We start from the raw sequence: 56820 nt of genomic DNA, 5'->3' as shown, positions 1-56820 counted from the left end.
ATCGGCAACCTGCAGATAGTCGAGGATATCGAGGACGGGGTGGCGCCGGAGAAGATAGTGCAGCAGCACGCACTGGACGACCTGGTCGCAGCCCTGGTCAAGAGCGGTGTGCAGATACTGATCCTCGGCTGCACCCACTTCGATTATTTCTACCGCGAGCTGCTCGAACACTGCGACGGTATCCGCCTGTTTTTGCCCTCGGAACGCATGCTGCAACTGCTGCAGGCGCGGCTACAGCGAGCCGCCTGAGGGCCGCCCAGCCCCTCCCCCGACCTCTCCCCTGCAGCCGCTCGGGCGGCCTTCCGGCGCCGGCGGTCAAATTACACTTGTATACACTGCCGGATTGCAGTATCTAAGCATGACAGGGAAGACCCCGGCGGGGCACTTCCCCCAACAGATCCCCGCGGGCTGCTGGATTTAGCCCGCGCCAACACAAGTGGTACAAGGATGAATAAAACCATTGCTCACGGGGGCCTGTGCCCCGGCGCTCGCCCGCGCGCACCCCTCTTGCACTCTCTGACCGGCGCCGCCGCGCTGCTGCCCGCCGCCGCCGCCGCGGCACCGCTGTCCACCGGCACCCAGGTATCGCTGCTGTGGCCCGCGTTTCTGGGCGCCGCACTGCTGATCCTGTCGACCCTCTACCTGAAGACCTGGCTGCGCCTGCGCCGCACAGCCGCCGAAGGCGCACAGCGCGCGGCGGCGCTGAAGGACGAGAACAGCCGCGCCTACCAGCAGCTGAAGTCCTACAGCGACGAGCTGGCCTCCCGCGAACGGCAGCTGGCGGAGGCGCGGGAGCGGATTGACCAGTTGGAACACCAACACCAGGAAAGCGCCGATCTGCTGGCGCTCGTCGGCCACCATCTGCGCCAACCGCTGGACGCACTACAAAGCACCCTGAGCCTGCTCGCGCGCGGCAGCGCCGGGCGGGAATCCGCGCAGCTGGTGGCGATGGCGCAGCGTCAGCTGCAGTCCTCACTGCAGTCGCTGGCGGAGATCGGCCGCTCCGGCGGGGTGGAAACCATCGAGTTGACACTGCCCGGCGAGAAGGGCGCCGCGCCCGGCGGCCAGTCGATACTGCTGGTGGAGAACGACAATCTGGAATCCCTGCGCGGCGCCCTCGAATCCCGCGGCCACAAAGTGCAGCGGGAGAACAACGGCGTCGACGGCGCCGACGCGGCACTGCAGAAGCGCTTTGACCTGGTTCTGCTCGACAGCCAGTTGCCGCTGATGGACGGCATAGAGACGACGCAAAAGATCCGCCGCGGCGCCGGCCCCGACCTGCCGGTCTTCGCGCTGCTGGCCGAGCCCCGCGCCGGCGACAAGGAGCGCTACCGGGCCCGCGGCCTGAGCGGCGTGCTGCCGCGCCCGGTGACGGACTACCAGGTGCAGCAGCTGCTCGACTGGATAGAGCGCCGCGCCAGCGGCGCCGGCGCCGGGAAGAAGCCGGCGCGCCCGACGCGCCTGCTCAACACCGGCACCCTGTGCCGGCAGCGGGACACCCTCGGCCACCTGTCGTTCGCGGAACTGCTCAGCGAGCGCTGCGCGACCCTGCCGAAACGGATCACCGCGCTGACCAGCGCCCTGACCGGCCGCCACTGGCTGGACGCCGAGAAGCTGGCCCAGACGATCGCCACCAGCACCGAGGAAATCGGCCTGGAGGCGGTGACCGCGCGCCTGCGCGCGGTGGCGGCGCGCCTCTCGATCGACAACGAGCGGGAGTACTGCCGCCACCAGCGCACCGAGCTGCTCAACCTGATGCGCGCCTCGATTCAGCAGCTCAAGGCCTGGCGCGAGAAGAATGTGCACACTGAGTGGGCGCTGAAGTGAGTGCGGGTGGCGTTGAAATATTCCACCGCGCCCGCACTATAGTGCGGTGAAATCCCTGCGAGAAGAAAACATGTCCGAGCAGTTCCCCGCCAAGAGCCAGGAGGCCCGCGAACAGGGCGGCCGCGATCTGGCCACCCTGGTCTACCTGATCCAGGCCATCGCCCTGTTCACCGCAGTGCCCTTTTTCGTCGGCGTGATCGTCAACTACGTCAAGCGCGGCGATGTGCGCGGCACCCTGGCGGAATCCCATTTCCGCTGGCAGATACGCACCTTCTGGTTCTGGCTGCTGTGGACAGTGATCGGCTCCCTGACCTGGTGGCTGCTGGGGCTGGGCTTCCTGATTATGGGCATCGCCTGGGTGTGGGCCGTCTACCGGGTGGTGCGCGGCTGGCTGACACTGGCGGACAAGCGCCCCGCCTACACCTACTGATTCCGCGGGGCGGCCCGCCGCCTCCGCAGAGAACTAGGGAACCTCTGAAAGCCCCGAAGGGCGGGGCCTGAAGGCCGCAGCTGCTGCGTTGCAGCTCTTGCAAAGGGCTGGGCCATTCGCGGCGAGCTGCGCCTAACATCTGCAGCCTTCAGGCCCCGCAGAGACATTACGGACTTATTCAGAGGTTCCCTAGAATTTTCCGGTCAACGCCAGCAGGAACAGGTCCGGCGGCAGCAGCTGCCCGTTGACCTGCAGCTGGCCCCTGTCCACCTGCAGGTGCATCTGCAACTCTCCGTCGTCTTCGAGCAGCAACCCGTATTGGCGCAACAGCATCGCCTGGCCCACCAGTGGCGACTGCATCAGCGCCTGCTCCGCCGCGCTGAAGGTCGCGCTGCCGCTGAGCGGCGCCAGCCACTGGTCCGCCGCCATCTTGACCTGCCGCGGCTGCGCGCGCAGCCCGCGCCAATCGATATCCGCATCCACCAGTATCGGCCCGTTGCGGGACTGCACCGCCAGCTGCTGCTGCAACTGCAGCGGCCGCCGCATGGTGCGCGGCCAGTCGCGCCCGCCCGCCGGGGCCAGCGCGCCCAGATAGTGCAGCAGATCCGCCGCGCCTATGTGCGGCAGCGTCAGCCGCTGCTGCAGCGAGGTGACCGGTGTGGCCGACTGCACCTGCGGCAGCTGCAGGTCGGAAACCAGTTTCAGCGCGCCCGCGGCCAGCATTTCCAGCTTCAGGTGCAGGCTGATATCGCGCAGCTCCAGCGGACCGGATTCGGACTCGGCGCGCAGCAGCGGCAGTGTCAGCGCCGCCTCGCCACCCCGGCCGGGAACGAAGCGGAAATCCCCACTGAGCGGTTCGGTGAACAGTACTTCCCGGCTGCCGCGGCTGCGCCGCAGCGAGCCCAGCTCCAGGACCCCGGTCAGCAGCGCACCGCTGTAATCCGTCTCCACCAGCAGCTCGCCGCCGGCGAAGGTGACCTCACCGCTGCTGTCGGCGCGGGCGAAAGGCTCCAGGCGCAGGGTGTTGATCACGCGGTTGTCCGCGCCGACCAGGGATTCCAGCACCAGCGGGCTCTGCTCCAGCGGGCCGTAAATCTGCTCCAGCTGCGCGCGCAGTTGCGGCGCCAACCGCTCCGGCGACAGGCGGGTTTCACTGTAGACGAGGCCGAGGCGCGGACCGCGCGCGGTGAACAGCAGCGGGCCGTGCTGAATATCCGAGTGCAACTCGGTGCTGCCGTCGGCGGCCGCGAGTTCGGTGCGGGTCTCGGCGCCGAACCAGCCGCGCTCATAGCCGCGAAGCTCGCCGCCCTGCAGCCTGCCGAGCTGCCGCTTCCAGATTTCCTCCACCTTGGGGCCGATAAACCCGGGCGCGGCCAGCGCGGTCGCGACGGCCAGGCCGAGCAGGGAGAAGAGGGAAATTCGCAGTAGTTTCATCGCCAGCAGTGGGTCGGGGAAATTTGCCCGATATTATTAACCTGGCAATCAAATATTTCATCCCGAAATATTTGATTATCGCCCTTGAAATACTGGCGAAGATGCGCGGATCTTCTTGAACTTCAACGGCTCGCGCCGGCCTGCAACCGGCGGCGGCACATCCCTGTGCCGGGTTAATGGCAGATTCTGTATGACGGGGCCGCGAAGGGCCCTGCGGAGAGAGAAAAAATCAGCCGGCCAGTGCGCGGGCCACGCGGGAGTTGCTCTCGCGGCCCAGCTCGGCGGAAATGAAATTGCCGGCCTCGGCGAGGAGCTTCAGGTCCACGCCCGTCTCTATGCCGAGGCCGTTCAGCATATAGAGCACATCCTCGCTGGCCACATTGCCGGACGCGCCCTTCGCATAGGGGCAGCCGCCGAGGCCGGCCACGGCCGAATCCACCACCGCGACGCCCATCTGCAGCGCCGCGTAGATATTGGCCAGCGCCTGGCCGTAGGTATCGTGGAAATGCACCGCCAGCTTTTCCACCGGCACCTTCGCCGCCACCTGTTCGATCATGCGCTTGGCCGCCTCCGGCGTGCCGACGCCGATGGTGTCGCCGAGGGAGATTTCGTAGCAGCCCATATCCAGCAGTGCGCCGCTGACTTGCGCCACTTTGCGCGGGTCTATGTCGCCCTCGTAGGGGCAGCCGAGCACGCAGGACACATAGCCGCGCACCGGGATGCCGTCGCGCCGCGCCTGCTCGACCAGCGGGCGAAAGCGCTCCAGGCTCTCGGCGATGGAGCAATTGATGTTTTTCTGCGTAAAGGCCTCGGAGGCGGCGCCGAACACGGCCACCTCGTCCGCCTTCGCCGCCAGCGCGCGCTCGTAGCCCTTCATGTTCGGCGTCAGCGCGCTGTAGACAGTGCCGGGCCTGCGCTGGATTCCGGCCAGCACCTCCTCGCTCGCCGCCATCTGCGGCACCCATTTCGGGCTGACGAAACTGCCGGCCTCGATCGCCGCCAGGCCGGCGGCGGAGAGTCTGTCGATCAGCGCTATACGCGTGTCGACGGAGATCGGCTGCTTCTCGTTCTGCAGGCCGTCGCGCGGGCCCACTTCGACCATTTTTACCTTCTGGGGCAGGTTCATCATTGGTTATCCATAAACGGGAGTCCACCTGTAGGAGCCTGCTTGCAGGCGAAGGGCTACGGAGTGCCAGTTTTGTTCGCCTGCAAGCAGGCTCCTACAGGGCAATTTCAAACGCGGTGCTCGCGGCGAGCCTATTCACCCGTGGCGAAGTCGACCAGCAGGCTGCCACCGTCCACCAGTTCGCCCTCGGCGCAGAAGAACTGCTGCACCGTGCCGGCGGCCGGCGCGCGCAGTGTGTGCTCCATCTTCATCGCCTCCATCACCAACAGCGGCTGATCCTTCTCGACCTCGGTGCCCGGTTCCACCAGCAGCGCGATGATGGTGCCGTTCATCGGCGCGTCCAGGCCGTGCGCCTGATCACCGCTCTCGCCCAGGTCCGGTGGCAGCAGTTTGAACTCCACCTGAATACCGTCGATAAAGATGGCGCCGCCCTGTTCGGTGTCCACGCAGGAGAAGCTGACCCGGCGGCCGTCCACCAGCGCCAGCTCATGCCCCTCCAGCACGCGGATCTCGCCGCTGTTGCACTCGCCCTCGAGGGCGTCGCAACGCCAGAGCACCGTATCGCCGCACAGCGTGAAGCTGATTTCCGCGTGCCGGCCGCGGTAGTCGATGGTGTGTGTGCGCCGCGCGGCCAGGGCGCAGCGCCAGTTGTCGCCGCTGTGCCAGGGGGAATGCGGGTCCGCCGCCGGTGCGCTGGCGCGCAGGTCGCGCACCTCGCGGCGATGCAGGTAACCGGCGATGGCGGCGCACTTCAGCGGTGTCAGCTGCTGTTCCTGCTGCAGGATTTCCGCCTCGTAGTCCTCGATAAAGTGCGTGGATACGCGGCCGCTGGCGAAGGCGCGGTGGTTGATGACCCGGCGCAGGAACTCGATATTGTGACGCACACCGGCGATCTGGTATTGCTGCAGCGCGCGGTCCAGCTTCGCCAGAGCCTCCTTGCGGGTGCGGCCGTGGCAGATCAGTTTGGCGATCATCGGGTCGTAGTGCACGCTGATCTCGTCGCCGCTCTGCACGCCGGTATCCACGCGCACGCCGTCGCTCTCCTGCGGCGGGCGGTGGCGCACCAGGGTGCCGGTGGCCGGCAGGAAGTCGTTGTCCGGATCCTCGGCGTAGATGCGCACTTCCAGCGCGTGGCCGAGGATATGCAGGTCCTCCTGGCCCAGCGGCAGCGCTTCGCCGGAAGCTACCGCCAGCTGCCAGGCCACCAGGTCCTGGCCGGTGATCATCTCGGTGACCGGGTGTTCCACCTGCAGGCGGGTGTTCATCTCCATGAAATAGAAGGCGCCGCTGGCGTCGAGCAGAAATTCCACCGTGCCGGCGCCGACATAGCCGATCGCGTGGGCCGCGCGCAGCGCCGCCTCGCCCATGCGCGCGCGCAGCTCTTCGCTCATCCCCGGCGCCGGCGCCTCCTCGACCACCTTCTGGTGGCGGCGCTGCACCGAGCAGTCGCGCTCGAACAGGTAGACGCCGTTGCCCTGCTTGTCGCAGAACACCTGGATCTCCACGTGGCGCGGGCTGACCACATAGCGCTCGAGCAGCATCTGGTCGTCGCCGAAGGCGTTCATCGCCTCGCGCTTGGCCGCATCCAGCGCGCTCTTGAAGTCCGCCGCGCTATCCACCCGGCGCATGCCCTTGCCACCGCCGCCTGCGGCGGCCTTCAGCAGCACCGGATAGCCGATGCGGTTGGCGTGGCCCTCGAGGATATCCGGATTCTGGTTGGTGCCGTGATAGCCGGGCACCAGCGGCACATTGGCCTCCTCCATGATGCGCTTGGCGGCCGACTTGGAGCCCATCGCGTCGATGGCGCCGGCGGGCGGGCCGACGAAGATGATACCGGCGCTGTCACAGGCGCGGCAGAATTCCGCATTTTCCGACAGGAACCCGTAACCCGGGTGTATCGCGTCGGCGCCGGTGCGCTTGGCCGCCTCCAGCACCTTGTCGATCACCAGATAGGAATCCTTGGCCGGCGCCGGCCCGAGGTGCACCGCCTCGTCGGCGAGCTGTACGTGCAGCGCATCGGCGTCCGCATCGGAGTAGACGGCCACGGTGGCCACACCCAAGCGGCGCGCGGTCTTGATGATGCGGCAGGCGATTTCACCGCGATTGGCAATTAACAGTTTGCGAATCATAAAAAACCTGAAAGTTATTCGTCGCTGCTCACCCGAGTCCGTCCCGAAGTCGCGGACTCAGCTGTCCATCCACTTGGGCGCGCGCTTCTCCAGAAATGCGCCCAGCCCCTCCTGCCCCTCCGGGGACACGCGCACCGCGGCGATCAGAGCACTGGTCTGCCCCTGCAGCTCTTCGTTGACCACGCGGTTGGCCATGGACATCGCCAGCTGTTTGGACATGGACACGGCGCGCGGGCCGTTGTCGGTAATTGCGTTGACCAGTTTCTGCACCGTCAGGTCCAGCTCGCCCTCGGCGCAGACCTCCGATACCAGGCCGATTTCCCGCGCGCGCTCGGCGGAAAAGCGCTCGGCGGTAACAAAGTAGCGCCGCGCCTGGCGCGCGCCTATCGCATTGACCACATAGGGGCTGATCGTGGCGGGCACCAGGCCGATCTTGACTTCCGACAGGCAGAAGCTGGCGCGCTCGCTGGCCACCGCCATATCGCAACAGCTGACCAGGCCGACGCCGCCGCCGAAGGCCGCACCCTGGACGCGCGCAATGGTCGGCGCGGGGAAGGTGTCCAGTTTGTGCAGCATCGCGGCCAGCGCGGCGGCGTCGCGGCGGTTCTCCTCTTCGGAGTAGCTCACCATGCGCTTCATCCACTTCAGGTCACCGCCGGCGGAGAAGCTCTTGCCGTTGGCGGCCAGTACCAGCACGCGGATCGCCGTGTCGCGCGACAGGCGCTCGAAGGTTTCACCCAGCTGCATGATCAGCTGGTCGTCGAAGGCGTTGTGCAGCTCCGGCCGGTTCAGGGTGACCGTGGCGACGCCTTCGCTGTCGATTTCGCACAGGAGTTTTTCACTCATTTTGCATTCCTTGTTGTATCGGTGGATAGGCTCCGGTGGACGCGCGCTATCCACGCCGAGCCGGGCCCGGCGCTACATACGGAAGACGCCGAACTTGGTGTCCTGCGGCGCTTTGTGGCTGGCCGCGGCCAGGCACAGACCGAGCACGCGGCGCGTGTCGGCGGGATCGATAACGCCGTCATCCCACAGGCGCGCGGACGCGTAGTAGGGGTGCCCCTGGTGTTCGTAGTTATCGACGATCGGCTGCCTGAACGCCTGTTCGTCCTCCTCGCTCCAGGATTCGCCGCGCGCCGCCATCTGATCGCGCTTGACCTGCGCCAGCACGCCGGCGGCCTGCTCGCCGCCCATCACCGAGATGCGCGCATTGGGCCACATAAACAGGAAATTCGGATCGTAGGCGCGGCCGCACATGCCGTAGTTGCCGGCACCGAAGGAACCGCCGATCAGAATCGTGATCTTCGGCACCTTTGCCGTCGCCACCGCGGTCACCATCTTCGCACCGTGCTTGGCGATGCCGCCGGCCTCGTACTGCTTGCCCACCATAAAGCCGGTGATGTTCTGCAAAAATACCAGCGGGATATGGCGCTGTGCGCACAGTTCGATAAAGTGCGCGCCCTTCTGCGCGCTCTCGGCAAACAGAATACCGTTGTTCGCGACTATACCCACCGGGTAGCCGTGAATACGCGCGAAGCCGGTGACCAGGGTGGTGCCGTACAGGGCCTTGAACTCGTCAAACTCGGAGCCGTCGACCACGCGCGCAATAATCTCGCGCACGTCGTAGGGCTGGCGCGCATCCTTCGGCACCACGCCGTAGATCTCCTCGGGCGGGTAGATAGGCTCTACCGGCTTCCGGATATCCAGGCCCGGATCCACGACCCGGTTCAGGCGCGCCACCGAGCGCCGCGCCAGCTGCAGCGCGTGCACGTCGTTGTTCGCGTAGTGATCGGCAACGCCCGAGGTGCGGCAGTGCACCTCGGCGCCGCCCAGCTCCTCCGCGGACACCTCCTCGCCGGTGGCCGCCTTCACCAGCGGCGGGCCGGCGAGGAAGATCGTCGCCTGCTCCTTGACCATGATGGACTCGTCGGCCATCGCCGGCACATAGGCGCCGCCGGCGGTACAGCTGCCCATCACCACGGCGATCTGCGGGATGTTTTTCGCCGACAGGTTGGCCTGGTTGAAGAAGATGCGTCCGAAGTGCTCGCGATCCGGGAAGACCTCGTCCTGGCGCGGCAGGTTCGCGCCGCCGGAGTCCACCAGATAGATACACGGCAGGTTGTTCTGCTCGGCGATGGTCTGGGCGCGCAGGTGTTTCTTCACCGTCAGCGGGTAGTAGGTGCCGCCCTTTACCGTCGCGTCGTTGGCGACGATCACACACGGCTGGCCGGACACAGTGCCGATACCGGTGATGATGCCGGCCGCCGGCACCTCCTCGCCGTACACCTCGTAGGCGGCCAGCTGGGAGAATTCCAGGAAGGGGCTGCCGGGATCCAGCAGCGCGTCTATGCGATCCCGCGGCAACAGCTTGCCGCGCGCCAGGTGTTTCTCCCGCGCGCGCTCGCCGCCGCCCCGGGCGATTTTCTCCACCTTCTCGCGCAGGTCCGCGACCAGTTTCTGCATCTGTTCGCGGTTTTCTGCGAAGGCGGCGTCGCGCGTGTTAATTTTGCTCTGTATTTGATTCATAGTTTTACGAAGTCGATTCGTAGTCAGTCACTCAGTGCCAGTGCGAAGGCGGCGCCGCCACGAAGCTTGCCAATAGCACTCTCCGGCGGGCCTGCGGCCCGCGTGCGTAGCTGGAGCCTTCAGCGCTCTAACGTAACAGCTCCGCGGTCCCGGGGGTTAGCGGGTTTCGTTGAACAGCTCGCGGCCGATCAGCATACGGCGGATCTCCGAGGTGCCGGCGCCGATTTCGTACAGCTTGGCGTCGCGCAGCAGGCGGCCGGTCGGGTACTCGTTGATATAGCCGTTGCCGCCCAGGGTCTGGATCGCCTGCAGGGCCATCTGCGTCGCGCGCTCGGCGGTGAACAGGATCACCGCCGCGGAATCCTTGCGCGAGTCCTCGCCGCGGTCACAGGCCTTGGCCACCGCGTAGAGGTAGGCGCGGCTCGCGTTCAGGTCCGCGTACATGTCTGCGATCTTGCCCTGCATCAGCTGGAATTCGCCGATAGCCCTGCCGAACTGCTTGCGCTCGTGCACATAGGGCACCACCACATCCATACAGGCCTGCATGATACCCACCGGACCGCCGGCAAGAATGGTGCGCTCGTAGTCGAGGCCGCTCATCAGCACGCGCACACCGCCGTTCAGTTCGCCGAGGATATTCTCCTCCGGCACCTCGCAGTCCTCGAACACCAGCTCGCAGGTGTTGGAGCCGCGCATCCCCAGCTTGTCGAGTTTCTGCGCGCGGGAAAAGCCGGGAAAATCCCGCTCGACGATAAACGCGGTGATGCCGCCGGAGCTGACACCCGGCTCGGTGCGTGCATAGATCACATAGGTGTCGGCGTCGGGGCCGTTGGTGATCCACATCTTGTTGCCGTTCAGAATAAAGCGGTCGCCTTTCTTCTCCGCGCGCAGCTGCAGGCTGACCACATCGGAACCGGAATTGGGCTCGCTCATCGCCAGCGCACCCACATGCTCGCCGGAGCACAGCTTCGGCAGGTATTTGAGCTTCTGCTCGTGGGTGCCGTTTTTGCGGATCTGGTTTACGCACAGGTTGGAGTGGGCACCGTAGGACAGGCCCACGGACGCGGACGCGCGGGAGATCTCCTCCATCACCACCGCGTGGGCCAGGTAGCCCATATTGGAACCGCCGTACTCCTCCTCCACGGTGATGCCCAGCAGGCCCAGCTCGCCAAACTTCTTCCACATATCGGCGGGGAAGAGATTGTCCTCGTCGATCTGCGCCGCGCGCGGGGCCAGTTCCGCCTGGCAGAACTTGTAGACCATATCGCGCAGCATATCGATCTCTTCACCGAGATCGAAATTCAGGGTCGGATAGGAGGTATTCATGGCAACTCCGTTAAATAGGTTCTCGTCGGTTTTCGATGTTCTTTTGCACTGCGACACACGGACGGGCCGCCGGCGCGCGGGGGAAAATTCACGGCGAATTTTTCCGCTGCATCGGCGCCAGCGCCGCGCGGGTGCGCGCTTCCGCCTCGTCCAGCTCGCCCATCAGCGTCTGGATATCGCGCAGCTGCCGCTGGAGCTGCGCGCGCTTCTGCTCTATCGCCTGCAACAACCGCTGCAGCTGCTCCACATTGCCGTGGGCCGGGTCGTACATGTCGATGATTTCCCGGCTCTCGTCGAGGGAGAAACCCAGCCGCTTGCCGCGCAGAATCAACTTCAGGCGCACCCGGTCCTCCGGGCTGTAGATACGCGCCTGGCCGCGCCGCGCGGGTCTGAGCAGACCCTTGTCCTCGTAGAAGCGGATGGCGCGGGTGGTGATATCAAACTCCCGCGCCAACTCGGAGATACTGTAGCTGGCGGGCTCCGCGGCGCTCTTTTCGGCGGCGCCCCCGCTGGCGGCTTTGGCTTTCATCGCAACTTCCTCTGAACGCGCTCACTGCGCGCTGCTGAAAGAAAAGGCGGGAATGCCCCTCTTCAACAAGCCGCTAGAGACTAGCAGGAGTTTACGTTAACGTAAACGTAACCTTAACGGCAAAATCGGACCCGCACCCGGCGCCTGGTCACCGGATTCTCGGACCATTTCGGAGAAGTCTAGGGAACCTCTGAATAATTCCGCAATGCCTCTGCGGAACCTGAAGGCTGCAGCTGTTAGGCGCAGCTCGCCGCGAATGGCCCAGCCCTTTGCAAGAGCTGCAACGCCGCAGATGCGGCCTTCAGGCCCCGCCCTGCGGGGCTTGCAGAGCGATTCACACTCTGCGTTGCGGCTTCTTGAAAGGTCTAGACATTCCTGCGAAGCCGCGCCTTGATTGTGAACCGCTCTGCAAGCCAGAGGTATCGCGGAATTATTCAGAGGTTCCCTAGGCGCTCAGCAGCTGGCGCAGCTGATTGTCCAGCAGCTTCTGGTAGTTGGGCGCCAGGCCGGTCACTTCGGCGCCCCAGCTGTCGCCGTGATGCTCTATGCGCCCGGCCAGGGCGGGATCCTCGAGCAGATCCGCGTGCAGCGACAGGCCGCGGGCACGGGCCAGCAGCTGTTCGCCGGAGAAGTCGCAGGCGTCGGGGCGCGCCGGCACCACCGCCAGCGCCAGCTGCAGGCCGGCGGCGCGGCCCGCGCTCAGCAGCTCGCGCAGCAGCAGGCCGCAGCAGACGGCGCGGAAGGCCGCGTCCTCGCCGCAGAAACCCAGCCCCTGCTGGGGACCGGCGTGCCGCAGTGGGCGCGCGTCGTAGATGCGCCGCAGCAGCTGCAGCCGCTCCTCCAGTTCCAGCTGCAGTTTTTCCAGCGCGCTGCGGCTCAGTTGGTTGCCCAACTGGGCCCAGTTCAGCGGGCGGATATAGAGACCCACCGAAATTTCCGGCTCGGGTCGCGGCTGCGGCGACGGCCCTACCTCCACCACCGGCAGCACGCCGCGCGCGGCGCCACCGCGCGCAGAGAGCGCGCCCGCCGCCAGCGCGGCGGCGGCGCTGAACGGCAGCGCGAACACCAGGCACAGCAACAGGCTGGCCCAGGGGAAGCCGACGCCGCTGCCGGGCTGAAAGGTCACTGTGACGCTGCCGGCGATACTGTCGTGCAGTACCACCGGTGCGCTGATGCGCTCGCCCTGCTCCGGCTCCCCGACCTGGGCCAGGATATTGGATTCCACATCCTGCACGGTGATGCCGCTGACCGCCGGCAGCGCCAGCAGCTGCTGGGCCAGCAGCCCCATGCTGATGCGGTCTCCGGCGACGATGCGCTCCAGGCTCTGCCCCGCGAGAAAGGCGACGGCGGCTTCGGCCGAGGCGCGGTCGCGGGCGATGGCCGCGGATTTCTGCTGGCCGTAGTAGTGCCCCAGAGCAGCGGCACAGAAGAGCGCCAGCACCAGCCAGATGGCGCCGGCCAGCAGCTGCTGCCGATTGCGCTGGGGCAGGCGGGCGATCAATCCGGGCAGACTCCGGCCCTTGGCGAGAATAGCGGCAAACATAGGCGGCGGTGTGATTTTTATGGCTGTTTGAGTGCGTCGATTTTAGCGAAGAATCCCCGGGGCGCTATAATGCGCCTCCACTTTCTGCAACCCCAGGGAAGAGCGCCATGGGCCGCGAGCCGATATCACAAGAATTCCACCTGCCCCTGGCGCAAATCCCCCTGAGCCCGAGCGACTGCACCCTGCGTTACCTCGACTATGACCGCGCGCGCGGCGGCGACGCACGCCTGGGGCTCGAGTACGTCGGCGGCGCGCCCTTCGATGGCGCCAGCCGCGGCGAACTGTCGCCGCTGCCGGAGGCGCCGGCCGCGGTCACCGCCCCCTGGTGCGTCACCCTGCTCTCCCCCGCCGCCAGCCTGTCGCAACTGCAGCGGCTGCTGCGCTTTTTCACCGGGCGCGGCTGGCCGGTGGCCGCCGTGGACACGCTGGCGCAGCGCCGCGAGCGCACCGTGCTGCGCTTCCAACTGGACGCGGAGCTGGAGTTCTCCCCCGCCAAACACGCCTGCCTGCAGCTGGCGCGGGAGCTGGGCGCCGACCTGGTGCTGCAGCCGGGCAGCAGCCAGCGGGTGCCCGCCCTGGCCGGCTTCGACATGGATTCGACCCTGATCGATGCGGAGGTCATCGACGAGTTGGCCAAGATCACCGGCATAGGGCCGCAGGTGGCCGAAATTACCGAGGCGGCGATGCGCGGCGAGCTGGACTTCCGCCAGAGCTTCAGAAAGCGCATGGCGCTGCTGAAGGGCTTCTCCGAACGGCGCCTGGCGGAGATAGCGGCGCGGCTGCCGCTGAAGGAGGGCGCGGCGGAACTGCTCGGCGCGCTGCGGGCACTGGGCTGCAAGACCGCGATACTGTCCGGCGGCTTTACCTACTTCGCCGAATATCTGCAGCGCGAGCGGCTGCCGGTGGATTTCGTCCACGCAAACCAGCTGGAGTTCAACGACGGCGCCCTGACCGGCGGCGTGATAGAGCCGATCGTCGACGGCATGCGCAAGCGCGAACTGCTGCAGCGGATGGCGGGTGAACTGGGGCTGGGGCTGGAGCGGGTCGTCGCCGTCGGCGACGGCGCCAACGATATCCCGATGCTGAACCTGGGCGCCCTGGGCATCGCCATCCACCCCAAGCCCAAGGTGCGGCTGGAGGCCCCTCAGTCCATCGACAGTTTCGGGCTGGATGCGGCGCTGTATCTATTCGGCCTGAACGACCGCCAGATCGAAAAACTCCGCTAGCGGCGCCGCCGCCCGGTCAGGTCAGCGCGTGGGGGAACGGCAGCGGGCGGGGGCGATTGTCGTCGGTGCAGACGCCGATGCCGCCGCTGCAGCTGACCGTCAGCAGAGCCAGAAGCAGCAGCAAACATATCCGTTTCGTCATATCAAACTCCCTTCGCGAGCGCCGGTTTTTATCGGATTTCAGATTACGCCCCGGGTTCCGGGGTGAACAGTGCAAAGGAAGATTCTACGCCAATTTTTTACCGGCGCGCGACCGCGGTTAAAAAACTATGCTCACAACAGGAGCCAACCGCCGAAAGCCGCCGAACCTATGTCCGCCGCCAGCAACAACGACGCCGCCCTGATCGAAGAACTGCGCGCACTGCAGCACCCATTGCGCGGCCGCGCCGACCTGGAGCCGCTGGTCCGGCAGTTGGCCGAGGCGCGCATCGTCATGCTCGGCGAGGCCTCCCACGGCACCTCCGAATTCTACGTCTGGCGCGCGGCGATCAGCCGCCGGCTGATCGAGGAGCACGGCTTCGACTTTGTCGCGGTGGAGGGGGACTGGCCCGACTGCTACCGCGTCAACCGCTATATCAAGTCCTACGCGCAGTCCGGCGAGGGGGTGAAAACCGCCCTGCGCGGCTTCGACCGCTGGCCGACCTGGATGTGGGCCAATTGGGAGATGGTGGCCTTCGCCAACTGGCTGCGCCGGCACAACACCGGCGGGCGGGCGGTGGGCTTCTACGGCCTGGACGTGTACAGCCTGTGGGAGTCCCTGGACGCGATCATGCGCCACCTGCGCGACACGGACCCGCAATCGATGCCGGTCGCCGAGCGGGTCTTCGACTGCTTCCAGCCCTACGGGCGCGACGAGCAGCGCTATGCCCGCCACACCGCAGTATCCCCCCACAACTGCGCGGATGAAGCCGTCGGCCTGCTGCTGCGCCTGGCGCGCAACCACTCGCGCTACGACCAGGACCCGGAGGGCGATTTCGACGCGGAGCAGAACGCCCGCGTGATGGTCAGCGCGGAGCGCTACTACCGCACCATGATGATGGGCGGCCCCGGCTCCTGGAATCTGCGCGACACCCATATGATGGACACGCTGGACCGCCTGATGCGCTACCACGGCGCCGATGCGCGGGCCATTGTCTGGGCCCACAACACCCATATCGGCGACGCCCGCGCGACCGATATGCAGCGCCGCGGAATGCACAATATCGGCCAGCTTGCGCGCGAGGAGTGGGGCCCGGAGCGGGTGCGCCTGGTGGGCTTCGGCTGCCACCGCGGCAAAGTGCTGGCCGGCGAGCGCTGGGGCGGCGCGCGGCAGAAGATGACGCTGCCCGCCGCCGCGGAAGACTCCTGGGAGGGCGCGCTGCAGCGCGCGCTGGGCGGGGACGGCTACCTGCTGTTGCGCGGAAGCGAGGATTCAGAGCTGCTGACACAGCCGCGCGGACACCGCGCGGTGGGCGTCGTGTACAACCCGCAGCGCGAGTGGGGCAACTATGTGCCGACCGAACTGGCGCGCCGCTACGACGCCTTCGTATACCTGGAACAGACACGGGCGCTGCACCCGCTGAATATCGAGGCCTCCAGCGAGGTGTCGCCGCCGGATACCTATCCCTGGGGCTTTTAGCAGGCTGCCGAAAAATACTTTTTCAGCAGCCTGCTAGCCGGGATCTCCGCGGTGGGGTCGCGATGGGCGCGCCGCTGCACGCCCTTGCCCACCCTGCGCCCGAATCAAAAGAAAATTCGAAGGCCAAGTATTAACCCGGCGATAAATATTGCCGGGTTAATCGCGGCACAAGGGGCTGCCGCCGCCAGCCGCTGGCTGGCGCGAGCCCGCTAAATACCAGCAGATTCACACACCTGCGCCAGTATTTCGCGGGCGACGGCTAATAGGATGGGCAAAGCAAAGCGTGCCCATCACAACTGCAGGCGATCCAGTCAGCGCTCGCTGTCGCCGTAAATCACGCGGCTGTTCACCTTGACCGTCAGCGGGTGATAGCCGGGCTTGGCCTTTTCGAAGATGCGCGCGGCCTCATCCTTCTTGCCGCTCTCGACCATATTGCGGTACAGCGGGCGCAGGAACTTGTTGCGGCCGATACTGGTCAGGAAATCCTCCAGCCGCGCGAAGGCCGGCTGGTAGTCGTTGCGCACCGCGATCATCAGCCAGCTGAACGCGACCTCGTTGTTCTTCGACTCGGTCAGGCCGAAGGCGCTGTCCAGTTCCTGCAGCTGCTCGTCGCTGAGTTTTTCCGGCATGCCGTCGAGGAAGTACTTCCACTGGTGGAAGGTCCAGTCGCCGGTATCGATATCCCTGGCCTCGATCTCGCCATCGAGCCACCGTTGGCGCACCGGATCCAGCTTGCTGAAGGCGTCGGATTGCGGCTGCGGCGCGCCCTCCGGAATACCCGGCTCGAAGATCCACTGGCGGATGCGCTCGGCGTCCAGTTTGTCCGGGTACTGCTTCAACAGGGTCTCGTTCAGGTACTGGACGAAATCCTCGGTGGTGATGCTCTGGAAGGCGAAGTGGTTGAAGTAGTCCAGCAGGAACTGGTCGAAGTTTTCACGGCCGACCTTCTGCTCCAGCTCGTACAGGAACAGCGAGCCCTTCTCATACGGAATATTGGAGAACACCTCGTCCGGGTCGCGGCCGCGCAGGTCGATGGCCATGATCTCGTCGCTGTCCGGCTTGTCCTTCAGGTCCGCCTGCAGGTCGTCGTAGCCGAGCGCCATCTCCATCTTGTAGCGCTCGTCGCCGTAGATGTTCTGCATGATGCGGTTGGTCAGGTAGGTGGTGAAACCCTCGTTCAGCCACAGGTCGCGCCAGCTGGCGTTGGTGACCAGGTTGCCGGACCAGGAGTGCGCCAGCTCGTGGGCGATCAGCGCCACCAGACTCTTGTCGCCGGCGATCACGGTCGGGGTGATAAACGACAGGCGCGGGTTTTCCATGCCGCCGAACGGGAAGCTCGGCGGCAGTATCAGCAGGTCGTAGCGGTCCCAGCGGTAGGGGCCGTAGACCTCCTCGGTGGCCTCGAGCATCGACTCGGTATCCTCGAACTCCGCCGCGGCCGCATCGAGCAGCTCCCTCTCGGCGTAGACGCCGGTGCGCTCGCCCATCGGTTTGAATTCCAGGTCGCCGACCGCCAGCGCGATCAGGTAGGAGGGAATCGGCTGCGGCATTTCGAACTCGTAGACGCCGTCCTTCTCCGCCAGCGGATCGTTGTTCGCGCTCATCACCGCGCGCAGTTCTTTCGGCGTGCGGATGGTGGCCTTGTAGGTGACGCGCACCTTGGGCGAGTCCTGCAGCGGCACGAAGCTGCGCGCGTGTATGGCCTGGGCCTGGGTGAACAGGAAGGGGTGCTTCTTGCCGGCGGTCTGCTGCGGCTCCAGCCACTGCACGCCGGAGGCGTCCGGCGAGGTGCGGTAGCGGATCGCGACACTGGTGGCGTCCTTCGGCAGTTTGATCTCGAGCGGTGTGCCCAGGTGATCATCCTTCTTGCCCATACTGAACTCGACCGGCGCCATCTGCCCGCCGTGGCCGGCGCTGACGGATTCTATCTCGAGCCCGCGGGTGTCGAGGATCAGCGGCGGGTTTTTGTCGTTCAGACGCTTGACCTGCAGTTTCGCCTCGCCCTCGAGCACTTTGCGCGAGAAGTCGACGTTCAGGTCCAGGTCGATGTGCTCTACCCGGTAGTCGTCGGTATTGGCGAAAGAGTGGTAGTCGACACCGGACTCGGGCACCTGTTGCGCTTTCTGCGCGGTTTTGGGCGCGGCACTTTCCGTATTCGCCGCGTCCGCGGTGTCGGCCGCCGGCCGGCTCGGCGGTTCAGATTTTGAGCAACCTCCCGCAAGGGCGAGGGCGCCGACAAACAGACTGGTACAGAGTAAGCGGGGCAACATGGGCTGGCTCCAAAATGTATTCTGCTTCTAATCGCGGCACAGGATACAGGAGCCGGTCGGAATGATGAATGAGGAAAAGCGGGCTCGTCGGGGGCGAACTCTGTGTTCGCCCGATCCCGGCGGGTTATTCCAGGCTGAAATCGAAATTCATCTCTTCCGCCGGTGCCTGCACATAGTAGCCCTGGATATAGTCGGTGCCCGTCTGCCATAGGGTCGGCAGCATACTGGCCTGTTCGATATGCGGCACTATCACCCGGGTGTCGGCCTCGCGCAGCTGCTGCACCAGCTTGGCCAGCGTCTCGCTGCTCTCGCCCTCGTCCTGGACCTCGCGCACGAAGGACGGATCCACCTTGGCGATATCCACCTTCACATGCTCCAGCGCCTTGAACGGGTTCAGGCCGGTGCCGAAATGGCAGACGGCCACGCGGCAGCCCAGTTCCTGTACCTGTCTGGTGAAATCGCGCGCGGCGTGCAGATTGCTGGTGATATCTTCCTGGCGCAGCTGGAAGACCACCGACTTCGGCGGCACCTTGGCGGCCTTGAAGGCCACCCCCAGCCAGGCGGGCAGGCCGCTGTCTGTCAGCGAGGCCGCGGTCAGATGCAGCAGCAGCGAGACATCCTTGCCGGCGGCGCGCTGGGCGGCGGCGGACTTGATCGCGGTCAGTATCACCCAGCGGTCCATCTTGGTGGACAGGCCGGCGTCGCCGAGGGCCTCGAGGAAGGCCACCGGGGCCAGCTCCTCCTTGCCATCCATCATCCGCACCAGCACCTCGTAAATCTGCTCGCCGGTGCCCTGCAGGCTCAGGATCGGCTGGTAGAGCAGCTTCAGCTTGCCGGCTTCCAGCGCCTGCACCACGCGCGCGCGCCGGTAGGTATCGGCGTCTTCCTGCTGACTGGTGTCCGGCTCGTACAGGGCCACGGCGCCGCCCTTGTCGCTCTTCTGCAGCGCCTGGTCGTGGGCCGCGAGGGCCTGGTCCAGCACCTTCTGCGCACTGCCGGAGGCTTCGCTCAACAGCGAAATACCCACCGAGGCGGTGACCTGCAGTGTCTTGCCCGCGGCCTCGAAGATGGTGTCGGAAATCTTCTGCACTATTTCTCCGGCGCGCTGCTCGGCGCTGTCCGGCGTCGTGTCCGGCATCAGCAGGCAGAAGCTCTCATCGCCGTAGCGAGCCACTATATCGCCGCGGCGCAGGCTGGACTGGAGCAGCTCCGCCATTTTCTTCTGCAGCGCATCGGCGCCCGCCACGCCGACGATTTTTTGCACCGATTCCTCGAAGCGGTCCACCTCGATAAACATCAGGCCACCGGTGCGCTGGGTGCCGGCGGCGGACTTGATCGCCGACGCGAGCAGGTGCAGGAAGTGCTGACGGTTGTAGAGGCCGGTGAGCGGATCGCGGTTCTTGATGTCGCTGAGCTGGGCTTCGAGCTGCTCGGTGTCGCCGCCGCGGGCGGCGATGCGCACCTGCAGGCAGCGCTCGTCGTCGTAAACCGTGGCGAGCACCTCGGCGCGGGTTGGAATCTGGCTGCCTGAGGCGCTCTTGGCGGTGAACTTCCACTCCCGCGCCTCCACCTCGTTGTTGTCGATCGCACACTGTTTCAGGAACTCGCGCGCCTCTTCCCGCTCGCCCTCGGTGAGCATATCGATCAGCGGCTGGTATTCGACATCCTCGTTGCTGGCGTAGCCGAAGCGCTCGGCGAAGGAATCGTTCGCATAGACGATCAGACCGTCGGAAACATAGGCGATGGCGTCCTTGGAGCTGTCCAGCAGCTCCTTGGCGCGCTGCAGCGTGGCGTGGTAGCGGCGGTCGTGCAGGCGCGCGCGGCGGCGGTCCGCGAGTGCGATCATCTCGCGCTGGATCACCAGCAGCAGGTGCTGGTCCTCGTCCACGGTGACCACGTCCCTGGCCCCGAGCTTCAGCCCCTCCACCACCGGCTGGGCGCCGCTGCGCTCGCTCAACAGGATCGCCGGAACGTCTTTTTGCAGTTTACTGATGGTGCGCAGAGCCTGCGCCGGGGGCAGCTGCGTGCTGTTCTCGGCGGCGATCAGCAGATCCCAGGTCTTGTCCTGCAGCAACTTGGTCAGCGCCGCCTCGCTGGCGACGTGCTGCGCGCGGTTCGGGCGGCCGGCATTGTGCAGCATGCTCACCAGCCGCTGCGCTTCAGAGGGCGTGTCGTGAATCAGGAGGAGTCGAATGGTGTCGTTGCTGCTCATTATTTACTCTTATACCTACCTGCGGCAGTACCGCTACCGCGAACCCGCTAGTGTATGGGCCGGCAGTGGGTGCGTACAAGAGTACTCAATAGGCGCCGGCGCGACTCAAGTCACACAAATTCAAAGCGGGCGAAACTGGCGGTGGCGAGCGTCTGCCGCTGCAGCGTGAGCGGCTGCGACTCGGATTGCGCCAGCATTTCCACGCTGTCGCCACTCTTGAACAGTGGGACCGGCAGCAGCAGTTCGGGCCTGTCTCCGGGGGCCGCCCTGACCAGAAGGCCGGCGATCGGCGCGGACAGGTGGCCGGCCACCGTGTGGCGCTGCACCTGTACCGGCAGCGCCTCGGCCGCCAGAATCTCGACGCCGGCGCGGCTGTGGTCCGGCAGCGAGTACTGCCAGCGGACCACGGCCACCTGCCACTGGTCCCCCAGGCGGATACCCACCAGTTCGCCGACCCGCAATCGCTCGCCCTGGGACCGCGGCAGGCTGAGGCCGGCGCCGTGGCCGCTGCGGTTTCGCACGTTGGCTTCCTGCGGGCGGTAGCGCTCATGGGATTTGCCCAGCCCCTGCGCGCGGGCGCGCGCTTCCCTGCCGAGGCTCGGCGCCTGCGGCAGAACCACATCGTATTCACCAACAGTCTCACCGGAGTGAAAATCCACCGAGTCCACATCCAGGCACAGGTGGGGCCTGTCAGGCTCCCGCCACTGGAAAAAGCGCTCCGCAGCCGCCTGCCCTTCCGGGGCGGCGGCACCCAGGTGGTGGCAGATAGCCCCCATGCCGACGACCAGTTCACAGGTCTGCTGCTCCTCCGCCCGGCGGCGCTCGCTGCGCCCGGATTGCGCCGCCCAGGCCCGATGCAACTTTTCCAACAGCGGATCCCGGCGCCGCTGCAGCTGCTTTTCCAGCAGCGCCAGCACACCGGACAGATCGACCTTCCAGCCCATCGGCTCGGTGAAGTGGCGCAGGTCCACCTTGCAGCTGCCCAGGCGGTTCGCCGGCACCGGCGGCTGGTCCAGCGCCAGGCATGCGAGCAGCCCGTTGTGCCGCTCGGAGTAGTTGTGCGCAATCTTCGCGGTGCGGCTCCAGTCCCGGGCCAGGTTCCACAGCTGCTCCTGCTCACCCGCCTCCAGTTGCGCCGGGTTGGCGCTGGCAAACAGCGCCACTTGCAGATAGGCGGCCGAAACGCTGCACTTGCCGCGCGCGTGCAGCGCATCGCCGACGTTCTTTTCCGCCAGCCTCTGCAGCTGCGCCAGGCGCAGCAGTATCTGCATATTGCGCCAGCAGTGCTCCGGCGTGCCTAGGCCGAATAGGGAGGTGACACGGACAGTCCGCGCGTGGCTGTCCAGCGCGCGCTGCAGACTGCGCGCAGTCCGCTCGCGCAGCAGCAGCGCCAGGCCGCCCTCGCCACAAAGCTGGGCGGCGACACCGGCGAAGGCGGCACCCTGCCGCTGCAGCAGGCGCACCGCGGCGAGCACGGTATTGCGCAGCTCCGCGGTCTGCGCCTTGACCATAACCGCGCGCTGAATCGCCATCGCGTCGACGCAGGCCAGGGCGTATTCGCGCAGCAGCTCGAGCATCGCCAGGCGCCGGTTCGCAGGCGCCCGCCACTGGGCGACTTCTTCAGTCAGGCCACAGAGGAGTCCGGCCAGGCGCAGCTGGTCGGCGGGCTGATAGGGTTGGAGGTCGTACTGTTCGAGCCAGCGGAACAGTTGCCGTTCGCTGGCGCAACCGCAGCTGAGTGACGGCAGAGACAGCGCCGGCAACTGTAGCCTGCTGAAAAGTTTTTGTGGTTCGGCTGCAGGCGCGGCAGCCATTTCTTGTACAGCTTCCCGCATCGCAATTGACCATCCGCTGGTGTTTCACTTCATTATGAAGCGAGCCATTCGGCGGACAAGGCGCGCGAGTCGATATTGGCGCCTATATTGCGAACTACATCGCTGGCCGCTGACGCGGGAATAGCCCTTTTTAGCCAGTGAGCGGCGACTTAGATGACTTTCCTGGAATTTCGCGCACCAGCTTCGGCACCAGGTAGCCGGGCAGCCGCCCCCGCAGCGCCTCGACGAGATGCAGCGCGCGATCGTCGGCGACCTCGAAATGGGCCGCGCCCTGCACCCGGTCCAGTTGGTGCAGGTAATAGGGCAGCACACCGGCGGCGAACAGCGCCTCGCTCAGGTTTTCCAGCGCCTCGACACTGTCGTTGACGCCCTTCAGCAGTACCGACTGATTCAGCAGCGTCACACCGGCGGCGCGCAGCCTGGCCGTGGCCGCTCGCACCTCTGCGTCGATTTCGTTGGCGTGGTTGCAGTGCAGCACCAATACCGGTTTCAGGCGCGAACCGGTCAGCCAGGCGAGCAGCTCGTCGGTGACGCGGCTGGGCGCGACGATCGGCAGGCGGCTGTGCACGCGCAGCTTGTCCAGCTGCGCAATCTGCGCCAGCTCCGCGGCCAGCCAGCCCAGCTGGCGGTCGCCCAGCACCAGCGGATCGCCCCCGCTCAGTATCACTTCGCGCAACTCGCCCCGCGCGCGGATATAGTCCAGCGCGGCCCGCCACTGGCGGCGGCTCAGGTGGTTGTCCGCATAGGGGAACTGGCGGCGGAAGCAGTAGCGGCAGTTGACCGCGCACTGGCCGGCGGCGATCAGCAGCAGGCGGCCGCGGTATTTGTGCACCACGCCCGGCACCGGGTTCGCCGCCGCCTCGTCGAGGGGATCGGCGCTGAAGCCGGGGGCCGGCTGCAGTTCCGGCGCGCCGGGCAGCACCTGCAGCAGCAGCGGGTCGCGCGGGTCGCCGACCCGCATCCGCTTCAGGAAGGGCCGCGGCACGCGCAGGGCAAACTCGCCGCTGGCGGCGAGCGCGGCCGGCAGCTGCCGCGCATCCAGTTGCAGCAGTTGGATCAGCTCGCGCGGATCTGTCACCAGATCCGCCATTTCATCCTGCCAGCGGCGCCGCTCACTGGCAGGAATATCACCGGTTGCGGCTGCGTTTTGTGTCATGGAATCCCCGGGTGGAAAAAGCGCGCATTGTAACAGGGCAAAGCTTCGGACGACTATTTATTGACCAGCCTCCAGCCCCCGCCACCGCTATCAAATGCGCTATGCGCCGGCACCTAACATTTCTGCTAGGTGACGCTCCTGTCCCCCGCCAATAGTCTGGCTGCCGAAAGAACCGGCCGCTGGCTGTGGGCAGGGAAGCCATTCGCAGATGCAGTTCCGTCACTTCCTTTCCCCCAGTGCTCACTGACACACAGCCCGCGCCGGTCACTGCTCAACCCATCCACCAGTCAGTCAGGAAACCGCCATGGAACAAGTTCAGAGCAAACGCCCGGCCGCGGAGAAAAATGCCCGCAAGAACACTGCCCCCAAGGCTGCGCCGCAGAAGCGCGAGCCCACCACGCCGCTGGAGCCCGCGGCGCCGGCCAACACGGCCCTCTTCCCGGTCACCACGGAGGTGCCGGAGGACCGCGAACACCTGCTCTGGTACGACTCCCGCGTGCTCGCCACCCTCGACGAGGATTCCCGCAAGGCGATCATCCAGCGCCTGGGCCAGGGCCGCTACAACGGCATACTGCTCTACGCCGACAACTTCGAGGAACTGGACCAGGCCGTCTCACCGCGCCTGCAGCGGGTGCTGCACCTGGAGACCATCGACGAGTGGGCCCAGTTCGCCAAGCGCTTCGAGGAGGGCGCGGGCAAGAAACCCGCGGCGGTGATTTCCAGCTGCAAGCCGCAGGTGCTGGCCGCGGCCCGCGATGCCGGGCTGCGCACCAGCCTGCGCACCCACGTCGACAACGCCGCCAGCCTGCACGCCTCCTTCCACCTGGGCATGCACTACGACCACCTGATGGTGTCTTTCAAGGACCCGACCAATATCCCGCTGGAACTGGTGATCGCCGAGCTGCACAAGACCAACACGGTACTGCTGAAGGAAGTGCACCAGGACGTGGACGACGCGGTCATCGCCCTCGGCGTGCTGGAGCTGGGCAGCGACGGCGTATTGACTTCCTTCACGACCATGGAGCAGTTCGACCGCTTCGCCAGCAAGATGGACGCGCAGGCGTCGCCGAAGATCGACATCCAGGTGGGCGTGATCGACCGCATCACCCACCTGGGCCTGGGCTACCGGGCCTGTATCGACACCACCCATATGTTCAACCCGGACGAGGGCATACTGGTGGGCTCCACCTCCACCGGCGGCATCCTCTGCTGCCCCGAGGTCTTCCACCTCCCCTACATGGAGCTGCGCCCCTTCCGCATCAACGCCGCCTCGGTGCACAGCTACGTATTCCAGAGCAACGACCGCACCAGCTATATCAGCGAACTGCGCGCCGGCAGCCAGTTGACCACCGTGAACGCCCGCGGCGAGACCCGCCAGGTGTACGTGGGCCGCACCAAGACGGAAATACGCCCGCTGCTGCTGATCGAGGCCACTTTCCCGGACAACCGCAAGGTCAACATCATCATGCAGGACGACTGGCACGTGCGGGTCTTCTCCGACGAGGCCAAGCCCCTCAACGTCACCGAACTCAAGCCCGGCGACCGCGTACTCGGCTTCGGCACCGAGCCCGGCCGCCACGTGGGCGTCAAGGTGGACGAGCACATCATAGAACTTTGATTCCTCCACCCGGCGGGCGGTGCCGAATCCCGGCGCCGCCCACCGCTTCGCCATCAACCGGACAATGAAAAGGAGAGTGGAAGTGCATCAGGTACTGATTACCGGCGTCACCGGCTTTGTCGGCAGCGCTCTGGCGGCGAGTTTCCTGGCGCGGGGCGCCAGTGTCACTGCGGTGTCGCGCAACGACCCCGACGGCGTGCGCACCATCGACGCGGTACTGACCGCCGCCCACGGCTGCGGGCTGGACGTGAGCGGCGCGGTGGAGCGCCACCTGCGGGTGCTCAATATCGACTTCGCCAACCTGGAAACCGACCTGGCCGAGGCCGGGCTGGAGGAAATCACCGAGATCTGGCACGTGGCCGCGGAGATGAGTTACTCCGCCCACAAGCTGGAGACCTCCTTCGACACCAACGTCGGCAACAGCGCGCGCCTGTACGAAACCGCCGTACGCTGCGCGCCCAACTGCCGCCGTTTCTACTATGTCTCCACCGCCTATGTGGCCGGCATGGCCGGCGGCCCGGTGCGCGAGGAACTGCACGCGAAGAGCCGCATGGTCAACACCTATCAGGTCACCAAGTGGAGCACCGAGCAGTCCCTGCACCTGCTCTACCTGCGCTGCGGCCTGCCGGTCACCATCTTCCGCCCGACGGTGGTGGTCGGCCACCGCCACACCGGCTGGGCGCACCGCAACGGCTTCGGCTTCTACATGTTCCAGGACGCGATGATCGCCATCGCCGGCGCCGGCCACCGGGAAATCACCGTGGACCTGCTGCCCGACGCGCGCCCGGACCTGGTGCCGATCGACCAGCTCTGCGCCGACGCCTGTTCCCTGACCCTGCGCCGGCAAAGCGGCAACGACTTCGAGGTGTTCCACTCCAGCGGCGGCATCGATGTGCGCATGGAGGAGATAGTGCGCATCTGGGGCAGCGTGGCCGGCATCGACGCCCGCCTCGGCGCGCCCACCACCTCGCTGGAACAGAAGTTCGACCGCGCCGTGGGTCCCAACCGCCCCTTCGCCCGTACCGAGTGGCAGTTCGAGCGCTCGCGTCTCGACGCCGCCATCGGCCTCGAGCAGCCGGTGCAGCCGCTCTCCCGCGACGAACTCCAGGCCCTGTGCCGCTGGTATGTGAACGATTCCGAAGGCGCGCGCAAGAGCACCGCCACGGAAGTCGCCGAGGCCAGCTGAGGAAGCCACAGTGACCAGTCTGACCACCTCAGCGCCCACCGACAGTGCCCGAGCCGGCGAGCGCGCCCTGGACGCCCTGGCCGAGGTATTTGTGCACCTCGGGGATCTGGCCAACGTCAACACCAATCAGATACTGATTGTCAGCGGCCGCCTGGACCCGCAGGCGCTGGAACAGAGCGTGCGGCGCGCGGTGGCACAGATACCGCTGTTGCGCAGCCGGCCGGACGGCGGCCGGCTGCGGCCGTTCGATACCTCCGCCACCCGCTGGGTCGAGCACCTGGAGTACGCCGCGCCCTGCGATTTCAACGACGCCGCCTTCCGCCAGTTGCTGATGAACTTCAGTTCGGCGCGGCGGCTGCGCTGGCGCGACCGCCCGCCGCTGCAGCTGCTGCTGGTTACCGGCAACGGCGGGCACAACTCCTGCGTCTACCTGAGCAGCCACCACGGGGTCGCCGACGCCCGCAGCGACTGCCTGTTGCTGCGCGCGATCATCGAGCACTACGCCCATATCACCGGTGTGCCCGGCGCCGCCGCACCCGGCGGCGAACTGCCCTTCGCCCCACTGGCGGAGATACGCCCGGACTGGTTTCGCCCGCTCGCGCGCGGGCGCCGCTGGCTGCGCGCCCTGGGCAGCGTCGCCGCCGACCTGCTGCGCCGGGATGCCGGTTTCAGGGTGCCGCTGCGGGGCCAGCGCTGGGAGGGCCTCGCCGCAGACCCGCATATAGGGCAGCTGGATTTTTTCCAGAGCCTGCTGCCGCGGGAGCTGGAGGAGCGACTGGCGCTGACGGCAAAGAGCGCCGGCGTCACGATAAACACCCTGCTGTGCGCGGCGCTCGCCCGGCTGATGGAGGCCGCCGGCGACTGTCGCGGTGGCAGCCACCTGCGCATCACCTGTGCCGTCAGCCTGCGGCGCCTGATCGACCGGCGCCACGACCGCAGCTTCCGCAACTACCTGTTGCCGAGCAGTATCCGCCTGCGCACCGGGCAGGACACACGGGCACTGGTGCGCAGTGTGCACGGCGCCATCGGCCGCGCGCGCAGCGACCGGCAGCTGGGCACCGAAGTGGGCCGGCTGGAAACCCTGCTGCCACTGCTGCGGCTGCGCCCCCTGCGCGGCCCGGCGCGCCACCTGCTGAACCTGTGCCAGGGCACCAATGCCTGCTACTCCAACCCCGGGCGCATCGAGGAGGATTTCTCCTCCTTCGGCTCTGCCGAGCACAGCACCCAGAGCTATGTGGGCTTCGGCTGCCTGGTGCCCCCCTACGACTTCATCCTGTACACCCCCACCGTCAACGGCCGCATGCAGCTGGATCTGGTCTACCGCCGCGCGGCCTTCAGCGACATCCACAGGGAATTCGCCGCACCCTTCCTGCAGGCCCTGCGGCAGCTGCTGGACGAGCTGCAAACCCCGCCCCGGAGATGATGCCAAGATGATGAGCTACGCAATCGCCACTGTCGCCACTCTGCTGTTCGCCTACCTGCTGTTTGTCGCCGGTCGCCTCGGTTATTTCGGCCGCCTGTCGCTGCTGGCCCGCTGGGACGACCGCGTGGACCGGGCGCTGGAATTCGCCGCGCGCCGCCACGGCGACCGCGAACTGGTGGAGCTGGCCCAGCCCCTGGCCTGGACCCGCGAACAGCACTGGAACGCACCGCTGATCCTGAACACGGTGAAGAAACTGTCCGCCTGCTGGCACCACCTGGGCGTCGAAGAGGGGGACCGGGTGGCCATCTACAAGGCCAATCAGTTCGACTACTTCCTCTTCTCGGTGGCGGCCCTGCGCATCGGCGCCATCGCCGTGCCTATCAACGCCAACGTGGCTGCGGACACGGCCGCCGGCTATATGGCGCGCCTGGGTGTGCGGCTGCTGGTCACCGACGGCGACGCCTGGCAGAAACTGGCGGCGCTGGGCGAGGTGCAGCTGCCCCGGAGCCTCCAGCAGGTGGTGCTGACGGACGCGCCGCGGCAGGGCGGCGGCAATCGCATCCGCAGCCTCGCCTCCCTGCTGGATGAACCCCTGCCGCCGGCACCCGAGCGCCGCCGCGGCGGCGAAGATCCCCTCTACATAGTGCACACCTCCGGCACCACCGGCGTACCCAAGGGGGTGATACTGAAGCAGGAGGGCATAGCCCAGTCGCTGCGCTCCATAGTGCTGTTCAACCCGGTCTCCACCCGCGACCTGGCCTGCTTCGCGCTGCCGCTGAACCACCAGGTCTCGCACCTGTACCTGCACGGCGTGCTGCTGATGGGCGTGCGCTGCATCATCGACGGAGAAATGTCGGCACCGGGACTGATGCGCCAGCTGCGCGAGCGCAAGCCCACGGTGTTCTTCGGTTTCCCGATCACCTACACCCGCCTGCTGGCCGCCGGCGTCACCGAGCAGCCGCTGGACAGCCTGCGTATCTGGGGCACCACTGCGGACGCCAGCCACGAGGTACAGCAGCGGGCGCTGATTCCACACGGTTCCTTCTTTACCCGCCTCGGCATCCCGGTGAAGGGCTCGCTGTTCGTCGACGGACTCGGCTCCAGCGAGGTGGGCATCGCGGCCCTGCTGCGCATCGCCACCCCCTGGACCAAGCGTTTCGCGCGCCGCGTGGGCCGCAGGACGCCGCTGGGCCCTGAGATCAAGGTCGCCGACGCCGACGGCCTGCCGGTGCCCAAGGGAGAGGTCGGCCGGCTGATGATCAAGGGCAAGAGCATGTTCGGCGGCTACTGGAATGCCCACGACGTCTTCTACTCGGCCACCCGCGACGGCTGGTGGTTTACCGGCGACATGGTGCGCGAGGGCGAGGACGGCGAACTGGTGCACCTGGACCGCGAGGTGGACGTGATGCACACGGCCCGCGGCCCCGTGTACACACTGCCGCTGGAAGAGATAGTGCTGAAGCAGGAGGGGGTACTGGACACCTGCGTGTTCGGCGTGCGCCCGCGCGCGGACGGGTCCGAGGTACCGGCGGCCGTGGTGGCAGCGCGGGCCAAGGCGCGCATACCGGACGCCGAGACCCTGCGCCGGCAACTGAACGCCCAGCTGCCCGCGGAGCAACAGCTGGCGTACCTGTGGCTGATCGACTGGGCGGAATTCCCCATCGGCGCCACTGGCAAGACCCTGAAGCGGCGCCTGCGCGAGCGCTACAACGCGCTGCTGCAGGCGCGACAGGACCCCATCGCGGAGAAGGCCCCATGCGAAGCCAGCGCACTGCAGTCCAGCTGATCCCGGCGCTGCTCGCCGCCCTCTGCGCCACACCCGCGGCCGGTGACGACGGCTGGGCCTTCGACAGCGCCGGCGAGCGGGAGACCTGGAGCGCCGACTACGAGCTGACGCTGCAACTGATCCGCGAGCGCGAACGGCTCTTCGACCCCCTTTCCGCGTCCTGGGACGGCGGCGACCTCGCCGGACGCAGCGCCGCCGAGCTGCGCCTGGACCTGCAGCTGCGCTGCAGCGAAGCGCCCTGCGACGGCACCCGCCTGGTGCTCAAGCCGCGCCTGGCCCTGGACGACGACGAGCGCCCGCGGGCCATGCCGGACCCGCAGCCGGACTGGCTCGCCGAGGGCTACCTGCTGCGCGAGCTGGACGGCGGCGCCCGCATCGGCGCCGGCAAGCGCCTGCTCGGCTGGGGGCCGTCGCTGCTCTACAGCCCGACCAACCGCCTGTTTCCCGACAACGGCGCCGTGACCCCGCGCCGCGATATTCCCGGCAAGCCGATGGCCTTCGCCAGCGCCGACCTGTCGACCCGCGGTCGCGCCAGCCTGCTGCTGGCGGACCCGCGCCTGGACCGGGTGCAGGGCATAGACAGCGGCGGCGCCTTCGGCCTGGCCCGCACCGAGTGGAACTGGGTCGAGGGGCGCATAGCGACCCTGGGGGCCGTGGCCGGCGGCGGCGGCGGCTTCCGCCCCTATATCGGCGGCTACTTCCAGCACGGCCTCGGCGATGCCTGGACCCTCGGCTTCGAGGCGGCCGCGTCGCGCGGCTACGCGGAAACCGGGGGCGGCGCCCAGCCGCTGGCGCAGAACCGCGCGCGCTGGCGCTGGGACGGCGTCTTCAATCTGCGCTACGGCGCCGCCTCCGGCGCCGAGACGGGGCTGGAACTGATCTACAACGGCTACGCCCAGAGCGACGCCGAACTGCGGAACCCCGAGCTCGCCGCCCTGCCCTCGGCCGGGCGCGGCCCGTCGTACAACCGCCCCCTGCACCCCTTCGTGCAGCGCCGCTACGCGCTGCTGCAGACCACCTGGCCAAAGCTGTTCGGCGACCGCCGCTGGGGCCTGACCGCGCGGCTGCTGCAGGGGCTGGACCAGCCCAGCAGCAGCGGCTTCGCGGAGCTGTCCTACAGCCCCGGCGATGCGGCCACCGTCTACCTGGGCCTGTCGCGCAGCCGCGCCGGCAGGACTGTGGAGATGAGCCAGCCGGTCACCCGCAGCGCCTACCTGGCCCTGGATGCCTTTTTCTGACTGGGAACAAAGACTGCGAGTAAGGAGAGAAGAGATGAACCTGATCGAATTCGAATCGGTCACCAAGCGCTACCGGCTCGGCGAGGTGGAGGTCACGGCCCTGGACAGTGTCGACTTCACCGTACAGCGCGGCGACTTCGTCGCCATCACCGGCCCCAGCGGCAGCGGCAAGACCACCATGCTGAACCTGATCGGCTGCCTGGACAGCCCGACGTCCGGCGAGATCCGCGTGTCCGGCCAGCCGGTCAGCAGCCTCGACGACCGCGCGCTGGACCAGCTGCGCAGCCGCACCTACGGCATCATCTTCCAGAACTTCAACCTGGTGCCGGTACTGACCGCACTGGAAAACGTGGTGCTGCCCCTCTACCTGCACAAGCTGTCGAAAGACGAGCGGCGGCGGCGCGCCGGCGCGGCCCTGGACGCGGTCGGCCTGACCCGCTTCGCCGACTTCCGCCCGGACCAGATGTCCGGCGGCCAGCGCCAGCGGGTGGCGGTGGCCCGCGCCCTGGTCACCGAGCCCAAGCTGATCCTGGCCGACGAGCCCACCGCCAGCCTCGACACCGCCAGCGCCCTGTCGCTGGTGGAGCTGATGAAAGCGCTGAACACCGAGCGCCGGGTGACTTTCGTCTTCTCCACCCACGACCAGCGGCTGCTGCAGCACGTCAACCGCGTCGTCGAATTGCGCGACGGCAAGCTGTCCGCGGGCGGCGCCGCCGGCGAAAGGGCCGGCGCCACTCTACTGCAGACCGGCGACAGCGAGGTGGCGTGATGTGGTCCATGGCTTTTCGCAATCTCTACCGCGACCGCAGGCGCACCCTGGCCACGGTGATAGCGGTGGCCGCGGGCCTGTTCGCGGTGCTGATGTTCCTCGGCTATATCCGCTTCGTCGAGAGCTCCCTGGCCTCGGTGGTCATCTACCGCGACGCCAACGCCCATGTGCAGGTGTACCGCAAGGACGGCCCCGCGCAGCTGGCGGCGACCCCGGCGCAGTATTCACTGGATACCCGCGACCAGGCGCTGATTCACCGCGCCGCCGCCGGACTGCCGAACTTCCTGCGCGCCTCCAACCAGCTGGTCGGCGTCGGCGTGGTGCAGGCGGGCACCGAGAGCGCTGTTTTCCTGGCCCGCGGCATAGACCCCGGGTTCGAAAGCGCACTGCAGCGGCACAGCCCGCTGGCGGCAGCGCCCCCGCCCGAGGACGGCCTGCTGCTCACCACCCAGCTGCAGGACCTGCTCGGCTACCCCGAGAAAGGCAGCTACCTGCAGCTGTTCGGCGCCTCCTACGCCAACCGCATGAGCGCGATAGAGGCGCCGCTCGCGGGGGATTTCTCCACCGGCATAGAGGCGATTGAAGACAAGGGGCTCAAGGCACCGCTGGCGCTGCTGCAGTCCCTGTACGACACGGATGCCGTCTCGCGGGTCGTTATTCAACTGGACAACCGCATCCACAGCGGCGCCTTCCGCGACAGACTGGCGGCGGAACTGGAGCGGCAGCAGCCGGGCCGCTTCGAGGTCACCACCTGGGACCACCCGCAGATAGGCCAGCTGTACACCAGCTTCATGGGCTTCTTCACCATGGTGTTCGCCTTCACCGGCATAGTGGTCTTCACCATTGCGCTGACCACGATACAGCACACGGTGGCGATGAACGTGGCCGACCGCACCCGCGAGATCGGTATGCTGCGCTCGCTGGGCTTCGGCCGCGGGCGCATCGCCGGGCTGTTTGTGCGCGAGAGCCTGCTCACCACCCTGGCCGCGGCGCTGGTCGCCGCCGCCCTGGCCTACGCAGTGATCGCCGCGCTGGCCCTGGCCGGGGTGCAGACCCAGCTGCCGCGCATCGCCGAGCCGGCCACCCTGGCCCTGCAGCTGCCCCCCGCCTGGACCCTCGGCGCCATCACCTGTGCCGGCGCCGGTATCGCCCTCGGGGCGCTGGTCACCGCGCGCAAGCGGGTCGGCGGCCAGGTGCGCCCCGGGCGCCGCGGCGTGCCCCTGACCCGCCTGCTGGCCCCGGCCGCCTGCCTGCTGCTGGCCCTGCCGATGCCGGCTCCCGCCGATGCACAGGCGTCCGCGCCGGACGAGGAGACGATGCGCCGCTGGCTCAAGCAGGCGGACCTGGCCCGCGGCGGCTGGGGCAGCTACATGTGGAAACTCAGTATCCACACCGAAGACCCGGCCGGCGCCACGGATACCGACTACGACATCGCCGTGCGCGACGGCCGCGCCCTGGCGATGACCACGGCGCCGCGGCGCTATCGCGGGGAGAAGATACTGATCGCGTCCCGCGCCATGTGGTACGCCAAGCCGGGCCTGCGCAAGCCGATCAGCATCAGCCCGCAGCAGCGGCTGGTGGGCGAGGCGGCCAACGGCGACATAGCCGCGACCCAGTACGCCCGCGACTATACGCCCGAGTACCTGGGCGCGGTGGAGCTGGACGGCACCCCCTGCCACAAGCTGAAACTCACCGCCGCCACCGACGGCGCCACCTACGAATCCATCATCTACTACCTCGACCGGCGCAGCCGCCTCGGTGTCAGGGCCGAATTCCTGACCGCGAGCGGCATGCCGCTCAAGGTGGCGCACTTCGAGTACGGCAACCGGGTGCAGGTGGACGGCGAGGCGCGGCCCTTCGTATCGCGCATGAAGATCGTCAACGCCAACTTCCCCGAGCGCTACAGCCTGCTCGAGTACGACCGGGTGGTGCCCGCCGACCCGCCGGACAGCCTGTTTACCGTCGACACACTGATGACCCTCTAGGAGCACAGATATGCCTGTCAAACTGTTGCTGACCATGTCCCTGCGCAACCTGTGGCGGCAGGGGCGCAAATCCCTCGGCACCTTCGTGGTGATGAGCGTTTCCGTGCTCGCCCTGTGTCTGCTGTCCGGCTATATGCAGTCCAACGTGGAGTTGATCCGCGACGCCTTTATGCGCTGGGGCGCCCGCGGCCACCTGGTGATCGAGCGGCCCGCGTCCGAACTGGCGCGCAGGGTCGAGGGCGCCGGCCAGCTGCCGCTGACCGGCGAGATACAGCGGCGCATAGACGCGGTGCTGGCCGAGGAGCCGCAGCTGCTCGCCAGCGCGCGGGTGCTGCGCATCTCCGGCATGGTGTCGAACGCCAATGTGAGCACCATCTTCGCCGGTATCGGCCAGGACGTGCAGGAGATTCGCGCGATCAAGGGGCCCGCCTACGAGTACGACGTGGTCGCCGGCACCCCCCTGTGGATGGAGACGCGCGCGCAGCCGCTGGTGCTCGGCCAGGGCCTGGCCGCCATCCTCGGCTGCGAGGTGCCGGACGTGGGCTTCGCGCCGCTGCAGCCCGGCGATACACCGCAGTCGCGCCCGCTCGACTGCCCGCCGGGCGCCCTGGAGCTGACCGCCACCACCCGCGGCTCGGCGCGCGTCAACGCGGTGCGCGCGCAGCCCACCGGCATCATGGACTGGGGCATCAAGGAGATTAACGACCGCCTGGTGGTGATGCCCATGGCCGACGCCCAGGCGCTGCTGAACACCAGCGACGTCAGCGAGTACCACCTGCTGCTCGAAGAGGGCGCGGATATAGACGCGGCGCGCAGCCGCATCGCCGCCGCCCTCGCCGAGGCGGGCCTCGACGACGTGGCAGTCTTTCTCTGGTCCGACCGCGCCGCCTTCTACCAGCAGGTCAAGGCGGTGCTGGGCGGCTTTCTCAATTTCATCGCCCTGATCGCCTGCGCCATCGGCTTCACCAGCCTGCTGAACGCCAGCTACATGAATTTCTCCCAGCGCGCGCGGGAGTTCGCGACCCTGCGCAGCCTCGGTTTCACGCGCCGCTTCGTGCTGATATTGACCGCGCTGGAGAACAGCTGGCTGGCGCTGGGGGCCGCGCTGGCGGGCATAGGCGCGACCGCCGCCATCGTCTGGGCGGTGCGCGAGGCGCAGATCATGTGGACGCCGCCCGGGTCCAGCAACGCGGTACCTGTGGACCTGGCCTGGGTGGTCCCGACCTATGTGGCCGCGCTACTGGGCGTGGTACTGATCGCGGCCTTCGCCAGTTCGATTCCGACCCGCAAGATCCTGAGACGGCCGATCCGCGCCGTGCTCTCCGACGCGTAACCGCCGCTCTCGCAGCAAAGGAGAAATTTCAATGACTGAAATGGCACGCAAACGGCGCTGGAAGCGCTTCGTAGACCAGGAGTCCGGCAAGGCGCTGGTGGTACCCCTGGACCACGGACTGACGATGGGCCCGATACCCGGCATCAGCCGGCCGGAGGACATTCAGCGCTGGCTCAGCGCCGAGGTGGTGACCGGCGTTGTGCTGCACAAGGGCTACGCCGAGCGCATCGCCGGCGGTCTCGGCTGCGGCCTGGTTATCCACCTGAACGGCTCGGTCAGCCTGGACGAACGGCCGGACCTGAAGCAGCTGGTGACCAGCGTGGAGGCAGCGGTGCGCCTGGGTGCCGATGCGGTTTCGGTACAGACCAATTTCTCCGCGGCCACCGCGTCCCACAACCTGCGCCTGATCGGCCGGGTGGTGGACGAGGCCCACGCCTGGGGCCTGCCGGTGCTGAACATGGTGTACGACAAGACCCGGGACGAAGGCCGCCCGCTCGAGCACCTGCGCCACTTTATGCGCGCCGCCGTCGAACTGGGCGTCGACGCCCTCAAGGTGGCGGCACCGGCACAGCTGGAGCGCATACCCGAAGTGCTGGACGGGGTGCAAAACCACACCCCGGTGCTGTTTGCCGGCGGCGCCCTGGCCGACGAGAGCGCGCTGCTCGAGCTGGCGGCGGCCGTGGTCCGCCACGGCGCCGGGGGCATCTGCGTCGGCCGCAATGTGTTTCAGCGGGCCGCGCCGGCGGTCACCCTCAAGCGCCTGCTGCACCTGTTCCGCAGTGGCGCCAACACCGATATCCACTTCGCGCACCCGCTGGCACAGCGGGAGCGGGAAGCCGAGATGGCGGTGTGACCCGGCGCCGCGAACGGATTCCGAAAACCCGAGTGACAGCAAAGAGAGACACGACAGTGATTCCTATCGACTCCAGTCCCGGATGCGTCGACCTGCTGGTCGACCGCCATGTCCGCGCCGGCCGCGGCGACCACCCAGCCCTGGTGGAGTGCGGCCCGGCGGGCCGCCGCAGCCTGAGCTACCGCGAGCTGCAGCAGCGCACCCTGGCCGCAGCCCAGGAACTGAACGTGCGCCTGGCCGGCAGCCGCCGCCAGCAGCGCATCGCGCTGGTGGGCTCGGCGACCCTGGAAAACATCGTCTACTGGCTCGGCGCCATGCGCGCCGGCCACCTGCCGTTTACCGTGCACCCGGCCCTGCCCCGCGACCACTACGGCGGCCTCTGGGAGGACTTCGACCCGGCGCTGGTCCTGGCGGACGGGACAGCCGTGCCGCTGGACGAGGCGGAGGCAATGAGCCCGGTGGAGGAACTGACCGCAGCCGCTGCCTCGCAGGGCCATCTCGGGGAGGTCAGCGACCTGGCCGCGGACCTGGACCGGCGCCCGGCACTGGTGCTGGCCACCTCCGGTTCCACCGGCCGCCCGAAGTTGTGCGTGCACAGCCACCGCGCCTTTTGGGCCTTCGAGCGCAACGTCAGTCGCGCCCTGTGGGACATTCGCGCGGACGACCGGGTGCTGGCCAGCACCGGCCCCTTCTTCTCCTTCGGCCTGCAGGGGCTGCACGTGCCACTCAGCCGCGGCGCCACCGCGGTGACGCTGCCGGAGTGGCAGCAGCACGCGGACTTCCTCGAAGTGATGGAGGCCGAGTCGGTCAGCGTCTTCCTGGCCGTGCCCACCCTCTACCACCTGATGATGTCCCGCGCCACCCGCCCCTACCGGCTGGACGCCCTGCGCCTGTCCCTGTCCGCCGGCGAGCGGCTGCCGCCGGTGATCCGCGAGCGCTGGCAGGCGTGGAGCGGCTCGAAGATGCTGGACTCCATCGGCACTACCGAGACCTTTGCCCCCTATTTATCCGAAGTGGCCGCAGGCGCTCTGTCCGAGAGTACCGCAGGCGCCGAGCAGGCCGGGCAGGCGCTGCAGCGCGTCGGCGGTTTCCACTACACGGAGACACTCCTCGGCGGCGACGGCGCCTTCTCCCTGTCGATTTCCGGGGGCTGCCTGATGCTCGGCTACCTGACCCCGGCCAGCGGCGGCCTGCTGCAGGAGGCGGCGACGCCCTTCGATACCCGCGACCTATTCACCCGCGACCGGGACGGGTTGCACTTCGTCTCCCGCGACAGCGAGCGCATCAAGGTGGCCGGGCACTGGGTCAGCCCCCAGGAGCTGGAGGAGTTCCTGCTCGCGGACAGGCGCGTGATCAAGGCGGCGGCGCTGCCACTGGAAACCGCCGAGGGGCTGACGCGGCTGCGCGCCTATGTGGTGGCCGATACCAGCGGCTATTCATCCGCGGCGCTGGTCAACGACCTGATGAAACGCATCCGCGAGCAGCTGCACCCGCGCGCACTGCGCCCGGACCGCATAGAGCTGGTCGAGGATATCGCCACGACCCCGAGCGGCAAGATCAAGCGGCAGGAACTGCGCGCCCTGGTGGGACGCCCGGTGGCCAGGGCCGGCGCCCTGCTGGCCCGCTAGCCCGGATTTCTCACGAAGATCCGTGGCGAGGCGGTTCCAGAGTGTGGCATGGCTGTCTTTAGCGACAGATGGCGCGCGGAGGCGTACTTGCCGTACGCCGAGCACGCCGACCGAGCGAAAGGCAGCCAGGGCGCGCTCTGGGGCCGCCGCAGTAGGAGATTGGGAGGAATCCGGGCTAGGGCCGGATCAGCCCCAGGGACAGGGCGCGGGCCACGGCCTGGCGCCGGTTGGAGACACCCAGCTTATGAATGATGTTGCGGAAATGGAAATTCACCGTCGCCTCGGAGCAGCTGAGAATGCGCGAGATCTCCCAGGACGTCTTGCCGACCGCCGCCCAGTGCAGGCATTCGCTCTCGCGCGGGGTCAGGCCTATGTCCGCCGCCGCATCGACTTCCTCGATGCGCGCTATCGCCTCGTAGGCGTAGGACGCCAGCAGCTGGATGGTGGGCATTGTCTCGGTCAGCCAGGCCCCCACCCGCTCGTTAAAGGAGGCGCCGTTGGCCACCGAGATCATCATCGCCCGGCTTTGGCGCGCGCCGCGCAGCGCCGTGGCCACACCGGTGGCGATGCCGTGGGCGGCGGACTCCTCGTACAGCTCGCAGGCCTCGCCGGGAAAGTGCTCCCGGTGCCAGATCATCGGCACCGGCGACTGCCGGCAGTGGCGCACCACCGGATCCCGCCTCACCCACTGCAGGCGGTTGTAGCGCTCCACGCAGTCCCGCGGGTAATTGGTCTGCACGCCGTAGCGGGTGCCGTCGGGCGCGGCGGGGTTTTCGAGGCCAATCAGGTAAAAGTCAAAACCTATGGCGCTGACGGACCGCTGGATACGCTCCTTCACCTGGTCGATGGTCTGCGCGGCCAAGAGGTCAGGCAGGGCCCGAATCACTTCCATTCGCGGGCACAAGGCTGTTTCTCCCAACAGATAGAGAAAAATCGAAAGATTATTCTGCTTTTCCTGCAGAAACCACTCGATAGTAGCGCAACCAGATGACAAACAGGAGAAACAATTTGCCATTTCGTGACGGAGTACCTCCCCGGGCCCCGCCCCTGTTCGGGAAACCGGGCACACACCAACCCCAAGTTACAAGGAGAAAACAGTCAATGGATATGCATCTTGAACTGCTCGAGGCCGGCAAGAGCGCCCTGATCGAACGCCTGCGCTCCCACCCCTTTCTGCGGCGCTGCCGCGAGGGCGCCATCGAACTGGATGAACTGAAAATTTTCCTGGCCCAGCAGGGGCTCTACAGCACCTATTTCACCCGCTACCTGTGCGCGATGATGGCCAACCTCCCGGGCAACGACGAGGTACTGGCACTGGCGGAAAACCTGTTCGAGGAACTGGGTCTGGAACCGGGCAGCCCCCAGCCCCACCACCTGATCTACCGCTCGATGCTCGACCGCTTCGGGGTGCACCTGGGGGACACCGAGCCCCTGGCCGGCACCCGCCAGCTGATCGACACCATGTTCCGCCACTGCCGCGACTCCAGACCCAGCGCCGGCCTCGGCGCCCTGTGCCTGGGCGCCGAGGCACTGGTGCCGGCGCTCTACAGCGACATAGTCGCCGGCTTCCGCTCCTGCGGTGTGGCGGACGCGGACATAGAGTTCTTCCTGCTGCACATAGAGTGCGACGACGGCCACGCCGAAACCATCCGCGACATCATGGTGGATATCGCAACCATCGACCCCGGGCAGCTCGACATTATGCTCGGCGCCGGCAGCGACCTGGTGGAGGCCCGGCTGCGCTTCTTCGACGCCATCGAGACGGCCTACCGCGCCTCGCAGCCGGTGCTCGCGGCCGCGGAGCCCGAAGCCATTCCCGCCTGAATTCGCGGAGGAGATGACAGTGACTGAGGAGAAAACCAGGGGTGAAACCCTGTCCATGGGCAAGGAGGAGCTGGTCCACCGCGCCCGGGACGAAATGCGCCGACACCTGGACACGCCCGGCTGGTCCCTGCGGGAGAAGCTGGCGCTCACCTGCCACATACTCTTCGCCCAGGGGCACGACTCGGGCCTGGCCGGCCAGATCACCGCGCGGGCCCAGGCTCCGGGCACCTACTACACCCAGCGCCTCGGCCTGGGGTTCGACGAGATCACCGCGTCGAACCTGCTCGCGGTGGACGAGGATCTGCAGGTGCTGTCCGGCGAGGGCATGGCCAACCCGGCCAACCGCTTCCACTCGTGGATCTACCGCGCGCGGCCGGATGTGCGCTGCATAGTGCACACCCACCCGCTGCACATTTCCGCGCTGTCGATGCTGAGCCGGCCGCTGAAGGTCTCCCATATGGACACCTGCCCGCTGCACGAGGAGGTGGCTTTCCTGCAGGAGTGGCCCGGCGTGCCGGTGGGCAACAGCGAAGGGGAGATCATCGCCGCGGCCCTGGGGAACAGGCGCGCGGCGCTGCTGGCGCACCACGGGCTGGTGGTGGCCTGCCGCTCGGTGGAGGAGGCCTGCGTGCTGGCAATCCAGTGCGAGCGGGCCGCGCGCCTGCAGCTGCTGGCCGAGTCGGCGGGCCAGGTGCGCGACATAGATCCGCAGCTGGCGCGCGAGGCCCACGACTGGGTGTTGCAGGAGAAGCGCACCGCGGCCACCTTCTCCTACTACGCCCGGCGCGCGCTACGGGCCCTGCCGCCGGGCGCCGTGGACCCCCTGAGTTGACCGCCGCGCGGCGGTCGCCGTGGCTTCTGGAGGTATGGAGTTAGGTCAATGTTGCACAGGTTACACCGTATTTCGGCGCTGCTGATCAGCCTTTACCTGGTCTTCCACCTGGCCAACCACCTGGCCGCGCTGGGCGGGGTGGAGGCGCACATCGCCTTTATGGACAGCTACCGCAGTGTCTACCGGAGCTGGCTGGTGGAGCCGCTGTTGCTGGCCTGTGTGCTTTTCCAGGTGGGCTCCGGCATCACTTTCATCCTCCGCCGCCGCGGCCGGCGGCGCGGTTTCTTCGACCGCGCCCAGGCCGCCTCCGGCGCCTACCTGGCCTTCTTCCTGCTCTTCCACCTCGGTGCAGTGCTCTACGGCCGGACGGTGCAGGGCCTGGACACCAATTTCTATTTCGCCGCCGCGGGACTCCAGCCCGGCGCCTACCCGGCCTTTTTCGTGCCCTACTACTCCCTCGCGGTGCTGGCCTATTTCACCCACTTGGCCTGCGGCCTGCGCTGGCTGCTGCGCCGGCACCTGCCTCCGCAGTCGCTCGACCGGGCCGCCCTGGGCACCATGACCCTCGGCCTGCTGCTGGCCGTCACCATAGTCGCGACATTTAGCGGCGCCCTCTACCCGGTGCGGATACCGGCGGACTACTGCCTCGGCGACTGCCCGCCGGCCGCCGCGGTTCGTTAAGGCCGCGCCGCTCCTGTATAATCCCCCGCTATCAACTGACGATCACTGGGATTTTCATTTTTATGGCTAGTTACTCCACCAACGAATTCAAGAGCGGCCTCAAGGTGATGCTCGACGGCGACCCCTGCTCCATCGTCGAAAACGAATTCGTCAAACCCGGCAAGGGTCAGGCGTTCAACCGCGTCAAGCTGCGCAACCTGAAGACCGGCAGGGTCTGGGAGCGCACCTTCCGCTCCGGCGAGAGCCTCGAGGCCGCCGATGTGATGGACCGGGAAATGGAGTACCTGTACAACGACGGCGAGTTCTACCACTTTATGGAGCCGGAGACCTTCGAGCAGCACCAGGCCTCCGCCGCCGCCGTCGGCGACGCCGCCAAGTGGCTGAAGGAGCAGGACGTCTGCACCGTGACCCTGTACAACGGCGCCCCCCTGGCGGTGACCCCGCCGAACCACGTGATCCTGGAGATCACCGACACAGACCCGGGCCTGCGCGGCGACACCGCCCAGGGCGGCACCAAGCCCGCCACCCTGTCCACCGGCGCCGTGGTCAAGGTACCGCTGTTCCTGGAGATCGGCGAGACGATCAAGGTGGACACCCGCACCGGTGAATACCTGGGCCGCGCCAAGGAAGACTGATTCTCCTTTACCCATTTTGCAGGAGCGGCCCATGGCCGCGATCGGGCTCCGGGGAGTCCGATCGCGGCCATGGGCCGCTCCTGCGTGAACCCTCCGAAAAATGACTGACACATCCTGGCAACCCACCGCCTCCACCGAGGCCCTGCGCCGGCGCGGCGCGCTGCTGGCGGATATCCGCCGCTTCTTCGCCGAGCGCGACGTGCTCGAAGTGGAGGTGCCGGTGCTGTCCCGCCGCGCCACCAGCGATCCGCATATCGAATCGATCACCGCGCTGTGTAACGGCGAGCCCGCCTACCTGGCCACCAGCCCGGAATTCGGCCTCAAGCGCCTGCTCGCCGCAGGGCTCGGGGACTGCTACTACCTCGGCAAGGCGTTTCGCGAGGGCGAGGCCGGCGGTCGGCACAATCCGGAATTCACGATGCTCGAGTGGTACCGCTGCGGCTGGGACGAGCGCCAGCTGATGGGCGAGGTCGGCGAGCTGCTCTGCCTGGTGTTGGGCCTGGAGCGGGTGCAGTCACTGAGTTACCGGGAGCTGTTCCTGCGAGAGCTGGCGCTGGACCCGCACACTGCCTCCGAGGAGGCGCTGCGCGCCTGCGTGGCGCGCGAGGTGGACCTGTCCTTCGTGCCGGAGAACCGCGACGAGTGCCTGGATCTGCTGATGAGCCACCGGCTGGAACCGGCGATGGGCGACGGTATCACGCTGCTGTACGACTTCCCGGCCAGCCAGGCGGCGCTGGCGAAGGTGGTCGAGGACGAAACCGGCACCCCGGTCGCGCGCCGTTTCGAGGCCTATGTGCACGGGCTGGAGCTGGCCAACGGCTACTGGGAACTGACCGACGCCGGCGAACAGCTGCGCCGCTTCCAGGCCGACCACCGCGACCGCGCGGTGCGCAAGCGGCACGTCTACCCGTTCGAGGAACGGCTGGTGGCGGCGCTGGAATCCGGAATGCCGGACTGCGCCGGCGTCGCGCTGGGGGTCGACCGCCTGCTGATGCTGGCCGGCGGCTATTCAAACATCGACGACGTGATCGCGTTTCCGATAGCGCGCGCCTGACAGGCGGTAGTTAGGGAACCTCTGAATAACTACATAGCCTCTCTGCGGGGCTTGCAGAGGTATCGCGGAATTATTCAGAGGTTCCCTAGGGCTCGAAGCGGTACTGGGCCACCTCGCCGACGGCGAAGAAGCCGGCGTCCAGCAGCAGCTGCTGCCGCTGCGCCGGCGCCAGTGCCACCGCGTGTTTGTGGTGGCTGTGCAGGGCCTGGCCCACCAGGTGATGGAAAAGCGCACGACCGATGCCGCGGCCACGATATTCCTCCAGCGTCATCAAATCGTAGAAGCCGAGCGCATCGGCGGACGCGAACAGACAGCCGCCGGCCACCGCCCTGCCCTCCAGTTTGCCGAGGAAGAATTTCAGGCGGCTGCGCTTCTGCTCCGGTATTTCCTGCAGCAGGTGGTAGAACTTCTTGATCTGCGGCCCCTCGCGCGCACCGTCGTAGATCGCCGCCTGCAACTCGCCATAGGCGGTCAAGGCTTCACCGGTGGCGGGCGCAAACTCCAGCTTGCCGTGCAATGCCTCCGGCAGCCCGTCGTCCTCCGCCAGGCGCTGCACCTCGACCGCCATGGCCACCATCGACTCCCGGCGCTTCAGCCCCAGCTCCGCCAGTTCGCCGTCGTCGGGAAACTTGCTCGCGCAGTGCCACAACGTGAAGGGGCTGTGGCGCTCGGCGAAATAGTCGACGACGAAACGCTGCAGGATGCGCGTCGGCATCACGGTATTGGTTACCGCCTGATTGAAGGTGTACGACAACAGGCCGCTGTCACTGCGCAGCACACCGGTAATTTCCTTGGTATGGTCCGGATTCAACAGGTCCGCGCAGTAGCCGGCGCGGGCCTCCAGATTGCGGCAGACGAGGTTTTTGGCGCTGAGACTGTATTTCATGCCTGTAAGGATAGCCGTCGTTTCGCATCGCGCGGGCGGCGTAACAGCGCAACCGGCTCCTTCAGGGCAGCTGTTTCTCGACCTGGGACAGGGCGCAGTGATCCATCGACAGCGCCGGCGCCTCACAGCTGGCCCTGCAGATGACCCGCGCCGGCACGCCGGCGACCAGCTTGTGCGCCGGCACCGACTTGAGCACCACACTGCCGGACGCGATCTGCGCGCACTGGCCTATCTCGATATTGCCGAGCACCTTGCTGCCGGCGCCGATCAGCACGCCGCAGCGCACCTTCGGGTGGCGGTCGCCGCCCTCCTTGCCGGTACCGCCGAGGGTGACCGATTGCATGATCGATACGTTGTTTTCGACCACGGCGGTCTCGCCGATTACGATACCGGTGGCGTGGTCGAGCAGTATGCCCTCGCCCAGCCGCGCGGCCGGGTGTATATCGACACCGAACACCACCGAGATGCGGTGTTGCAGAAACAGCGCCAGGGAGCGGCGCTGCTGCTGCCACAGCCAGTGGGCCACGCGGTAGGCCTGCAGCGCGTGGAAACCCTTAAAAAAAAGGAAGGGTTCGTAGTGGGCGTTACAGGCGGAATCCCGCTGGTAGACGGCGGCGAGGTCGGCGCGCGCGGCGCGCCCTATGGCCGGGTCCGCGGCCAGCGCCTCGTCGATCACCTCGCGGATCAGCAGCGCCGGCGCCACCGCGTTGTCGAGCTTGTTGGCCAGGTGAAAACTGAGCGCCGATTCCAGCGTGTTGTGGTTCAGTATCGTCGCGTGCAGAAAGCTCGCCAGTATCGGCTCCCGCTCCACCTGCCGGGCCACATCGGCGCGGATCTGCTGCCAGAGCTTGTCCGCCTGGGTTTCGTTTCGAATCGCTTCCATTGTTACGAGTTCTCTAACAGAGTGGCATTAAAGTGATGCAAAGCCCCTTCCCCAAGTCAGGTGGTAGGATGGGCAAAGCGCAACCTGCCCATCAATCCTGAAGATGGGCAGGTCGCTGCGCTCCCTTGCCCATCCTGCAGTTATCGAAATCTCACTTCGCCTTATACCGCGCCGAGGGTCAGCGGCGGCTCCATCAGCGCCGCCTGCTGTTCGCGCAGCGCCAGTATATGCTCGGCCCAGTAGCGCGGGGTATTGAACCAGGGAAACGCCTGCGGGAAAGCCGGGTCCTGCCAGCGCCGCGCCAGCCAGGCGGCGTGGTGCATCTGGCGCAGGCAGCGCAGCGGCTCGATCAGCTGCAACTGCTGCGCGTCGAAGCTGGCGAAGGTCTCGTAGCCCTCGATCACCGCGTCCAGGTAGGCGGTCTGCTCGGCGCGATTGCCGGAGATCAGCATCCAGATATCCTGTATCGCCGGGCCGGTCAGGCAGTCGTCCAGATCCACAAACCAGGGCGTGTCGTCGCGCCACAGAAAATTGCCGCTGTGGCAGTCGCCGTGCAGGCGCAGCACCGGCCAGTCGCGCTCGAACAGCGGCGCTATCTGCTCGATCAGATGGGCGCTGACCGACGCGTAGGCGTCGCGGTTCTCCCGCGGCAGGAAATCGCCGGCGAGGATAAACTCGCGGCTGTCTATCGCGAAGTGCTGCAGCGTCAGCGCCGGGCGGAACCGGAACGGGCGCGCCGCGCCGATCGCGTGGATGCGCCCGAGCATGGTGCCCACCTGTTCCAGGTGCTCGAAGTTGTCCAGCTCCAGCTGGCGGCCGCCGCGGCGCGGGAAGAGCGCGAAGCGAAACCCGTGCGCCTCCAGCAGCGTGCGGCCGCCCAGCTCGAGTGGCGCGACGACGGGAATTTCCGCTGCCGCCAGCTCCAGCGTAAACTGGTGTTCCTCGAGGATCTGCGCGTCGCTCCAGCGCCCGGGGCGGTAGAATTTGGCGATCAGCGGCTCGCCGCCCTCGATGCCCACCTGGTAGACGCGGTTTTCATAGCTGTTCAGCGGGAAGATACGCGCGTCGGAAATCAGGCCGGCGCTCTCGACGCAGTCGATAACCACGTCCGGCGTAAGGGCTTCGTAGGGGTGGTGGTTCTGGGGCATAACCTATCCCGGGACTCTCTAGGACAGCTATGCTAACGCGGCGCGCACGCCGGCGACAAACCGGCAAACCCACAACTCCCCGAACCCTGCCGACAGGAGCTCCGATGCCCACGAGAAACAGCGCCGCAACAGCCACGGCCGCCATCGCCACCCTCACCGCACTGCTGTGCCTGGCCGGTTGCGACGGTGGGCGGGAGCCCGCCTCCACGGACAGCCAGGCGCCGATCGGCAAGCTGGCATCCAGGCTGGAGACCTTCGAGCGCCGGGCGAGCGACTGCACCGGCGAGCAGCAGTGCGCGGTGGTCTCCGTCACGCGCGAGGTGTTCGAGCAGCGGCCCGCGCTGAACAAAGCAATTCTCGAGTCACTGATCCGCCAGTTGCAGGGCAATGGTGAGGATCGGGCATCCGCCATCAACCTGGAGGAAGTCGCCGACCAGTTTCTCGCCGAAGCGGCGCGGGCCGAGGGCATCAGCAGCGCCCGCTGGCAGCTCACCGGCGAGGCCCAGCGCCTGTCCCGCCGCAAGAAGCTGCTCACCGTCGAGATCGGCACCTACCTCTATACCGGCGGCGCCCACGGGATACCGACGGTCAACTGGCTCAATTGGGACCTGGCGGCGAATGAGTGGGTGTCACTGGAACAGGTGATCCGCGAGGGCGAGGGGAAGGCCTTCTGGAGAGCGGCCGAGGCGGCGCACCGGCGCTGGCTGCGCGACCAGCCGGGAGCCGACCTGGAATACCGCAAAAGCTGGCCCTTCCAGCGCAGCGAAGATTTCCGCCTCGACGACGAAGGCCTGGTGCTGCAGTACGACGTCTATGTGCTGGGGCCCTATGCCCTGGGCCCGGTGCAATTGACGATCCCCTGGGAGGATTTGCGCGGCGTGATTCGCGCGCGGTATCTGCCCGGGCAGGTCACCGAATAAATCGCTCTCAGTCCCGGCGCGGATCAGGCGCGGGTTTTTTCGGCATCAGGTACCAGAGCACCGCCGCGACCAGAAACAGCGCCGGCACATCGCCGAGCAGGTTGGCCCGCTCCGTCGCGTCCGCCAGCGCCTGCACGAACATGATGCCGCCGTGCACTATGCTCGACCAGACGGTAAACCAGATCAGGCTGGCGTTGGCCGTCGGATCCCTGGCGGCGAGAATCAGGAATACGCCCAGGGTCGCGTAGATGCCCGCGATCATCTGCTCGTACTCCGGCTGTCGCGGCGTCCACCCCCAGCCGGAGGGCCAGACCCACATCATCATCGGGTAGATGCCGAAGATAAAAATCAGCCCGAAAATGACCAGCGCGACCTTCAGATATTTGAGCCTGGTTGCGGCATTCATCGGATTACTCCTGCAGGTCCGCGGGGATATGGCACACGACTTCGATATTGTGGCCATCCGGGTCCAACACATAGGCGGCGTAGTAGTCCGCGTGGTACTGCCCGCGCACGCCGGGCGCGCCCTTGTCCCTGCCGCCAGCCTCCAGCGCCACCTTGTGGAATTCACGCACCGTGTCCCTGTCCTCGGCGCGGAAGGCGATATGCAGGCTCGGCGCGGTACTCTTGCCGCCCCTGATCCAGAAATCCGGTTTGTCGGCCCAGCCAAATCCGGCCCAGTCGTCGTACTCGAGAATCAGCTCATAGCCGAGCGGCGCCAGCGCCAGGCGGTAGAATTCCTTGCTGCGTTCGTAGCTGTGCACATGGACACCTATATGGTCCAGCATCGCGCTATCCCTCCGTTTCGATGCAAACCCCGGCGCGCCGGCGCGCGCAGATCGAATATAGAGTAGTGGATATCCGGGACAGCGGCGCCGCAATTCCGGCGGCCCTTATGACCGGAATCAACGATCTGCAATCGCGCGCCAGCACGCCAACTTCTGCGCAAAGTTCAGCGACGCGTGCGCCGGGCTGGTCGACGGCAGCCGCTCGGCGGGAATGTTCCGGAAGGGCGCCGGCAAGCCCGGCCGCACGTAACGCCTGTACAGCTGCTCCGCCTTGGCGCCGTTGAAGTACAGCTTGCCAATCCGCGGGTGGCGGGAGAAAAATTCGGCGAAGTCGTTCGGCACTATCGACGCGGCGACGATGGCCGAGTCCAGGCTGCCTGCGCGGGTGCAGCTTTGCAGCACATCCCACAGCGCGATGCGCTTGGCAATCAGCGCGCGGCAGCACTGTTCGTAGTCGAGGCCGGCGTCCAGCGCCAGCGCAGCCGTGACCAGCGGCCAGAAGGCGTTGCGCGGGTGGGCGTAGTAGCGCTGCGCGCGCAGCGACGCCGCGCCCGGCATAGAGCCGAGTATCAGACGCGTCGCGTCCGGCGCGGCTATGGGTGCGAAGCTGTGCACATGGGGCATCGGATCGTGCGCCGGCACTCAGGCCTCGTCGATATAGGGGGCGAGTTTGATTTTCAGCAGCTCCACCAGCCGCGGCTCCATATAGCCGAAGATATCCGGAATATCGAGGCACACCGGCGGCCTGTCGGCGAACAGGTCCGCGAAGCGTTCGCACAGCAGATCGCACTGATAGCGCTCCATCGCGAACACGATATCCGCCCATTGGATCAGATCCCGCTCGACGACCCTGACCGCGCTCGGACTGACGCCGGCGCTGGCGGACTCGACACCCGGGTACTGCGCAAATACCGCCTCCGCGGTCGGGCTGCGCAGCCGGTTTTCGGTGCAGACGAACAGCAGCTTCACATTTCGCTACCCGGCAAAAAAGGCGTTCAGCCGCGGCGGTGTGTGCCGGCGGCCCAGTCGCGCGCGAGCAGGCCGAACAGCAGCGCATCCTGAATCTCGCCCATATGAAAATAGCACTCGCGCTGCAGGCCCTCGCGCCGGAAACCGAGTTTTTCCAACACGCGGATAGAGGCGCTATTGCGCGGGTCCACATCGGCGCCGATGCGGTGCAGGCCCAGCGGCCCGAAGGCGAAGTCGATCAGCGCCGGCAGCGCGCGCAGTATCAGGCCGCGCCCCCAGTGTGCGCGACCGAGTGCAAAGCCGATTTCGGCGCGGCGGTTTTTCCGATCGATACCCGCCAGTGTGCAGGTGCCGATCAGCGCCCCGTCGCACTCTATCCCCCACTGGTAGAGGCTGCCCTCGAGGAAGCCCTCGCGAATCGACAGCAGGTACTGCTCCGCCGCCGCGCGCGTGTCCAGCGGCTCTGTCGCCATATAGCGCACCACCTGCGGATCGGCGAATATCGCCGCCAGCGCCGGCATATCCGCGTCGCCCAGCCAGCGCAGTGTCACCCCATCGCCGGCCAGGGTCGGCAGGCGGGTGCCGAGCTTGTCCGGATTCACCGCGCAAACGCCCAGTGGTAGAGACCGTAGCAGGCCACGCCGGCACCGAAGATAAACTGGCCGATCAACAGCGCGCGGATCGCGAAGGTATAGCGCACCACCCTGCCCTTGCGCGCACTGTCGCGGGAAAAGACGCGGCTGCTCTCCGGCAGATCCCGCTCCAGCCGTTTCAATCCCGGCACCGCGAGGCTCAGCAGCTCGCGGCTGCGCGCGTCCACCAGCCAGAACACCGCCGACAGAATCACGACAAAGCCGCCGAGCAGCGCCAGGCTCAGCGGGTGGAAGCCCTTCTCGACGGCGGTGAAGATACCACCCTCGGCGAACATCGACAGCAGCACGAAGAAATTGAAGCCCTTCAGGCGCTGCTCGGCGTTGAAACGGTAGTGTTCACAGAGATACTGCTGTTCGGTCACCGCAATGCTTCCCCCCAAAAGTGTGCGCATTTCTATTTCCAGCCGGTACGGTCCAGCCGATAGACAAAACAGTCATCCTCGCCAAACTGGCGCCGCTCGACAAAGCGAAAACCCATTCTTTCGTAGAAGCGGTGTGCACGCACATTGCTCGCCAGCGGATCTATCAGCACCGCGCTGACCTCCGGCGGCGCGAAGCAACGCTCCAGCGCCAGCCGCATCATCGTCGTGCCATAGCCGCGGCCCAGGTCCTGTGCCTCGCCGATCCAGATATCGATCGCGCGCAGGTTGTCAGCGACATCGCCCCAGTAGTGGCTGTCCTCCCGCGCCGGATCGATGATCTGGATAAAGCCGATCGGGCGCCCGTCCAGCTCGGCGATCAACAGCTCGCGCCATTCGGGGTGGCGCAGCAGCTCCGTCTCCCAGCCCCAGTCGTCGTTGGGGTCGGCCGCGATCACATGGGGCTGCTGGTCCCAGTAGCGGAGCAGTTCTAGATCGCCGATGGTCGCCGTGCGCAGCTGCATATTATTGGGCCCTGTTGTATTTCAGATGGCAGCGGGCGCCGCCGCATCGAGCAGGCGAGCGGTCGGCACCAACTGCCGATCCCAATAGTACGGGATTTCACTGCACAAAAAAGCCGGGCAGTGCCCGGCTTCTAAATTCTGACAGAGCCTATCGACCAGAATCGAAGGCAAAGTGCTGGGGCAAGGGATTCGAAACCGTCGGCGACAGGGATGTCGCCGACGGAGCGTACAGGGATGTATTCACAGCGTTTTCGAATCCCTTGCCCCAGTGCTTTGCCGCCACAGCACCCATTAAGAATGGTGCTCTAGGGAACCTCTGAATAATTCCGCAATGCCTCTGCGGGCCCTGAAGGCTGCAGCTGTTAGGCGCAGCTCGCCGCGAATGGCCCGGCCCTTTGCAAGAGCTGCAACGCAGCAGATGCAGCCTTCAGGCCCCGCCCTACGGGGCTTGCAGAGCGATTCACACTCTGCGTTGCGGCTTCTTGAAAGGTCTAGACATTCCTGCGAAGCCGCGCCTTGATTGTGAACCGCTCTGCAAGCCAGAGGTATCGCGGAATTATTCAGAGGTTCCCTAGTTCCATCAACAAACTGATGCCCGGCTTCGTTTGCTCAAACTGGATCAGCGATTGGCGCGGTGCGCTATCAGCTCGTCGACGACGGACGGATCCGCCAGCGTCGAGGTGTCGCCGAGCGAATCCAGCTCGTTGCAGGCGATCTTGCGCAGTATGCGGCGCATGATCTTGCCGGAGCGGGTCTTCGGCAGGCCCGGGGCCCACTGGATGATATCCGGCTTCGCGATCGGACCTATCTCCTTCACGCACAGATCGATCAGCTCCTGGCGCAAGGCCTCGCTCGGCTCGTGGCCGGCCTTCAGCGTCACATAGGCGTAGATGCCCTGGCCCTTGATATCGTGCGGGTAGCCGACCACGGCGGCCTCGGCGGTGTCCTCGTGCAGCACTATCGCGCTCTCGATCTCGGCGGTGCCGAGACGGTGGCCGGAGACGTTCAGCACATCGTCGATGCGGCCGGTGATCCAGTAGTAGCCGTCGGCGTCGCGGCGGGCACCGTCGCCGGTGAAGTAGTAGCCGGGGAAGGTGGAGAAATAGGTGTCGATCATGCGCTGGTGGTCGCCGAAGACACTGCGGATCATCGACGGCCAGCTGGATTTCATGACCAGCGCGCCCTCGCCTTCGCCCTCTATTTCATTGCCCTTCTCGTCCAGCAGCGCCGGCTGCACACCGAAGAAGGGCCTGGTCGCGGAGCCGGGTTTCAGCGGCGTCGCGCCGGGCAGCGGCGTGATCAGGTGGGCGCCCGTCTCCGTCTGCCACCAGGTGTCGACGATCGGGCAGCGCTCGTCACCGACCACCTTGAAATACCACTCCCAGGCCTCCGGGTTGATCGGCTCGCCGACGGTGCCGAGCAGCTTCAGTGAGCTGCGCTCGGTCTTGCGCACATAGTCGTCGCCGGCGCCCATCAGCGCGCGGATCGCGGTCGGCGCCGTGTAGAAGATATTGACCTTGTGTTTGTCGACCACCTGCCAGCAGCGGGATGCGTCCGGATAGGTGGGCACCCCCTCGAACATCAGGCTGATGGCGCCGGCGCACAGCGGGCCGTAGACGATATAGCTGTGCCCGGTGATCCAGCCCACATCGGCGGTGCACCAGAAGACGTCGCCCTCCTTGTAGTCGAAGGTGTATTTGAATGTCATCGTCGCCATCAGCAGATAGCCGGCGGTGGTGTGCAGCACACCCTTCGGCTTGCCGGTGGAGCCGGACGTATAGAGGATAAACAGCGGATCCTCGGCGTTCATCGGCTCAGGCGCGCACTCGGCCTCCATCTCGGCGACAGACTCGGCATACCAGATATCGCGCTTGCTGTCCCAGTCGATATTGGCGCCGGTGCGCTTGACGACGATGGCCGTGTGCACGTCCGGGCAGCTGGCCAGCGCCTGGTCGACATTCGCCTTCAGCGGCACCTTCTTGCCGCCGCGCACACCCTCGTCGGCGGTGATGACCAGGCGGCAGTCGGAGTCGAGGATGCGGTCTTTCAGCGAGTCCGGCGAGAAGCCGCCGAAGACCACCGAGTGCACGGCGCCGATACGCGCGCAGGCGAGCATCGCGTAGGCGGCCTCGGGAATCATCGGCATATAGATACAGACGCGGTCGCCGCGCTCGACGCCGCGGGCCTTCAGCAGGTTCGCGAGGCGGCAGACATTTTCGTGCAGTTCGCGGTAGCTGATATGCCGGCTGTCGGCCGGATCGTCGCCCTCCCAGAGGATCGCGGTCTGCTCGGCGCGGGCCGGCAGGTGCCGGTCGATACAGTTGACGGTCACATTCAGCTGGCCGTCGGCGAACCAGGCCGCGTGGCCGCGCTGCAGGTCCTGCTCGACGACCCGGGTGAACGGCTTCTCCCAGCGCAGGAAGTCCTTGGCCTGCTGCGCCCAGAAGGCATCCGGATCCTCCACCGACTGGCGGTACATTTTCTCGTAGTCATCCGCGTTGATATGCGCGCTGGCGGCAAAGTCTGCGGGCACGGGGCGGGTATGCACTTCTGACATCGTCTTCTCCCTTATTAGTATTATCTGGCCGGTCGATGATCGATCGGAACGCGGCGGCGCTCGGCCAGTTATAACACTGCCGGGCAATGAATGACAACGCTGTCAAACAGCGTGACTGCCAATTCTAGTTCGCATCATAGCCCGGCGGCGGCCCGCTTCCACCGTCAAAGAGACTAATCGCGTGCCAATCCGCGACGGGGATTGAGGGAGGTTGGGAGACTGTCGGCAGCGTGAAGGTGGTTTCACGCCGCCAGGGGGGAGGAATTACCCCCCTGCAGGAGCGGCCGTTGGCCGCGATCGGGCCGCCGGGAATTCCTCAACCGGCCGCTCCTACGCCAAGGGGATCAGGCCTCGGCCAGCTGCACCGGTATCGTATTGGTGCTGCGCTCGACCCGGTTCTTTTCGTCCAGGTAGACCAGCTTCGGCTTGAAGTTGTCCGCCTCCGCTTCCGTCATCCGCGCGTAGGACGCGATGATGATGCGGTCGCCCACCTGCACCCGGCGCGCGGCGGCGCCGTTCATCGAGATAATGCCGGAACCGCGCTCGGCCAGGATCACATAGGTGTGGAAGCGCTCGCCGTTGCTGACGTTGTAGATATCGATCTTCTCGAATTCGCGCAGGCCGGCCAGCTCCACCAGCTCCTCGTCGATCGCGCAGGAGCCGTCGTACCAGAGTTCGGCCTGGGTCACCGCGGCCATATGCAGCTTGCATTTCAGCATTTCGATTTGCATCTGGCTTACCTCCCGTCAGAGTTCCAGGGATACGTTGTCGATCAAGCGCGCAGCGCTGGTATAGATGGCGCCGAGAATCGTGATCTGCGTGTCGTCGTCGGCCGCCGGTTGCAGATCCTTGCTGTTGCAGATAGAGAAGTAGTCGACGCGGAAGCCGGCCCGCTCGATACGCTGCTTCGCCTCCGTCTCCAGTACCGCGAAATCCCGGCGGCCGCTCTCTATCTCGCCCTTTACCCAGTTCAGCGACTGATTCAGCACCGCCACCTTCGGGCGCTCCTCGGCGGTGATGTAGCTGTTGCGCGAACTCATCGCGAGGCCGTCCGCCTCGCGGTGCACCGGCGCAGCGACTATCTCCACCGGGATACACAGATCCTCGACCATGCGGCGGATCACCGCCAGCTGCTGGAAGTCCTTGATGCCGAACACCGCCTTATCCGGCTGCACTATGTTGAACAGCTTGGCCACGACGGTGGTGACCCCCTCGAAGTGGCCCGGGCGGCTGGCGCCGCAGAGCACATCGGTCATCGCCGGGCAAACCACCCGGGTCTGCTGGTCCATGCCGTTCGGATATATTTCGCTCTCGTCCGGGTGGAACAGGAAGTCGCAGTCGGCCGCGCGCAGCCGCGCCATGTCCTGCTCCATGGTACGCGGGTACTTGTCCCAGTCCTCGTTCAGGCCAAACTGCAGCCGGTTGACGAAGATGGACACCACCACCAGGTCGCAGTGCTGCTGGGCGAGCTTGACCAGCTCGATATGGGCATCGTGCAGATTGCCCATGGTGGGCACGAAGCCGACGGTCTTGCCGTCGCTGCGGGCCTTCGCCAGCGCCTCGCGCAGGCTGGCCACATGGTGGAAGACTTGCATCGCGATCACTACCGCTTTCCGTTTACCAGCGCGGCATCATACTCGCTGCGCCGGTGCGCCTCAATATCCGGAAACAGCGGATCTCAGGCAAAAATCGGCAATAACGCCGCAAACAGGCCGCGATCTGCCGGCAACGCCGAAAAACTAGAATCTTCCTTCGGTTTCCCGGCGCCGGCCCACAGCAGACCGCGGGACCCGATTGCGCGCGGTTCAGGAAAGATTCAGTCACCGCGCGGCAGACTGGCCCCCACAGTACCAGAGGTCGCCCCGACGGCATCGCAGAGCCTTCAGCCCCAGCGAGCCGTCAGCTCCGCAGAGAGCCGCCGCCTCGAACAAGGAGCCATCAGTGCTCGGGAGATCCGCATGAAACAGATAGTCACCGCCATCGCCACCGCCGGCCTGCTGCTGCTCGCCGGGCCGGCGCTCGCCGACGACCGCCACAGCTGGCGCGGCAAGCAGGATTCCGACCTGACCGGATCGGCCTTCCGCAAAGCGTACAACCGCGAGCGCGCCAAAGCCCGGGAAGAGCGGCACGAGCGCGAGCACCGGCCGCGCCGCGAGCACGGCGGTCACCGCGATGACAGGCACCACAAGCGCGACCGCGACCACCGCAAACACGAGCGCCACCACAAGCGCGACCGCGAGCACCGCAAACACGAGCGCCACCACAAACGCAAGCGCGCCTACGAGAAGGGCTACAGGCACGGGTACAAGCAGGGCTACCGGCAGGGTCACAGGTGGAGCCACCACCGCCCGCACTGGCCCCGCTACCGCCCCGGCTACCGCCACCACCGGCCCCACTGGCGCCCGGCGCACTACGGCTACGGCTATCGCTGGAGACACCTGCCGCGCAGTTTCGTACATATCAGCGTCGGCGCGCTGGGCTTCTACTACAGCGACGGTATCTTCTACCGCCCCCACGAGCACGGCTACGTCGTCGCGCGCCCACCGATCGGCGCGGTGGTGTACAGCCTGCCCAGCTCAGCGGTGACCGTGGTATTCGGCGGCCTGGACTACTACGTGGCCTACGACACCTACTACCTGTGGGACGGCCCGGCCGGAGGCTACCGCGTGGTCGCCAACCCCGGCATCTATTACTGAGCGGTTTTCACGATCCATTCCACCCCAACTCCAGCGGCCTCCGGGCCGCTTTTTTTGTATTCGTCTCCGCCCGCACCAAATTTTTAAATTGAATAAATGTTCAACATTTTTCCTGCACTGACGCCTGTTTTTTCACAACATAAACCGAATAAAAATTTAATTTTTATTCGGTAAAAAATCGCTTTTTTCTTATCTATAGTTATTGCTTTCGAGCCCTTCTGGGCCCAAGATTCGCGCCCCGCCAACTTACAACTGAACAGGCGCCATGAAACAGCAACAAATACAAGACTGGACGTGCGAAGATTCGGCAGAGCTCTACGGAATCCGCAATTGGGGCGCCGGCTATTTCGACCTGAACCAATCCGGGGAAATCACCGTCAAGGTGGAAAACTCCGCCGGCGAAACCCACAGCGTTTCACTGATGGATATCGCCCGCGGCGCCACCGAGCGCGGCCTCGGCCTGCCGCTGCTGCTGCGCATAGAGAACCTGCTCGACGCGCAGGTTGCGCGCATTAACGAATCCTTCGCCCGCGCGATTGCGGACTGTGGCTACCGCAACGTATTCCGCGGCGTCTTCCCGATCAAGGTGAACCAGCAGTGCCAGGTGATCGAGGAGATCGCCAGCGCCGGGCGCCGCTTCAACCACGGCCTCGAGGCGGGCAGCAAGGCGGAGCTGATCGCGGCGCTGTCGATCCTCGACAACACCGATTCGCTGATCGTCTGCAACGGCTATAAGGACGAGGAATTCATCAACCTGGGCCTGCAGGCGCAGCGCCTCGGCGTGCAGGTGTTCTTCGTCGTCGAGACGCCGTCGGAGGTGGACACGATTATCCGCTGCGCCCAACGCGAAAAGGTGCGCCCCAATATCGGTGCGCGGGTCAAGCTGGCGTCCAAGGTCGGCGGCTACTGGAACGCCACCAGCGGCGACCGCAGCATCTTCGGCCTCGGCAGCAACGACCTGATCGCCATGGTCGACAAGCTGCGCGAGCACGACATGCTCGACTGCCTGAAACTGCTGCACTACCACCTGGGCTCCCAGGTACCGAATATCCGCGATATCCGCACCGGCGTGCTGGAGGCCTGCCGCTACTACGCCGACCTGGTCGAGGAGGGGGCGGCCATGGGCTACCTGGATCTCGGCGGCGGCCTGGCGGTGGACTACGACGGCTCCAAGACCAACTACACCCACTCCAAGAACTACTCTCTGGACGAGTACTGCGTCGACGTGGTCGAGGCGATTATGGGCACGCTCGACAGCGAGGGGGTCGCGCACCCGGTCATCATCACCGAGTCCGGCCGCGCCACCGTCGCCTATTCGTCGGTACTGCTGTTCGACATTCTCGACACCACCCGCTTCGAGCCGGTGGAGCTGGAGCACACGAAGATCGCCGACGGCGACCACCAGATGCTGCTGAACCTGCAGGACGCGGTGAACAACATCAATGTGAAAAACCTGCAGGAGAGCTACAACGACGCCCTCTACTACCGCGACGAGGTGCGCTCCCTGTACCTGCACGGCCAGGTCAGCCTGCGCGAGCGCGCCAACGCGGAAAACCTGTTTCTGCAGGGCGCACAGCAGATCCGCAAACTGCTCGACGAAGCGGAGGAGGTGCCGGTGGACCTGCAGGCACTGCCCGAGGTACTGTCGGATATCTACTACGCGAATGTCAGCGTGTTTCAGTCGCTGCCGGATATGTGGGCCATAGATCAGGTGTTCCCGCTGGCGCCGATCCACCGGCTGGACGAGGCGCCGACCCGCTCGGCGATCATCGCCGATATCACCTGTGACTGCGACGGCAAGATAGACCGCTTTATCGGCCGCCAGGAGGAGCAGAAGACGCTGCCGCTGCACGACCTGAAAGACGGCGAGGACTATATCCTCGGCACCTTCCTGGTCGGCGCCTATCAGGAGACGCTGGGCGATCTGCACAACCTGTTCGGCGATACCAATGTCATCAGCGTGCGCATTCACGACGACGGCAGCTTCGACTACAGCCGCGAGATTCACGGCGACAGTATTTCCGATGTGCTGAGTTACGTGGAGTACCGGCCACAGGAATTGTTCGAGCGCTTCCGCAAGCTGGCGGAGCGGGCGGTGAAGGACGGCAGGATCACAGCGCAGCAGCGCAAGCAGATACTGCACACCTATACCGCGAGCATGAGTGGTTATACCTATTTTGAGAAATAGCCGCAGGCGCTTTCGAAAAATAGCCGCGGAATTTTTGAGAAATAAGGTTCAATAATCGAAAAGAAAACTTAAGTTCGATGCGAAGGCCCTGATACCGGTGGCGCTTTGCGGGACTGGGGGGAAGGAGGGAGAAGAAAAAAAGAAACCAAGGAGGGGGGAAGGGGGGGGGCAAAAAAAAACCAAAAGGGAAAGGGAAAACACCCCCCCCCCAGTACCA

General features: G+C 66.4%; 50 protein-coding genes (1 of these 50 only partly in view). 23 read left to right on the top strand and 27 right to left on the bottom strand.

What is annotated here, in order from left to right:
* The 3 genes from ACXAF3_RS12350 to ACXAF3_RS12340 form a co-directional block, all read left to right on the top strand.
* Positions 1-249: the 3' end of an aspartate/glutamate racemase family protein gene (locus ACXAF3_RS12350; protein WP_475112613.1), read on the top strand. It extends 444 nt beyond the left edge of the window; only the last 249 of its 693 coding nucleotides appear in the window; its start codon lies off the left edge, out of view; it ends in the stop codon at positions 247-249.
* A 258-nt stretch (positions 250-507) separates the two neighbouring features.
* Positions 508-1827 carry a response regulator gene (locus ACXAF3_RS12345; protein ID WP_475112612.1) on the top strand — a complete coding sequence of 440 codons (1320 nt, stop codon included), beginning with the start codon at positions 508-510 and terminating at the stop codon, positions 1825-1827.
* 70 nt (positions 1828-1897) lie between these two features.
* Positions 1898-2257: a DUF4870 family protein gene (locus tag ACXAF3_RS12340; protein WP_475112611.1), complete on the top strand. Its 360-nt coding sequence runs from the start codon at positions 1898-1900 to the stop codon at positions 2255-2257.
* 189 nt (positions 2258-2446) lie between these two features.
* Here ACXAF3_RS12340 and ACXAF3_RS12335 read toward each other — a convergent pair whose 3' ends face one another.
* From ACXAF3_RS12335 to ACXAF3_RS12300, 8 genes are all read right to left on the bottom strand, one after another.
* Positions 2447-3691: a DUF945 family protein gene (locus tag ACXAF3_RS12335; RefSeq protein WP_475112610.1), complete on the bottom strand. Its 1245-nt coding sequence runs from the start codon at positions 3689-3691 to the stop codon at positions 2447-2449.
* A 229-nt stretch (positions 3692-3920) separates the two neighbouring features.
* Positions 3921-4817 (bottom strand): hydroxymethylglutaryl-CoA lyase, encoded by an 897-nt coding sequence (locus ACXAF3_RS12330; protein ID WP_475112666.1) that lies wholly within the window; start codon positions 4815-4817, stop codon positions 3921-3923.
* Between the two features lie 131 nt (positions 4818-4948).
* Positions 4949-6946: an acetyl/propionyl/methylcrotonyl-CoA carboxylase subunit alpha gene (locus ACXAF3_RS12325; protein ID WP_475112609.1), complete on the bottom strand. Its 1998-nt coding sequence runs from the start codon at positions 6944-6946 to the stop codon at positions 4949-4951.
* 57 nt (positions 6947-7003) lie between these two features.
* Complete coding sequence (locus ACXAF3_RS12320) at positions 7004-7792, bottom strand: enoyl-CoA hydratase/isomerase family protein (RefSeq protein WP_475112608.1); 789 nt, start codon at positions 7790-7792, stop codon at positions 7004-7006.
* A 72-nt stretch (positions 7793-7864) separates the two neighbouring features.
* Complete coding sequence (locus ACXAF3_RS12315) at positions 7865-9472, bottom strand: carboxyl transferase domain-containing protein (RefSeq protein WP_475112607.1); 1608 nt, start codon at positions 9470-9472, stop codon at positions 7865-7867.
* A 156-nt stretch (positions 9473-9628) separates the two neighbouring features.
* Positions 9629-10798, bottom strand: coding sequence for an isovaleryl-CoA dehydrogenase (locus ACXAF3_RS12310; RefSeq protein ID WP_475112606.1), 1170 nt, complete (start codon positions 10796-10798; stop codon positions 9629-9631).
* 88 nt (positions 10799-10886) lie between these two features.
* Positions 10887-11327: a MerR family transcriptional regulator gene (locus ACXAF3_RS12305; protein WP_475112605.1), complete on the bottom strand. Its 441-nt coding sequence runs from the start codon at positions 11325-11327 to the stop codon at positions 10887-10889.
* A 445-nt stretch (positions 11328-11772) separates the two neighbouring features.
* Positions 11773-12870 (bottom strand): hypothetical protein, encoded by a 1098-nt coding sequence (locus ACXAF3_RS12300; protein ID WP_475112604.1) that lies wholly within the window; start codon positions 12868-12870, stop codon positions 11773-11775.
* 107 nt (positions 12871-12977) lie between these two features.
* Between ACXAF3_RS12300 and serB the strand changes: the two genes are divergently transcribed.
* Complete coding sequence (gene serB / locus ACXAF3_RS12295; protein ID WP_475112603.1) at positions 12978-14096, top strand: phosphoserine phosphatase SerB; 1119 nt, start codon at positions 12978-12980, stop codon at positions 14094-14096.
* Between the two features lie 16 nt (positions 14097-14112).
* On the opposite strand, the gene ACXAF3_RS12290 is transcribed toward serB, so the two are convergent.
* Entirely contained in the window at positions 14113-14238 is a 126-nt protein-coding gene (locus tag ACXAF3_RS12290; RefSeq protein WP_475112602.1) for a hypothetical protein, read from the bottom strand.
* 168 nt (positions 14239-14406) lie between these two features.
* On the opposite strand from ACXAF3_RS12290, the gene ACXAF3_RS12285 reads away from it, so the two are divergent.
* Positions 14407-15714, top strand: a complete 1308-nt coding sequence (locus tag ACXAF3_RS12285) for an erythromycin esterase family protein (RefSeq protein WP_475112601.1) — start codon at positions 14407-14409, stop codon at positions 15712-15714.
* 311 nt (positions 15715-16025) lie between these two features.
* Here the strand turns inward: ACXAF3_RS12285 and ACXAF3_RS12280 are convergent, their stop codons facing one another.
* From ACXAF3_RS12280 to epmB, 4 genes are all read right to left on the bottom strand, one after another.
* Positions 16026-17984, bottom strand: a complete 1959-nt coding sequence (locus ACXAF3_RS12280) for a M1 family metallopeptidase (RefSeq protein WP_475112600.1) — start codon at positions 17982-17984, stop codon at positions 16026-16028.
* A gap of 124 nt (positions 17985-18108) precedes the next feature.
* A complete protein-coding gene (locus ACXAF3_RS12275) occupies positions 18109-20196 on the bottom strand; it encodes an EAL domain-containing protein (RefSeq protein WP_475112599.1) in 2088 nt (695 codons plus the stop codon).
* Between the two features lie 110 nt (positions 20197-20306).
* Entirely contained in the window at positions 20307-21959 is a 1653-nt protein-coding gene (locus ACXAF3_RS12270; protein ID WP_475112598.1) for a hypothetical protein, read from the bottom strand.
* Between the two features lie 202 nt (positions 21960-22161).
* Positions 22162-23187, bottom strand: a complete 1026-nt coding sequence (gene epmB, locus ACXAF3_RS12265) for an EF-P beta-lysylation protein EpmB (RefSeq protein WP_475112597.1) — start codon at positions 23185-23187, stop codon at positions 22162-22164.
* A gap of 304 nt (positions 23188-23491) precedes the next feature.
* Here epmB and ACXAF3_RS12260 point away from each other — a divergent pair, with 304 nt between their 5' ends.
* The 10 genes from ACXAF3_RS12260 to ACXAF3_RS12215 all read left to right on the top strand — a co-directional run bounded on the left by ACXAF3_RS12260 (position 23492) and on the right by ACXAF3_RS12215 (position 37006).
* Complete coding sequence (locus ACXAF3_RS12260; RefSeq protein WP_475112596.1) at positions 23492-24805, top strand: 3-dehydroquinate synthase II domain-containing protein; 1314 nt, start codon at positions 23492-23494, stop codon at positions 24803-24805.
* An 82-nt stretch (positions 24806-24887) separates the two neighbouring features.
* On the top strand, positions 24888-25991 hold the full coding sequence (locus ACXAF3_RS12255) for an SDR family oxidoreductase (RefSeq protein WP_475112595.1): 1104 nt from the start codon (positions 24888-24890) through the stop codon (positions 25989-25991).
* 10 nt (positions 25992-26001) lie between these two features.
* The gene (locus tag ACXAF3_RS12250; RefSeq protein ID WP_475112594.1) at positions 26002-27414 is read left to right on the top strand and encodes a hypothetical protein; all 1413 of its coding nucleotides are present in this window, start codon (positions 26002-26004) and stop codon (positions 27412-27414) included.
* A 7-nt stretch (positions 27415-27421) separates the two neighbouring features.
* Entirely contained in the window at positions 27422-29200 is a 1779-nt protein-coding gene (locus tag ACXAF3_RS12245; protein WP_475112593.1) for a class I adenylate-forming enzyme family protein, read from the top strand.
* The gene (locus ACXAF3_RS12240; RefSeq protein ID WP_475112592.1) at positions 29170-30438 is read left to right on the top strand and encodes a hypothetical protein; all 1269 of its coding nucleotides are present in this window, start codon (positions 29170-29172) and stop codon (positions 30436-30438) included. Before ACXAF3_RS12245 ends, ACXAF3_RS12240 begins: the two co-directional genes overlap by 31 nt.
* Before the next feature lie 34 nt (positions 30439-30472).
* A complete protein-coding gene (locus tag ACXAF3_RS12235) occupies positions 30473-31207 on the top strand; it encodes an ABC transporter ATP-binding protein (protein WP_475112591.1) in 735 nt (244 codons plus the stop codon).
* 8 nt (positions 31208-31215) lie between these two features.
* Positions 31216-33192 carry an outer membrane lipoprotein-sorting protein gene (locus ACXAF3_RS12230; RefSeq protein WP_475112590.1) on the top strand — a complete coding sequence of 659 codons (1977 nt, stop codon included), beginning with the start codon at positions 31216-31218 and terminating at the stop codon, positions 33190-33192.
* A gap of 10 nt (positions 33193-33202) precedes the next feature.
* Positions 33203-34525 (top strand): ABC transporter permease, encoded by a 1323-nt coding sequence (locus ACXAF3_RS12225; RefSeq protein WP_475112589.1) that lies wholly within the window; start codon positions 33203-33205, stop codon positions 34523-34525.
* A 31-nt stretch (positions 34526-34556) separates the two neighbouring features.
* On the top strand, positions 34557-35378 hold the full coding sequence (locus tag ACXAF3_RS12220) for a class I fructose-bisphosphate aldolase (protein ID WP_475112588.1): 822 nt from the start codon (positions 34557-34559) through the stop codon (positions 35376-35378).
* Between the two features lie 56 nt (positions 35379-35434).
* Positions 35435-37006, top strand: coding sequence for an AMP-binding protein (locus tag ACXAF3_RS12215; protein ID WP_475112587.1), 1572 nt, complete (start codon positions 35435-35437; stop codon positions 37004-37006).
* 175 nt (positions 37007-37181) lie between these two features.
* Here the strand turns inward: ACXAF3_RS12215 and ACXAF3_RS12210 are convergent, their stop codons facing one another.
* The gene (locus tag ACXAF3_RS12210) at positions 37182-37898 is read right to left on the bottom strand and encodes an autoinducer binding domain-containing protein (protein WP_475112586.1); all 717 of its coding nucleotides are present in this window, start codon (positions 37896-37898) and stop codon (positions 37182-37184) included.
* A 209-nt stretch (positions 37899-38107) separates the two neighbouring features.
* Between ACXAF3_RS12210 and ACXAF3_RS12205 the strand changes: the two genes are divergently transcribed.
* The 5 genes from ACXAF3_RS12205 (at position 38108) to epmA (ending at position 42032) form a co-directional block, all read left to right on the top strand.
* Complete coding sequence (locus tag ACXAF3_RS12205; protein WP_475112585.1) at positions 38108-38830, top strand: TenA family transcriptional regulator; 723 nt, start codon at positions 38108-38110, stop codon at positions 38828-38830.
* A gap of 19 nt (positions 38831-38849) precedes the next feature.
* Positions 38850-39662, top strand: a complete 813-nt coding sequence (locus ACXAF3_RS12200; RefSeq protein WP_475112584.1) for an aldolase — start codon at positions 38850-38852, stop codon at positions 39660-39662.
* A 48-nt stretch (positions 39663-39710) separates the two neighbouring features.
* On the top strand, positions 39711-40343 hold the full coding sequence (locus ACXAF3_RS12195) for a succinate dehydrogenase/fumarate reductase transmembrane subunit (protein WP_475112583.1): 633 nt from the start codon (positions 39711-39713) through the stop codon (positions 40341-40343).
* Positions 40344-40405: 62 nt separating this feature from the next.
* Positions 40406-40978, top strand: coding sequence for an elongation factor P (efp, locus tag ACXAF3_RS12190; protein ID WP_475112582.1), 573 nt, complete (start codon positions 40406-40408; stop codon positions 40976-40978).
* Between the two features lie 100 nt (positions 40979-41078).
* A complete protein-coding gene (gene epmA / locus ACXAF3_RS12185; RefSeq protein WP_475112581.1) occupies positions 41079-42032 on the top strand; it encodes an EF-P lysine aminoacylase EpmA in 954 nt (317 codons plus the stop codon).
* A gap of 85 nt (positions 42033-42117) precedes the next feature.
* Here epmA and ACXAF3_RS12180 read toward each other — a convergent pair whose 3' ends face one another.
* From ACXAF3_RS12180 to ACXAF3_RS12170, 3 genes are all read right to left on the bottom strand, one after another.
* Entirely contained in the window at positions 42118-42918 is an 801-nt protein-coding gene (locus tag ACXAF3_RS12180; RefSeq protein ID WP_475112580.1) for a GNAT family N-acetyltransferase, read from the bottom strand.
* A 61-nt stretch (positions 42919-42979) separates the two neighbouring features.
* A complete protein-coding gene (cysE, locus tag ACXAF3_RS12175; RefSeq protein ID WP_475112579.1) occupies positions 42980-43801 on the bottom strand; it encodes a serine O-acetyltransferase in 822 nt (273 codons plus the stop codon).
* Positions 43802-43962: 161 nt separating this feature from the next.
* Positions 43963-44949 (bottom strand): serine/threonine protein kinase, encoded by a 987-nt coding sequence (locus ACXAF3_RS12170; protein WP_475112578.1) that lies wholly within the window; start codon positions 44947-44949, stop codon positions 43963-43965.
* 104 nt (positions 44950-45053) lie between these two features.
* On the opposite strand from ACXAF3_RS12170, the gene ACXAF3_RS12165 reads away from it, so the two are divergent.
* Positions 45054-45869: a DUF3298 and DUF4163 domain-containing protein gene (locus ACXAF3_RS12165; protein ID WP_475112577.1), complete on the top strand. Its 816-nt coding sequence runs from the start codon at positions 45054-45056 to the stop codon at positions 45867-45869.
* A 7-nt stretch (positions 45870-45876) separates the two neighbouring features.
* Here ACXAF3_RS12165 and ACXAF3_RS12160 read toward each other — a convergent pair whose 3' ends face one another.
* From ACXAF3_RS12160 to panC, 10 genes are all read right to left on the bottom strand, one after another.
* Positions 45877-46275 carry a DUF6632 domain-containing protein gene (locus ACXAF3_RS12160; protein ID WP_475112576.1) on the bottom strand — a complete coding sequence of 133 codons (399 nt, stop codon included), beginning with the start codon at positions 46273-46275 and terminating at the stop codon, positions 45877-45879.
* Between the two features lie 4 nt (positions 46276-46279).
* Complete coding sequence (locus tag ACXAF3_RS12155) at positions 46280-46657, bottom strand: VOC family protein (protein ID WP_475112575.1); 378 nt, start codon at positions 46655-46657, stop codon at positions 46280-46282.
* Between the two features lie 117 nt (positions 46658-46774).
* On the bottom strand, positions 46775-47299 hold the full coding sequence (locus ACXAF3_RS12150; protein ID WP_475112574.1) for a DNA-deoxyinosine glycosylase: 525 nt from the start codon (positions 47297-47299) through the stop codon (positions 46775-46777).
* Positions 47300-47626, bottom strand: a complete 327-nt coding sequence (locus ACXAF3_RS12145) for a low molecular weight protein tyrosine phosphatase family protein (RefSeq protein WP_475112573.1) — start codon at positions 47624-47626, stop codon at positions 47300-47302.
* 26 nt (positions 47627-47652) lie between these two features.
* Positions 47653-48228, bottom strand: coding sequence for a GNAT family N-acetyltransferase (locus tag ACXAF3_RS12140; RefSeq protein WP_475112572.1), 576 nt, complete (start codon positions 48226-48228; stop codon positions 47653-47655).
* Positions 48225-48671, bottom strand: a complete 447-nt coding sequence (locus tag ACXAF3_RS12135; RefSeq protein ID WP_475112571.1) for a hypothetical protein — start codon at positions 48669-48671, stop codon at positions 48225-48227. The genes ACXAF3_RS12140 and ACXAF3_RS12135 overlap by 4 nt, the downstream gene beginning before the upstream one ends.
* Before the next feature lie 2 nt (positions 48672-48673).
* A complete protein-coding gene (locus tag ACXAF3_RS12130; protein ID WP_475112570.1) occupies positions 48674-49162 on the bottom strand; it encodes a GNAT family N-acetyltransferase in 489 nt (162 codons plus the stop codon).
* Positions 49163-49781: 619 nt separating this feature from the next.
* A complete protein-coding gene (acs, locus tag ACXAF3_RS12125; RefSeq protein ID WP_475112569.1) occupies positions 49782-51719 on the bottom strand; it encodes an acetate--CoA ligase in 1938 nt (645 codons plus the stop codon).
* Between the two features lie 344 nt (positions 51720-52063).
* On the bottom strand, positions 52064-52450 hold the full coding sequence (gene panD / locus ACXAF3_RS12120) for an aspartate 1-decarboxylase (RefSeq protein ID WP_475112568.1): 387 nt from the start codon (positions 52448-52450) through the stop codon (positions 52064-52066).
* A 15-nt stretch (positions 52451-52465) separates the two neighbouring features.
* Positions 52466-53314, bottom strand: coding sequence for a pantoate--beta-alanine ligase (panC, locus tag ACXAF3_RS12115; RefSeq protein ID WP_475112665.1), 849 nt, complete (start codon positions 53312-53314; stop codon positions 52466-52468).
* Between the two features lie 363 nt (positions 53315-53677).
* Between panC and ACXAF3_RS12110 the strand changes: the two genes are divergently transcribed.
* Both ACXAF3_RS12110 and speA read left to right on the top strand, forming a co-directional pair.
* The gene (locus ACXAF3_RS12110; RefSeq protein WP_475112567.1) at positions 53678-54415 is read left to right on the top strand and encodes a DUF6515 family protein; all 738 of its coding nucleotides are present in this window, start codon (positions 53678-53680) and stop codon (positions 54413-54415) included.
* A gap of 265 nt (positions 54416-54680) precedes the next feature.
* Positions 54681-56603, top strand: coding sequence for a biosynthetic arginine decarboxylase (speA, locus tag ACXAF3_RS12105; protein ID WP_475112566.1), 1923 nt, complete (start codon positions 54681-54683; stop codon positions 56601-56603).
* The last annotated feature ends 217 nt before the right edge of the window (positions 56604-56820 follow it).

It is taken from the genome of Microbulbifer sp. ABF4_143, from assembly GCF_056160225.1.
This window is presented reverse-complemented; position numbering and strand designations above follow the sequence as displayed.

What these genes read in the sequence shown, in the direction of transcription:
- ACXAF3_RS12195 (WP_475112583.1), top strand. Translation starts at nt 39,711, where the DNA reads ATGTTGCACAGGTTACACCGTATTTCGGCGCTGCTGATCAGCCTTTAC.
- ACXAF3_RS12275 (WP_475112599.1), bottom strand. Translation starts at nt 20,196, where the DNA reads ATGAGCAGCAACGACACCATTCGACTCCTCCTGATTCACGACACGCCC.
- epmB (WP_475112597.1), bottom strand. Translation starts at nt 23,187, where the DNA reads ATGACACAAAACGCAGCCGCAACCGGTGATATTCCTGCCAGTGAGCGG.
- ACXAF3_RS12160 (WP_475112576.1), bottom strand. Translation starts at nt 46,275, where the DNA reads ATGAATGCCGCAACCAGGCTCAAATATCTGAAGGTCGCGCTGGTCATT.
- ACXAF3_RS12155 (WP_475112575.1), bottom strand. Translation starts at nt 46,657, where the DNA reads ATGCTGGACCATATAGGTGTCCATGTGCACAGCTACGAACGCAGCAAG.
- ACXAF3_RS12245 (WP_475112593.1), top strand. Translation starts at nt 27,422, where the DNA reads ATGATGAGCTACGCAATCGCCACTGTCGCCACTCTGCTGTTCGCCTAC.
- ACXAF3_RS12340 (WP_475112611.1), top strand. Translation starts at nt 1,898, where the DNA reads ATGTCCGAGCAGTTCCCCGCCAAGAGCCAGGAGGCCCGCGAACAGGGC.
- panD (WP_475112568.1), bottom strand. Translation starts at nt 52,450, where the DNA reads ATGCAAATCGAAATGCTGAAATGCAAGCTGCATATGGCCGCGGTGACC.
- ACXAF3_RS12225 (WP_475112589.1), top strand. Translation starts at nt 33,203, where the DNA reads ATGCCTGTCAAACTGTTGCTGACCATGTCCCTGCGCAACCTGTGGCGG.
- ACXAF3_RS12320 (WP_475112608.1), bottom strand. Translation starts at nt 7,792, where the DNA reads ATGAGTGAAAAACTCCTGTGCGAAATCGACAGCGAAGGCGTCGCCACG.
- ACXAF3_RS12220 (WP_475112588.1), top strand. Translation starts at nt 34,557, where the DNA reads ATGACTGAAATGGCACGCAAACGGCGCTGGAAGCGCTTCGTAGACCAG.
- ACXAF3_RS12205 (WP_475112585.1), top strand. Translation starts at nt 38,108, where the DNA reads ATGGATATGCATCTTGAACTGCTCGAGGCCGGCAAGAGCGCCCTGATC.
- ACXAF3_RS12290 (WP_475112602.1), bottom strand. Translation starts at nt 14,238, where the DNA reads ATGACGAAACGGATATGTTTGCTGCTGCTTCTGGCTCTGCTGACGGTC.
- ACXAF3_RS12135 (WP_475112571.1), bottom strand. Translation starts at nt 48,671, where the DNA reads ATGCGCACACTTTTGGGGGGAAGCATTGCGGTGACCGAACAGCAGTAT.
- ACXAF3_RS12210 (WP_475112586.1), bottom strand. Translation starts at nt 37,898, where the DNA reads ATGGAAGTGATTCGGGCCCTGCCTGACCTCTTGGCCGCGCAGACCATC.
- ACXAF3_RS12300 (WP_475112604.1), bottom strand. Translation starts at nt 12,870, where the DNA reads ATGTTTGCCGCTATTCTCGCCAAGGGCCGGAGTCTGCCCGGATTGATC.
- ACXAF3_RS12170 (WP_475112578.1), bottom strand. Translation starts at nt 44,949, where the DNA reads ATGCCCCAGAACCACCACCCCTACGAAGCCCTTACGCCGGACGTGGTT.
- ACXAF3_RS12230 (WP_475112590.1), top strand. Translation starts at nt 31,216, where the DNA reads ATGGCTTTTCGCAATCTCTACCGCGACCGCAGGCGCACCCTGGCCACG.
- efp (WP_475112582.1), top strand. Translation starts at nt 40,406, where the DNA reads ATGGCTAGTTACTCCACCAACGAATTCAAGAGCGGCCTCAAGGTGATG.
- epmA (WP_475112581.1), top strand. Translation starts at nt 41,079, where the DNA reads ATGACTGACACATCCTGGCAACCCACCGCCTCCACCGAGGCCCTGCGC.
- ACXAF3_RS12165 (WP_475112577.1), top strand. Translation starts at nt 45,054, where the DNA reads ATGCCCACGAGAAACAGCGCCGCAACAGCCACGGCCGCCATCGCCACC.
- ACXAF3_RS12305 (WP_475112605.1), bottom strand. Translation starts at nt 11,327, where the DNA reads ATGAAAGCCAAAGCCGCCAGCGGGGGCGCCGCCGAAAAGAGCGCCGCG.
- ACXAF3_RS12180 (WP_475112580.1), bottom strand. Translation starts at nt 42,918, where the DNA reads ATGAAATACAGTCTCAGCGCCAAAAACCTCGTCTGCCGCAATCTGGAG.
- speA (WP_475112566.1), top strand. Translation starts at nt 54,681, where the DNA reads ATGAAACAGCAACAAATACAAGACTGGACGTGCGAAGATTCGGCAGAG.
- ACXAF3_RS12280 (WP_475112600.1), bottom strand. Translation starts at nt 17,984, where the DNA reads ATGTTGCCCCGCTTACTCTGTACCAGTCTGTTTGTCGGCGCCCTCGCC.
- ACXAF3_RS12285 (WP_475112601.1), top strand. Translation starts at nt 14,407, where the DNA reads ATGTCCGCCGCCAGCAACAACGACGCCGCCCTGATCGAAGAACTGCGC.
- ACXAF3_RS12240 (WP_475112592.1), top strand. Translation starts at nt 29,170, where the DNA reads ATGCGAAGCCAGCGCACTGCAGTCCAGCTGATCCCGGCGCTGCTCGCC.
- ACXAF3_RS12330 (WP_475112666.1), bottom strand. Translation starts at nt 4,817, where the DNA reads ATGAACCTGCCCCAGAAGGTAAAAATGGTCGAAGTGGGCCCGCGCGAC.
- ACXAF3_RS12310 (WP_475112606.1), bottom strand. Translation starts at nt 10,798, where the DNA reads ATGAATACCTCCTATCCGACCCTGAATTTCGATCTCGGTGAAGAGATC.
- ACXAF3_RS12235 (WP_475112591.1), top strand. Translation starts at nt 30,473, where the DNA reads ATGAACCTGATCGAATTCGAATCGGTCACCAAGCGCTACCGGCTCGGC.
- panC (WP_475112665.1), bottom strand. Translation starts at nt 53,314, where the DNA reads ATGCAAGTCTTCCACCATGTGGCCAGCCTGCGCGAGGCGCTGGCGAAG.
- ACXAF3_RS12130 (WP_475112570.1), bottom strand. Translation starts at nt 49,162, where the DNA reads ATGCAGCTGCGCACGGCGACCATCGGCGATCTAGAACTGCTCCGCTAC.
- serB (WP_475112603.1), top strand. Translation starts at nt 12,978, where the DNA reads ATGGGCCGCGAGCCGATATCACAAGAATTCCACCTGCCCCTGGCGCAA.
- ACXAF3_RS12260 (WP_475112596.1), top strand. Translation starts at nt 23,492, where the DNA reads ATGGAACAAGTTCAGAGCAAACGCCCGGCCGCGGAGAAAAATGCCCGC.
- cysE (WP_475112579.1), bottom strand. Translation starts at nt 43,801, where the DNA reads ATGGAAGCGATTCGAAACGAAACCCAGGCGGACAAGCTCTGGCAGCAG.
- ACXAF3_RS12325 (WP_475112609.1), bottom strand. Translation starts at nt 6,946, where the DNA reads ATGATTCGCAAACTGTTAATTGCCAATCGCGGTGAAATCGCCTGCCGC.
- ACXAF3_RS12110 (WP_475112567.1), top strand. Translation starts at nt 53,678, where the DNA reads ATGAAACAGATAGTCACCGCCATCGCCACCGCCGGCCTGCTGCTGCTC.
- ACXAF3_RS12335 (WP_475112610.1), bottom strand. Translation starts at nt 3,691, where the DNA reads ATGAAACTACTGCGAATTTCCCTCTTCTCCCTGCTCGGCCTGGCCGTC.
- ACXAF3_RS12315 (WP_475112607.1), bottom strand. Translation starts at nt 9,472, where the DNA reads ATGAATCAAATACAGAGCAAAATTAACACGCGCGACGCCGCCTTCGCA.
- acs (WP_475112569.1), bottom strand. Translation starts at nt 51,719, where the DNA reads ATGTCAGAAGTGCATACCCGCCCCGTGCCCGCAGACTTTGCCGCCAGC.